This is a genomic window from Actinacidiphila sp. bgisy145, from assembly GCF_057708125.1.
In genome coordinates, this window is the sequence record NZ_JBYIRL010000059.1 from 1 (window position 1) to 41101 (window position 41101).

The 41101-nt window shown below is 74.4% G+C and carries 31 protein-coding genes and 1 pseudogene; 19 read left to right on the plus strand and 13 right to left on the minus strand.

The window, feature by feature from the left end; genetic code table 11:
- Positions 1-74: 74 nt before the first annotated feature.
- The 7 genes from AC3ERT_RS33895 (at position 75) to AC3ERT_RS33925 (ending at position 6937) form a co-directional block, all read left to right on the plus strand.
- Complete coding sequence (locus AC3ERT_RS33895) at positions 75-1001, plus strand: hypothetical protein (RefSeq protein WP_435137511.1); 927 nt, start codon at positions 75-77, stop codon at positions 999-1001.
- Positions 998-1732 carry a hypothetical protein gene (locus AC3ERT_RS33900; RefSeq protein WP_435137508.1) on the plus strand — a complete coding sequence of 245 codons (735 nt, stop codon included), beginning with the start codon at positions 998-1000 and terminating at the stop codon, positions 1730-1732. The genes AC3ERT_RS33895 and AC3ERT_RS33900 overlap by 4 nt, the downstream gene beginning before the upstream one ends.
- A gap of 96 nt (positions 1733-1828) precedes the next feature.
- Entirely contained in the window at positions 1829-3256 is a 1428-nt protein-coding gene (locus tag AC3ERT_RS33905; protein ID WP_435137505.1) for an RICIN domain-containing protein, read from the plus strand.
- 208 nt (positions 3257-3464) lie between these two features.
- Positions 3465-4289: an LLM class F420-dependent oxidoreductase gene (locus tag AC3ERT_RS33910; protein WP_435137502.1), complete on the plus strand. Its 825-nt coding sequence runs from the start codon at positions 3465-3467 to the stop codon at positions 4287-4289.
- The gene (locus AC3ERT_RS33915) at positions 4289-4720 is read left to right on the plus strand and encodes a TIGR03668 family PPOX class F420-dependent oxidoreductase (RefSeq protein WP_435137499.1); all 432 of its coding nucleotides are present in this window, start codon (positions 4289-4291) and stop codon (positions 4718-4720) included. The genes AC3ERT_RS33910 and AC3ERT_RS33915 overlap by 1 nt, the downstream gene beginning before the upstream one ends.
- 415 nt (positions 4721-5135) lie before the next feature.
- A complete protein-coding gene (locus tag AC3ERT_RS33920; RefSeq protein ID WP_435137496.1) occupies positions 5136-6329 on the plus strand; it encodes a hypothetical protein in 1194 nt (397 codons plus the stop codon).
- Positions 6326-6937 (plus strand): hypothetical protein, encoded by a 612-nt coding sequence (locus AC3ERT_RS33925; protein WP_435137493.1) that lies wholly within the window; start codon positions 6326-6328, stop codon positions 6935-6937. The genes AC3ERT_RS33920 and AC3ERT_RS33925 overlap by 4 nt, the downstream gene beginning before the upstream one ends.
- A gap of 140 nt (positions 6938-7077) precedes the next feature.
- Here the strand turns inward: AC3ERT_RS33925 and AC3ERT_RS33930 are convergent, their stop codons facing one another.
- The 4 genes from AC3ERT_RS33930 to AC3ERT_RS33945 all read right to left on the minus strand — a co-directional run bounded on the left by AC3ERT_RS33930 (position 7078) and on the right by AC3ERT_RS33945 (position 14849).
- Complete coding sequence (locus tag AC3ERT_RS33930) at positions 7078-9513, minus strand: tetratricopeptide repeat protein (protein ID WP_435178797.1); 2436 nt, start codon at positions 9511-9513, stop codon at positions 7078-7080.
- Positions 9514-9691: 178 nt separating this feature from the next.
- A complete protein-coding gene (gene fabG / locus AC3ERT_RS33935) occupies positions 9692-10456 on the minus strand; it encodes a 3-oxoacyl-ACP reductase FabG (RefSeq protein ID WP_435178799.1) in 765 nt (254 codons plus the stop codon).
- On the minus strand, positions 10446-10598 hold the full coding sequence (locus AC3ERT_RS33940; RefSeq protein WP_435178801.1) for a hypothetical protein: 153 nt from the start codon (positions 10596-10598) through the stop codon (positions 10446-10448). The genes fabG and AC3ERT_RS33940 overlap by 11 nt, the downstream gene beginning before the upstream one ends.
- 102 nt (positions 10599-10700) lie before the next feature.
- Complete coding sequence (locus tag AC3ERT_RS33945) at positions 10701-14849, minus strand: type I polyketide synthase (protein WP_435178803.1); 4149 nt, start codon at positions 14847-14849, stop codon at positions 10701-10703.
- Between the two features lie 685 nt (positions 14850-15534).
- Between AC3ERT_RS33945 and AC3ERT_RS33950 the strand changes: the two genes are divergently transcribed.
- Both AC3ERT_RS33950 and AC3ERT_RS33955 read left to right on the plus strand, forming a co-directional pair.
- The gene (locus AC3ERT_RS33950; RefSeq protein ID WP_435137478.1) at positions 15535-17037 is read left to right on the plus strand and encodes a pyridoxal phosphate-dependent decarboxylase family protein; all 1503 of its coding nucleotides are present in this window, start codon (positions 15535-15537) and stop codon (positions 17035-17037) included.
- A gap of 73 nt (positions 17038-17110) precedes the next feature.
- Positions 17111-17605 carry a GNAT family N-acetyltransferase gene (locus tag AC3ERT_RS33955; protein ID WP_335982888.1) on the plus strand — a complete coding sequence of 165 codons (495 nt, stop codon included), beginning with the start codon at positions 17111-17113 and terminating at the stop codon, positions 17603-17605.
- 17 nt (positions 17606-17622) lie between these two features.
- Here AC3ERT_RS33955 and AC3ERT_RS33960 read toward each other — a convergent pair whose 3' ends face one another.
- Entirely contained in the window at positions 17623-18681 is a 1059-nt protein-coding gene (locus AC3ERT_RS33960) for a Gfo/Idh/MocA family protein (protein ID WP_435137474.1), read from the minus strand.
- Between the two features lie 107 nt (positions 18682-18788).
- Between AC3ERT_RS33960 and AC3ERT_RS33965 the strand changes: the two genes are divergently transcribed.
- Genes AC3ERT_RS33965 through AC3ERT_RS33975 form a run of 3 tightly spaced genes read left to right on the plus strand, consistent with a single transcriptional unit; the run spans position 18789 to position 21562 of the window.
- Positions 18789-20138, plus strand: coding sequence for a multidrug effflux MFS transporter (locus AC3ERT_RS33965; protein ID WP_335982885.1), 1350 nt, complete (start codon positions 18789-18791; stop codon positions 20136-20138).
- 16 nt (positions 20139-20154) lie between these two features.
- The gene (locus tag AC3ERT_RS33970) at positions 20155-20349 is read left to right on the plus strand and encodes a hypothetical protein (protein WP_335982883.1); all 195 of its coding nucleotides are present in this window, start codon (positions 20155-20157) and stop codon (positions 20347-20349) included.
- The gene (locus AC3ERT_RS33975) at positions 20315-21562 is read left to right on the plus strand and encodes a serine hydrolase domain-containing protein (RefSeq protein WP_435178805.1); all 1248 of its coding nucleotides are present in this window, start codon (positions 20315-20317) and stop codon (positions 21560-21562) included. The genes AC3ERT_RS33970 and AC3ERT_RS33975 overlap by 35 nt, the downstream gene beginning before the upstream one ends.
- 39 nt (positions 21563-21601) lie before the next feature.
- Here the strand turns inward: AC3ERT_RS33975 and AC3ERT_RS33980 are convergent, their stop codons facing one another.
- On the minus strand, positions 21602-22267 hold the full coding sequence (locus tag AC3ERT_RS33980; protein WP_435137466.1) for a TetR/AcrR family transcriptional regulator: 666 nt from the start codon (positions 22265-22267) through the stop codon (positions 21602-21604).
- A gap of 86 nt (positions 22268-22353) precedes the next feature.
- Here AC3ERT_RS33980 and AC3ERT_RS33985 point away from each other — a divergent pair, with 86 nt between their 5' ends.
- Both AC3ERT_RS33985 and AC3ERT_RS33990 read left to right on the plus strand, forming a co-directional pair.
- Complete coding sequence (locus AC3ERT_RS33985) at positions 22354-23295, plus strand: aldo/keto reductase (RefSeq protein ID WP_435137463.1); 942 nt, start codon at positions 22354-22356, stop codon at positions 23293-23295.
- 223 nt (positions 23296-23518) lie between these two features.
- On the plus strand, positions 23519-24256 hold the full coding sequence (locus AC3ERT_RS33990) for a CDP-alcohol phosphatidyltransferase family protein (RefSeq protein ID WP_435178807.1): 738 nt from the start codon (positions 23519-23521) through the stop codon (positions 24254-24256).
- On the opposite strand, the gene AC3ERT_RS33995 is transcribed toward AC3ERT_RS33990, so the two are convergent.
- Positions 24228-24740, minus strand: a complete 513-nt coding sequence (locus tag AC3ERT_RS33995; protein ID WP_335982925.1) for an FAD synthase family protein — start codon at positions 24738-24740, stop codon at positions 24228-24230. The two genes, AC3ERT_RS33990 and AC3ERT_RS33995, sit on opposite strands and share 29 nt — an antisense overlap.
- A gap of 225 nt (positions 24741-24965) precedes the next feature.
- Between AC3ERT_RS33995 and AC3ERT_RS34000 the strand changes: the two are divergent.
- The 3 genes and pseudogenes from AC3ERT_RS34000 to AC3ERT_RS34010 form a co-directional block, all read left to right on the plus strand.
- Positions 24966-26177 (plus strand): annotated as a pseudogene (locus tag AC3ERT_RS34000) (glycosyltransferase family 4 protein); the annotation flags it as partial.
- Between the two features lie 364 nt (positions 26178-26541).
- Positions 26542-28212 carry a CpsD/CapB family tyrosine-protein kinase gene (locus AC3ERT_RS34005; protein WP_435178809.1) on the plus strand — a complete coding sequence of 557 codons (1671 nt, stop codon included), beginning with the start codon at positions 26542-26544 and terminating at the stop codon, positions 28210-28212.
- 248 nt (positions 28213-28460) lie between these two features.
- Positions 28461-29687, plus strand: coding sequence for an MATE family efflux transporter (locus tag AC3ERT_RS34010; RefSeq protein ID WP_335982923.1), 1227 nt, complete (start codon positions 28461-28463; stop codon positions 29685-29687).
- A 186-nt stretch (positions 29688-29873) separates the two neighbouring features.
- Here the strand turns inward: AC3ERT_RS34010 and AC3ERT_RS34015 are convergent, their stop codons facing one another.
- Genes AC3ERT_RS34015 through AC3ERT_RS34025 form a run of 3 tightly spaced genes read right to left on the minus strand, consistent with a single transcriptional unit; the run spans position 29874 to position 33203 of the window.
- Entirely contained in the window at positions 29874-32297 is a 2424-nt protein-coding gene (locus AC3ERT_RS34015; RefSeq protein WP_435178811.1) for an ATP-binding protein, read from the minus strand.
- Positions 32298-32317: 20 nt separating this feature from the next.
- A complete protein-coding gene (locus AC3ERT_RS34020; RefSeq protein ID WP_435178813.1) occupies positions 32318-32941 on the minus strand; it encodes a DUF6879 family protein in 624 nt (207 codons plus the stop codon).
- A complete protein-coding gene (locus AC3ERT_RS34025) occupies positions 32934-33203 on the minus strand; it encodes a hypothetical protein (RefSeq protein WP_435178815.1) in 270 nt (89 codons plus the stop codon). The genes AC3ERT_RS34020 and AC3ERT_RS34025 overlap by 8 nt, the downstream gene beginning before the upstream one ends.
- Positions 33204-33235: 32 nt before the next feature.
- On the opposite strand from AC3ERT_RS34025, the gene AC3ERT_RS34030 reads away from it, so the two are divergent.
- Positions 33236-33634, plus strand: coding sequence for a Scr1 family TA system antitoxin-like transcriptional regulator (locus AC3ERT_RS34030; protein ID WP_435178817.1), 399 nt, complete (start codon positions 33236-33238; stop codon positions 33632-33634).
- A 203-nt stretch (positions 33635-33837) separates the two neighbouring features.
- Here AC3ERT_RS34030 and AC3ERT_RS34035 read toward each other — a convergent pair whose 3' ends face one another.
- From AC3ERT_RS34035 to AC3ERT_RS34045, 3 genes are all read right to left on the minus strand, one after another.
- Positions 33838-35406, minus strand: a complete 1569-nt coding sequence (locus AC3ERT_RS34035; RefSeq protein ID WP_435178819.1) for a hypothetical protein — start codon at positions 35404-35406, stop codon at positions 33838-33840.
- A gap of 89 nt (positions 35407-35495) precedes the next feature.
- Positions 35496-35978, minus strand: coding sequence for a VOC family protein (locus AC3ERT_RS34040; RefSeq protein ID WP_435178821.1), 483 nt, complete (start codon positions 35976-35978; stop codon positions 35496-35498).
- A 104-nt stretch (positions 35979-36082) separates the two neighbouring features.
- Positions 36083-39271, minus strand: a complete 3189-nt coding sequence (locus AC3ERT_RS34045; RefSeq protein WP_435178823.1) for a glycosyltransferase family 2 protein — start codon at positions 39269-39271, stop codon at positions 36083-36085.
- 298 nt (positions 39272-39569) lie between these two features.
- Between AC3ERT_RS34045 and AC3ERT_RS34050 the strand changes: the two genes are divergently transcribed.
- Complete coding sequence (locus tag AC3ERT_RS34050) at positions 39570-41054, plus strand: arabinofuranosidase catalytic domain-containing protein (RefSeq protein ID WP_435178825.1); 1485 nt, start codon at positions 39570-39572, stop codon at positions 41052-41054.
- Positions 41055-41101 lie beyond the last annotated feature (47 nt).

Sequence of the window (41101 nt, forward strand, 5' to 3'; positions counted from 1 at the left end):
CGCGCCGCAGGATAGCGCCGCCGGCGCCGGCCGCAACCTCTGCGAGGTCGCGGCCGGCGTGCTGTACTGGCCAGGTGAGACGCGAGCCCGGGCCGGAGTCCGACGCCCGCGGAGGGCCGGCCGTCGGTGCCGCTCCCGCGGCCGCCACCGGTGTGGCCGACATGGCTGGAGCCGCCGAGCGGATGCGGCGCCGGGTCCGGCTGATGATCGAGATCACCGCGCGGGCGGGGGAGTACCGCCGGGGCCTGGTGAAGGCGGCCGGCCGGCTCAGCGACGAGGAGGCGGTGATCCTCGACGACCTGGAGCAGCACGGCCTCCAGGTGCCGCAGCTGCGCGACGTGCTGCGCGGCGGCCACGTCCTCGTCGACGACCCGGCGCTGTACGACAAGTGGCGCACCGGCCAGGGCAACCACCCCCGGCTGTCCAGCCACCACCGCGACATCGACAAGAAGCGCTACCCCGACTTCGGGATGCGCGGCCATGTGGTGCGGGAGAAGCTGCACGGCCGTACCGCGAACGGCACCTGGGTGCAGCTGGAGAAGACCCCGGCGGCCTTCGGCGGGTCCAAGGCGCCCAGCCTGGACGACCTGCGGCACCTTGTGGACTACCTCCAGTACCGCTTCACCGGCAGCAACGTCGGCCCCTGGGGGCTGTCGCGGATGACCGAACGCCGCCCGCTGTACCTCTCGCCGATGGTCGCCGTGCCCACCTCGCTGACGCCGCCGGTCGCGCGCACCCTCGCCCGGACGCTGCGCCGGATCGAGGAGAGCGACGACACCACGGCCGTCTCCCGGGAACTCGCGGCGCACTTCCCGCCGCCCGACCGGGCCGACCTCGGCGGCGAACTGGGGCAGGCGCTGACCGGCCGCGGCGGGCGCGGGCTGTTCGGCAACTCCGAGGTGTGGGTCACGCAGGCGCCTTCGCGCACCGCGGCGCGGGTGCTCCGCGAGCGGCACGAGCCGCCCGGGCAGGACACCTGGCGGTCAGGAGGACCGGCATGAGCGACGACACCCCCGGGCCCGGCCAGGCGTCCGTGCCGGCCGGACTGGTCACGGCCGTGGTGAACATGGTGCACACCGGGCCGGTGCTGCTCGGCGCGTACACCATCGCCGAACTCACCGCCGTGGACGCCATCGTGGACTTCCTGGAGGCCCGCCCCTCGGACGAGGAACTCGCCGAGGCCGTACGCTCCCTGGCCGCCCGGGAACTGCTGCTCGCGGGCAGCGGCGAGCAGGTGCAGGTACGCGGCGACCTGGGCATCGCGGTGGCGTTCCAGCAGCGGGCCCGGCGGGTGCTCGACGCTCGTACGACCGGCACCGAGGCGGGCGAGCCCTGGCGCATCCTGCTGCTGCCGCAACCCGAGCGGATCTGCCTGATGGTGCGGATCGACGCGCTCGGCGTCCACCAGATCGGGCTGTACGAACTCGGCGCCGCGGTCGACATCCTCGTCGACTGGCTGCCGCGCGGTCGCCCGGCCGACCCCGACCCCGGTACCGAACCTGGCGCCGACGCACTGCTGTCGGGTGCGGAGCGGGCCGCGCTGCTCACCCTCACCGAGTACACCGCGGAGGGCTCCGCCGAGATCGCGGGCGCCAGCACCGACCTGGTGCTCGCCCGCAGGTCGGGCCGGCTGCACCTGCTCACCCGGGAGGGCAGCGGCGCCGCACTGGAGCCGAAGCCGGTCGCCGGCAAGGACGAGATCCGCGACCGCCTGGTCCGGCTGCTGACCTGACCCGGCCTCGAAGGGCAACGGCTTCGCCCCCGCGGCGGCGCGAACTGCCCATGGGTCCGCTGCCGTCCGGCACCGAAGATCCCTAAACTCAGCACCGTGAGCCTTTGGACTGCCCTGGAACCCCCGTCCGCGACCGTCGACCCGGGTGGGAGCACCACGGTACGGCTGCGAGTGCGCAACACCGGCGACGTGGTGGACGAATACCGCTTCGAAGCCGTCGGGAACATCGCGCCCTGGGTCCGGATAGAACCGCAGGTGCTGCGGCTCTACCCCGGCACCACCGACTCGATCCTGCTGACGTTCGCCCCGCCGCGCACCCCCGACGCCGTCGCGGGCCCCAACCCGTACGCGATCCGGGTCACGCCCACCGAGAGCCCCGAGGCCACCACGGTGCCCGAGGGCAACCTCACCATCACGCCGTTCACCGCCGTCCGCGCGGAGATCGTGCCGCCGACGGTGAAGGGCCGCTTCCGCGGCAAGCCCAAGCTCGCGGTGGACAACATCGGCAACACCAAGCTCACCGCCTCGATCCGCGGCGCCGACAACGGCGACCAGATCGGGTACGACATCCACCCGGCGAACGTCCAGATCGAGCCCGGCCGGGCGGCGTTCGTGAAGACGACGCTCCGGCCGCGGCAGATCATCTGGTTCGGCGCCAGCCAGCAGCGCCCCTACACGCTGGACGTGACCCGCTCGGGCGCGGACCCGGTCAGCGTCGACGGCAAGTACGTCCAGCGCGGCTTCCTGCCGCGCTGGGTGGCCGCCACCTTCTGCGCGCTGATCGGCCTCGTCATCGCCTTCACGATGTTCTGGCTCACCCACAAGCCGCAGGTCAGCTCGCTGGCGACGCCGAAGGCCAGCCCGGCCGCGTTCAGCACCCTGACCCCGACACCCGCGGCGCCCACCACCCCGGTCACCACCCCGCCCACCACACCGGCGACCACCGCGCCCCAGTCCTCGAGCGGCGGGGGCGGCGGCGGGACCACGAAGCCCAAGAGCGTGCTGCCCGCGACCCGGGTGCTGCTGTGGAACACCACCACCGACAAGTGCGCGGACATCCCCGGCTCCGGCGACGGCCAGATCGGCGGCGCGGTCAACGAGTTCAGCTGCATGGGCACGGACGCGGACAACCAGCTGTTCGACCTCGAGGTGCGCTACCAGAACCAGGGGCCGGGCGGCACCAAGCTGTTCCAGATCCGCAACGACAAGGACCGGCTCTGCATGGACCTGCCGGACACCGGGCCGCAGCCGGTCACCACGAAGATCATCGAGGGCCGCTGCACCGGCACCACCGACGACAACCAGCTGTGGTGGCTCGCCAAGCAGCCCGACGGCGCCTACTGGATTCGCAACTACGCCAGCGACAACCTCTGCCTGGACGTGTCGGGCGAGAGCACCGGCGGCGACAACACCGCCCTGACCCTCTTCCACTGCACCGACACCGACGACCAGGAGTGGAAGATCCGCAAGCCGGACTCCCAGCCCTGGGACAACCCGCCGGCCACCACGAGCCCGTCGAACTGAACGGCCGGGAACCGCGCGCGGTGACCGAGCGCGCGGCAACGTGGCGGCGGGGAAGAGGACCGGGCGCCGCTTCGTTGATTCCGGCAACCGGTCCGACCTGGGCCGGCCCCCGCGGGCCCCGCCGCGCTCGGCGGCGCCCGGGTGGTATGCCTGTACGGAGGCCGGGCCACGGTGCCCGTACGGGTCGAAGCGACGAGGAGCCAGCCGTATGAAGTTCGGGATCTCCACTTTCATCACCGACCGCAGCATCCGCCCCGCCCCACTCGGGCGGGCCCTGGAGGAGCGCGGGTTCGACTCGCTGTTCATCGCCGAGCACAGCCACATCCCGGTGAGCCGCGAGTCCGCCTACCCCGGCGGTGGCGAGCTTCCCGACATCTACTACCGCACCCTGGACCCGTTCGTGGCGCTCACCGCCGTCGCGACCGTCACCGAACGGCTGCTGGTGGGCACCGGTATCGCGCTCGTCGCCCAGCGCGACCCGATCCACACCGCGAAGGAGGTCGCCTCGCTCGACCTGGTCTCCGGCGGGCGGGCCGTCTTCGGCATCGGCGTGGGCTGGAACCGCGAGGAGATGGCCAACCACGGCACGAACCCGGCCGTCCGCGGCCGCCTCGCCAACGAGCGGCTGCGCGCGATGATCGAGCTGTGGACGAAGGAACAGGCCGAGTTCCACGGGGAGTTCGTCGACTTCGACCCGGTCTTCGCCTGGCCGAAGCCGGTGCAGCAGCCGCACCCGCCGATCTACGTCGGCGGCGGCCAGGGCGCCTTCCCGCGCGTGGTCGAACTCGGCGACGCCTGGCTCGCCAACAGCCTGCCGCCGAAGGTGCTGGGGGAGCGGATGAAGGAACTGCGCGCCCTCGCCGGACGCGATGTCCCCGTCACGGTCTACGCCGTGCCCGACGACGCGGAGACCATCGAGGCGTACGCCGAACTCGGCGTCGAGCGCGTGCAGTTCTACCTGCCGTCCGACCCCGAGCCGGCCGCGCTCGCGCACCTCGACCGGTTCGCCGAGCTGGCCGCGCGCCTCGGCTGATGCCCGCGCTCGGCACGGCCGAGGCGCGCGAGCGGTTCACGGCGTCCCCGATCGCCAGGCTGGCGACGGCGGACGCCGCGGGCCGCCCGCACCTGGTGCCGGTGGTCTTCGTGGTGGCCGGGGACCTCCTGGCGATCGCGGTCGACCACAAACCCAAGACGTCCCCGCGGCTCAAGCGGCTGGCCAACATCCGCGCGAACCCGGCGGTCTCCCTCCTCGTCGACCACTACGACGACGACTGGGACCGCCTGTGGTGGACCCGCGCCGACGGCCGCGCCCGCGTCCTGCCCCCGGCCGCCGCGTCTCCCGCGGCGGCCCGCTGGACCGCGCTCCTGACCGCCAAGTACCCTCGCCACTACGCCGACCGGCCCCCGGCGGGCGAGGTCATCGAGGCCCACATCACCACCTGGACCGGCTGGCACGCCACCTGACCTTTGACCCCCCCGCCGCCCCCGCCGCCGCCCGCCCGTGGCGGCGCGACGGGCGCGGTTCCGCGGGCGAAGCCACCGGGCAGATGACCATGAAGGCGACCTTCCGTGCGGCGCATGGCATATGCTCGGCGGAGCCGTATGCTTCGCCCCCCGTCCCGAGACACCCACGGGCAGGTCCGGACGGCGCCGAAGCGGTCGTGGCCATGGGAGCAAGGGTGCTGCAAGCTCTCTGCAAGGAAGCCTCCGAGACCCCTGGGTAGTTCCCCGACAGGACCCGACCGGGATGCGCCGAAACGGTCGGCGCGGGTCGGTGGACAGCCGGCCGGACCGAGGAGTCCGGGACGGCGGAGGGGGACTTTCTATGCGCGCCGAGATCGGCCCGGAAAGGCCGATGGATGGGGATCGCGAACAGTGGATGACGGTTCGCGACTGCAAGAAGATTCTGGTCATAGGGCAGACGCTGACGTATCTCCAGCGGCTCACGGACATCTTCCCGATGTTCGACTCCGACATGAGGGTGCAGCTGTTCTTCACGGTGGCGCCGCACGCCGCCTTCGGCGAGGGCGCACTGCGCTTCCTGCGCCGGCTGCGCGCCCCGGTGATCCCGTGGGAGGTCGCGGTCCGGCACGAGTTCGACCTCGCGCTCGCCGCCGGCTGGGAGCACATCGAGCAGGTCCGCGCGCCGGTCGTGCTGCTCTCCCACGGCGCCGGGCAGATCAAGGCCCAGCGGGTCTGGCACGGCCGCCCCGGCCAGGAGCGGCCGCCGGGCATGCTCAGCCGGGACAACCTCACCCGCGACGGGCGGATGCTGCCCGCCGCCGTGGCACTCGCCCACCGCGACGACCTGGCGACCCTCGCCCGCAACTGCCCCGAGGGCGTGCCCGTGGCCACGGTGGTCGGCGACCCGGTGTACGACCGGCTCACGGTCAGCCTGCCGCACCGGGACGCCTACCGGGCCGCGCTCGGACTGCGCGACGGGCAGCGGCTGGTGGTGCTCAGCAGCACCTGGGGCCAGGGCGCGTCCTTCACGGCGCTGGACGAACTGCTGCCGCGCCTGCTGGGCGAACTGCCGCGGCGGCGCTACCGCGTGGCGATGCTCAGCCACCCCAACATCTGGGCGGGGCACGGCTGGTGGCAGGTGCAGTCCTGGCTGTCCGGCTACCGCCGCAGGGGCATCGCGCTGGTGCCGCCGGAGGCCGACTGGCGGGCGTACCTGGCCGCGGCGGACTGGGTGGTCGGCGACCACGGCTCGCTCACCTCCTACGCCACCGTCACCCCGGCGCCCATCCTGCTCGCCCGCTACCCCCACGAGCGGGTGCACCACGCCTCACCGGCCGCCGCGCTCGCCCGGCTCGCCCCGGCCCTGACGACGGCCCGCCCGCTGGAAGCCCAACTGCGGTACGCCGCCGAGGAGTACGACCGGCCCGCCTACGCGGCGGTGGCGGCGCGGCTGACCTCCGAGCCGGGCCGGTTCAACCAGCGGGCCCGCGCGCTCGTCTACGGGCTGCTCGGCATCGGCCGGCCCGCCTACCCGGTGCCGCCGCGCCCGGTCCCCGCCCCCGCCCCGCTCTCCCGCTGGACGGCCGACCGGACCGGAGAGGCGGCATGAGGCCGCGGCACACGGACGCGGTCCCGCACCGCACCGCCGTGGCGGTGCACCGCCGGCCGGCCGGCCGCGGGCAGCGCCCGGCCGGGCTGCTCGTCGTCCGCACGGCGGGGTCCGCGCTGGTCACGGTCCGCCGGCTGCCGCTCGACGGCGCCGGACGGTACGGGCCGGGCGAGGTCGTCGACGAGCACGTCAACACCGCACTGGCCGCGGGTTCGCCGCGGCCGGAGGTGGCGGACGTGCTGGTGCTCGGCTGTGCGCACCGGCCCGCACTGGCGCTGCGTACGGCGCGGGGCGCGCTGGAGCGGTTCCCTGGCTGCCTGGTGGCGGCGGTGCCCACCGCCGACGGCGGCTGCGTCGCGGCCGCCCGCGGCGGGCGGCAGGTGACGGTCACCCCGGCCGACGGCCAACGGGCGCCGACCGAAGCGGAGTTGGCCGTGGTGGCGTCCTGCCTGCACACCGAGCTGGTGCTCGGCGGCAACTGGGCCGACCTGGCGGCGATCTGCCTGTCGGCGCCGTCACCGCGGGCGCCGCGCCACGGCCGGATGCGGTTCCGGCCGGGCCCGGTGCCACCGGCGGACCCGGCGGCGGACCGGCGCCTGTCGGCCTGAAGGCGCGCCGCACCCGCGCCGCACCATGACACCGATCGGCCCCGGCCCGCCGTGCACCCCGCGGCAACGGCCGGGCGCCGACCGGTGCCGACCGGTGCCGGCCGGTACGGGGCGGCCCGACCGGATCGGGCGCACCGCCCTCAGGGCGAGGCGTCCGCGGGCCCCAGCTCGGCAAGGCGCCGCCGCACCCGCTCGGCGTCCACCGGGGCGAGAGAGGCGTAGATCCGCAGCGCCTCCTCGTACTGCTGCCGGGCGGCGGCCTCCTCGCCGTCCTGCTCGGCCAGCAGGCCCAGCATCTCCAGGGTCCTGGCCCGCCAGAACACCGACCCGGTCGCGTCGAACCCGTCGAGGGCGCCCCGCAGCTCCCGCGCGCCCTCCGCACGGCGCCCGGCCCGGCCCAGCGCGAAGCCGAGGAGCGCCCTGGCCCGCGCCGCGTCATAGGCGTCGTGCTCGGCCGACAAGTCCCGGTGGGCGCGGCCGAGGTGCTCCACCGCGCCCTCGAAGTCCGAGCGGTCCAGGGCGAGTTCGCCCAACCGCAGCCGGGACAGCGCGGCCCCGCGGCGGTAGCCGGCCGACTCCCGCAGCGCCAGGGCCCGTTCGTGCGCCTCCTCGGCGCGGTCCAGCCGTCCCGCCTCGCGGAAGGTGGTGCCCAGCCCGATCAGCGCCTGCGCCTCGTCGAGCCGGTTGCCCCCGGCCCGGGCGAGTTCGAGGGCCTGGGTGAACCAGACCTCCGCCTCGTCATGGCGGCCCGCGCCGCGCAGCCCGATCCCGCCCGAGGTGAGCATCCGCGCCTCGCCCGCGGCGGCGCCGTCCCGCCGCGCGGCGGCGAGCCCGGTCCGGTGGGCCGCGATCCACGCGTCATACAGCCGCAGCCGCAGGAACATCGGCCACAGGGCGTCGACGAGTTGCCAGGCGGTGGCGTGCCACTGCCGATCGGCGGCCAGCGACACCGCGGACGTCAGCGCGTCCTGGTGCGCCTCCAGCCACGACAGTGCCGCGCTGTCGTCGGCGAACGACACCGCCGCCTCGGTGGGGAACCGGTAGTCGCGCGCCAGAGTGCGGTGGCTGGGCGCGAGCAGCGCCTCGGCGCGGGTGGCCGTGGCCAGGCACCAGTCCGCGTAGCGGCGCAGGGTGTCGTCCCGGTCATGCGCGGAGTCCCGCGCCTGGCCGCACTGCACCGCGTGCAGCCGTACGAGGGCGTGGAAACGGCACCGGTCCGCGCCCGCCGGCTCCAGCAGGTTCGCCTCCACCAGCACGTCGATCAGCCGCCCGGCCGCGGCGACGGTGAGCCCGCCCGCGGCCGCCGCCGACGGCGGGTCGAACGGCACGGCGGGCAGCAGCCCCAGGCACCGGTACAGGCGCGCCGCGTCCGGCGCCAGCGCCCGGTAGGACGCGTCGAGCACCGCCTCCACGGTCCCCGCGCCCTCCGCCCGCAGCTCGCCCAGCGGCCCGGCGCCCGCCGTCAGCGCGTCGCGCAGCGCCGCCACCGGCTGGTCGGGCCGCGCCGCCAGCCGCGCCGCGGCGAGCCGTATGGCCAGCGGCAGCCCCCCGCACAGCGCGACGACCTCGCGTGCCGCGGCCGCCTCGCGCTCGGCCCGCAGCCGGCCCGCGCCCCGGGCGAACAACTCCTGGGCGGCCGACGGGTCCAGCACCCCCACCCGGCAGAAGCCGGCGCCGTCCACCGCGAGACCGGTCAGCCGGTACCGGCTGGCGGCCATCACCAGGCTGCCGGGGGCGCTGGGCAGCAGCACCCGCACGTCCGCGGCGGTCAGCGCGTTGTCCACCATGACCGCGAACCGGCGGGTCGCGGTGACCGACCGCCACTGCGCCGCCCGCTCGGCCAGCCCGGCCGGCTCGACCGTCTCCCCGAAGGCGCGCAGCAGCGAGCCCAGCGCCTCCGCGGGACCGACCGGCACGTCGTCCGGCTCGTTCCCGCCCAGGTCGACATAGAGCTGGCCATCGGGGAACTCCGCCTCGCGCGCGCCCAGCCACCGCGAGACCAGGGCGGTCTTGCCGACGCCGCCCTGACCGCTGACCACGATCACCTGCGCCACGTCCGGCTCGCGCCGGTCGCGCAACTCGTCCAGCATCCGCAGCTCCCGCTCGCGGTCCGTGAAGTGCGCCGGGACCGGAAGGAGTTGGCGGGGCACGGGGCGTGGCGCGGGCGCGGGCGGCTGCGCGTGGTGGAAGTGGATGTCGCCGGTGATGTTCCGCGCCTGCACCATGCCGCCGTGCACTTGCGCGCCGCCGGCCAGGTGGTTGCTGACCACCTCGACGGCGGCGTCCTGCCCTGGTGAACGGGCCCTCCAGGCGTGGAGCCGGTCGAGCAGCGCGCCGTGCCGTGCCGCGCACGCGGCCAGCGCGGCCGCGTGATCGCGTAGGGTCGCCGACACCGCGCCGGCGCTGCCGGTGACGGGGTCCGCGCGCAGGTCGTGCCAGGCGGCGGCGAGTTCCGGATCGACCGCCGCCACCGGCCCCATCAGCATGGCGAGTTCCTGCCATGCGGCCGAGCCGCGCCCCGTGCCGTGCAGCAGCTTGGCCGATAACAGCGCCTCGGCCACACCCTCGTCCCGCATGTCAGCCCGTCCCCCCTCACCGGCGACGGCCCGCCACGGTCCGGACGCGCGCGCCGGATGCCTCGTTCCGTCGTGTTTCCCCAAGGCATACCCTGCGATCGCGGTGCGGTCGCCTCCCGGCGGGGTGGAGGGCCCGCTTCGAGTCACGCGCCCGGCACCCGCGCTCGCCCGCGAGGGCTCAGAGGATGAGGCCGCCGGACATCTCGATGACCTGGCCGGTGATGTAGCGGGCCCGGTCGGACGCGAGGAAGCAGACCAGCGCGGCGACGTCGTCCGCGTCGCCGAACTCCCGGGACGGGATGAGGTTCCTGAGGCGTTCGGCCTGCGGTTCGGGGATCGCGGCGGTCATGTCCGTCGCGATGAACCCAGGGGCCACCGCGTTGACCGTCACCCCGAGCCCGCCGATCTCCTTCGCCAGCGCCTTGGTGAAGCCGATCACCCCGGACTTGGACGCGGAGTACGCGGTCTGGCCCGGGGCGCCGTGCAGCCCGGAGGCGGAGGTGATGTTGACGATCGCGCCGCGCCGCTGCCGCACCAGCGGCATCACCAGCGGCCGGGTCACGTTGAACATGCTGCCGAGGTTGGTCTCCAGCACCTCGTCCCACTGCTCGCGGCGTATCCGGGCGAAGCTGATGTCATGGGTGATGCCCGCGTTGTTGACCAGGATGTCCAGTGCGCCGTCGAGTTCGTGCAGCGCGTCCTCGGCGAAGCGGCCGGCGTCCGCGGTGTCGCCGACCCGGCCCGGCAGCGCGGTGCACCGCTGGCCGGGATGGGCGGCGCGCATCCTCTCGGCCAGCTCGGCGGCGGCCGCGGCACTGGAGTGGTAGCCGAAGACCACGTCGGCGCCCTGGGCGAGGGCGAGCCGGACCACGGCGGCGCCGATACCGCGCGCGCCACCGGTGACCACGCACTTGCGGCCGCTCAGCGGCAGGTCAGCCGACATGGCCCGCCCCCTCGCCGGCCGGCACCAGCCGATCCTTCTGCTGGCCGACCTCCCGCTCGCGGAAGCCGTGCTGGATCTTGTTGACCTGGCGCCGGCCGAGGTGGCTGTCGATGTAGTCCGTGACGTAAGTGGAATCCAGCATGGTCCGGCTCATACCTCCGGGAGGGTGCCCCTGCGGGCCTGGGGTGGGGGAGCGGGTCGAAGGGGGCGGGTCGAGGGGGAGCGGGTCGAGGGGCGGCGGGGTTCAGACGTTCGCGGCGGCCGGTTCCGCGGACAGCACCCGCTCCAGGAGGAAGTCGGCGAGCCCTTCGACCGTCTGGTAGTCGAGCGCTTCCATCGCCTTGTAGCGGAACTCCAACTTCTCCTGGATACGCCGCTGGAGCGCGGTGACCCGCAGCGAGTCCAGGCCGATCTCCAGCAGCGCGAGCGACGGGTCGATGCCGTCGGCGACGGTGTCCATCTCCTCGGACGCCTTGCCCAGCGTCTCCCGGACCTCCGCGGCGATCCAGTCGATGACCGCCTGGCGGCGCTCCTGCGGGCCGAGCGGGGCCAGCGCGTCCAGCAGCTCGCGGCGGCTGCGGCCGGGCCCTTGCGCCGGGTGCTCGGCGGGGGCGGGCAGGTCGCTGCCGGCCAGCGCGCCCGCGTGCCGGAACTCGACGCCTTCGAGGTCGGCGACGATCCGGCCGTCGGCGTCGGACAGCCGCACGTCGACCACGAAGCCGGTCCGCGCGGCGTGCGGGCGGCGCCGCACCTGCGCCCACACCTCGCCGGGCAGCGGACCGGGCAGGGCGAGCCGGCGCAGCGCCACCGGTACGTAGCCGCCGGGGAGCAGGGCGTCTCCGGCCTGCGGTGCCGCCGGCACGGTGCTCTCGGCGTCGGCCGGGGTGAGGAAGAGCGCGGCGGCGAGCTGGAGCGCGCCGTCGAGCACGGTGGCGATCCGGTACGGGTGCGTCTCGTCGGGCGCGCCGTCGGGGGTGGCGGTGATCCGGCCGAGCGCCTCCTCGCGGCCGCCGCCGGCCAGCCACAGCTCGCGCACGGTGGCGAAGTGGAAGCCGTGCTCCAGCCCGCCGTCGCGCAGCGCGCCGTAGAGCTGGGCGGGGCGCCGGGCGTGCGGCGCGTCGGCGCGCAGCGCCTCCGGCAGCCGCCCGGCCCGCTCGCCGCTGCGCGCCGGTGCGATGGTGCCGTGGCAGTGCTCGGGCCGGCTGCCGTCCTTCGCGCCGCCGGTGACGGTGAAGCGGCGATCGCCGTCGGGTGCGGGCGCGGTGAGGGTGACCTGGGCGGTGGGGCCGTCGGCGGTGAGGACCAGGGGGCGGGTGAACTCGATGTCGCCGAGCACCAGGCCGGGGTGCTGCCCGCGGGCACCCCCGGCCGCTACGGCGTCCTGGGCGTCGCCTGAAGCTTCTGCTGCCGCGGCTTCTGCTGGTCCTGCTGTTCCCGCCGCGGCCTCGGCGGCCTGCGTGGCCTCGGCCAGTGCGCGGACGGCCAGGTCGAGGTAGCCGGTGGCGGGGAAGACGGTGGCGCCGTGCACGCGGTGGTCGGACCAGGGCGCGGTGGCGGCGAGCGGGTAGGCGTGGACGGTGGCCTCGGGCCGCTGCGCGGGGATCGCGGTGGCAGCCGGCGCCGGGGCGGCCGCCACCGCGGCGCTGCCGTCCTCGGCCGGCGCGGACGGATCGACCCACCAGTAGCGGTCCTTGCGGAAGGGGTACTGCGGCGCCGCCGAGGTGCGCCGGTACCGGTCGCCGCGGTAGAGCCGGGACACCGCCAGTTCGGCCCCGGCGGTGAACAGGGCGCCGGCGGCGGTCAGCATCCGCCGTACGTCCTGCCGGTCGCGGTCGAGGGTGGGGATCACGGTCACCCCGCGGTCGGCGAACGCCCCGGCGAGGTGCGCGGTGAGCGCGGCATGCGGTCCGACCTCCACCACGAGGGTGCAGCCGGCGTCGACGGCGGCCCGTACGGCGTCGTGGCAGCGTACGGTCGCGCGCGCCTGGGCCGTCCAGTACGCGGGGCCCTCCGCACCGGTGAGCGCACCGCCGGTGGTCGCGGAGAACACCGCGCACTCCGGCCGGGTGGCCCGCAACTCGGCTGCGTGCTTCGCCAGTTCGGGCAGCGCGGGGTCGATGAGCGGGGAGTGGAAGGCGTGCGAGGTGCGCAGCCACGCGGTGTCCACCCGGGCCTGTGCGGCGAGTTCGGCGATCTCCTCCACGGCGTCGGCGGTACCCGAGACGACCACGTCGGCCGGTCCGTTGACGGCCGCGAGCGCCACCTGCTCCTCGCGGCCTGCGAGCCAGCCGGCGACCGTGTCCTGGTCGGCCCGGATCGCCAGCATCCGCCCGCTGCCGGGAAGTTCGGCCATCACCTGGCCGCGCCGCACGCTGAACCGGGCCGCGTCCTCCAGGGGCAGCATGCCGCCGACGCAGGCGGCGACCAGCTCGCCGACGCTGTGCCCGGCCACCGCGGCCGGCCGCACCCCCCAGGAGCGCAGCAGCTCCGCGAGGCCGTACTCGACGGCGAACAGCGCCGGTTGGGCGAAGCGCGTGTCATCGAGGTCCACCCCGCCGCCCGTGTACCCGCCGCCCCCGCTCGCACCCCCGCTCGCACCCCCGCTCGCACCTCCGCTCGCGCCCCCGGCTTCGCCGTCCGCGCCGAACAGCACCTCCCGCAGCGGAACCTGGAGCACCCCGTCCATCGCCGTCGCGCACCGGTCGACCGCGTCGGTGAACACCGGTTCCTGCGCGTACAGTTCGCGGGCCATTCCCGGGTACTGGGTGCCCTGGCCGGAGAAGACCAGGGCGACCTGGGCGGTGCCGCGCGGGTGCCCGCTGGAGACGGTGGCCGGGGCGCGGCCGGTCCGCCACTGCCGCAGGCTGTTCGCGAGCTGGCCGGCGCCGCGGCCGGTCACCGCGATCCGGTGGCGCAGCGCGGCGCGTCCGGCGGCCGCGGTGAACACCGCCGCGGGCAGGTCCTGGCGGCCGGTGGTGGACAGGAAGTCCGCCCAGCGGTCGGCGAGTTCGCCCAGGCTGTCGGCGGACTTCGCGGAGAGCACCAGCAGTTCGTCGGTGCGGGCCGGTACGGCGGCCGGGGGCTGCGGCTCGGCTGGCCGGCGGGGCGCCTCGCGCAGCAGCGCGTGGGCGTTGGTGCCGCTGTAGCCGAAGGAGTTGACCGCGGCCATCCGCGGGGTGTCGCGGCGCGGCCAGCTCACCGGCTCGGCGGGGATGCGCACGGGGGTGCCGGACAGGTCGATCTTCGGGTGCAGCCGGTTGAGGTGCAGGCTCGGGTAGATGGTCTCGCGGTCCAGCGACAGCGCGGCCCGGACCACTCCGAGCAGGCCGGCGCCGGCCTCGATGTGCCCGACGTTGCTCTTGCCCGAACTCACGTACAGCGGAAGGTCGGCGGGGCGCCCGGCGCCGTAGGTGCGCAGGATGGCGTCCATCTCGATGGGGTCGCCGACGGGGGTGCCGGTGCCGTGCGCCTCCACGTAGTCGACCTGGGCGGGCTGTACGCCGGAGCCGGCCAGCGCGGCCCGGATCACCCGCTGCTGGCTGGCGCCGTCGGGCGTGGTGAGGGTGCGGGTGCGGCCGGTGTGGTTGAGCGCGGTGCCGACCACGCTGGCCAGGATCGGGTCGCCCTGCTCCTCGGCGAGGGACTGCCGCTTGAGCAGCACCGCCACGCAGCCCTCGCTGCGGACGTAGCCGTCGGCGTCGGCGTCGAAGGTGCGGCACTGGCCGGCCCGGGAGAACAGGCCGAGCTTGGAGAAGGAGATGTGCACGTCCGGCGCGAGGATGGCGTTGGCGCCGGCCACGATCGCGGTGTCGCATTCGCCGGTGAGGATGGACTGCCGGGCCAGGTGCAGGGCGACCAGCGAGCCGGAGCAGGCGGTGTCCAGGGTCAGGCAGGGGCCGCGCAGCCCGAGGAAGTGCGCGACGCGGCCGGCGGCGATGCTGTCGGTGTCCATCGCCTCGTGGGCGGTGATGCCGTTCAGCCCGGCGCGGCTCTTGAGGGTGGAGTAGTCGAAGGACATCAGGGCCATGAAGACGCCGGTGTTGCCGCCGGACAGCTCCTCGGGGTCCTGCCCGGCGTTCTCCAGGGCGTGCCAGACGGTCTGGAGCACCATCCGCTGCTGCGGGTCCATGTGCGCCGCCTCGGCCTCGGAGACGCCGAAGAAGGCGGCGTCGAACCGGTCGACGTCGTCGACGAACCCGCCGTGCCGGACGTAGGTGCGGCCGCGCACCAGCGGGTCCGGGTCGTACAGCTCGTCCACGTCCCAGCGCTCCGCCGGGATCTCCCGTACGCAGTCCCGGCCCTCCTCGAAGACGGCGCGGGCCTCCTCCAGGGTGTGCACACCACCGGGCAGGGTGCAGCCGACGCCGACGACGGCAATGGGCTCTGTTTCCAAGGGGACTTCTCCTTAAACGGTGCGTTCGGGTGGGACTGGGGAACGCGGCCCTCCGGATTTCGGCGGAGGTCCGTACCGGCGGGAGTGGCGGAGGGGAAGAGCGGCGGAGCAGCGGGGTGGCGAGTGCGGTGCGGGCGAGTGCGGTGCGGAGGAGTGCGGCGCGGCCGGGCAAAACCCGTTTCGGGCTCCCGGCACAGGATTTCGGCGCTTTCGGTGGACGGCTCCGCGCCGCTCGGCGGTCGAATACCCGCGCGGAGCAGCCGGTCCGGTCCCGCTCGGAACCGACCGGATGTCATCAAGTGAAGCAGCCAACTGCACGACACGCGCCAGCTGTTGCCGCGATATCACCCGAACGGGTCCACGTCCGCGGGGCGTTCCGCGGCTGGGCGTCCGAGAGCACCGGACCCGCCCGCGGGGGCAATTGTGCGGCGCCGCACAATTGCCCCCGTAGTCGCGTTGCGGCCGCCGCCGAATTACCGTTGAATTCCCTACTTCCGTGGGTGCGGCGCCATTTGTCGATCGCTTCACCCGGTGCGCACCGAATCGCCACACCCTTTACCCCGTTGGAATGAAAGACGCATTCCCGGTGATCGGCGACGGGCCCGGCCGGAAAGAACGCCCGTACCGTTCAGGGCGCGATACGGCCGTAAGACGGCGGCGCGCGACAAGGAGAGGGGCGTACGACGTGAGGGGACGACCCATGGTCCCGGCCCAGTCGACCGCCGGATCGAGGAAACCGGCCGGACCGCGGCCCCGCGGCGTGCTCGCCGAAGTCGCGGGCTACGCGGAGGCGTTCATGGCCGCGGACCGGACGGTGCGGGCCCGTGACCCGGGACGGGTCGCCGAACTCCTCGGCGGGCCGCTGCCGGTGGCCGGCCACCCCGAACACGCCACCGTGGAACGGCTGATCAGGGCCGGCGAGGCGGGCGCTCCGGCCACCGGCGGTCCGCGCGGCTTCGGTTACGCGGTCGGCGGCGCGCTGCCGGTAGGTGTCGCCGCGGACTGGCTGACCAGCGTCTGGGACCAGTGCGACGCCTTCCACGACCTCAGCCCGCTGTCCGCGGTCGCCGAAGAGGTCTGCGAACGCTGGCTGGTGGAGCTGCTCGGGCTGCCGGCCGGCACCGCGATGGGCCTGACCTCCGGCTCCACCACCGCGAACCTGGCCTGCCTGGCCGCCGCCCGCGAGCACCAGCTCCAGCGGGCCGGCTGGAGCGCGGGCGAGCAGGGCCTGGCCGGCGCGCCGCCGCTGACCGTGCTGGTCGGCGAGGAGACCCACGCCTCGGTGCTGCGCTGCCTGCGGCTGCTCGGGCTCGGCGGCGCGATCCGCCGGGTGCAGGCCGACGACGTCGGCCGGATGGCCGTGCCCCACCTGCGCGACCTGGCCGCGGCCGCCCCCGGCGGGCTCATCGTCTGCGGCCAGGTCGGCTCCACCCACTGCGGCGCGGTCGACCCGCTGCGGGCGATCGCCGAGGTCACCCACGCGCACGGCGGCTGGCTGCACCTCGACGGCGCGTTCGGGCTGTGGGCGGCGGCCTCCTCCCGGCACCGCCCGCTGCTGGACGGCGCCGGCCAGGCCGACTCCTGGGCCTGCGACGGCCACAAGTGGCTCAACACCCCCTACGACAGCGGGCTGGCGTTCTGCGCCCGGCCCGAGCCGCTGCGCCGGGCGGTCGGCCCGCACACCGAGTACGCCCCCGGCGCCGAGCCCGCCGGCCGCGAACCGCTGGACCACCGGGTGGAGATGTCCCAGCGGGCCCGCGCGCTGACGCTGTGGGCGGTGCTGTACCACCTGGGCCGGCAGGGCGTCGCCGACCTCGTCGACCGCAACTGCGCCGCCGCGCGCCGCCTCGCGGTCCGGCTGGCCGGCGAACCCGGCATCGACGTCCTCGTGCCGGTCCGGCTCAACCAGGTGCTGCTGCGGATCGGCGACGACGCGCACACCCGCCGGGTGGTCGGACGGCTCCACTCCGAGGGCACCTGCTGGGTGACGCCCACCCACTGGCGCGGGCAGAGCGCCGTACGGCTGTCGGTGTGCGGCTGGCGCACCGACGAGGCCGCGACCGAGCCGGCGGTGGCCGCCTTCCTCGCCGCGCACCGCACGGCCCGCGCCTTCGGTCCCGGGCCCGAGGACCCCGGCCACGGCCGCCGCGACACCGGCCCCGACACGCGCCGGCAGGCGCCGACATGACAGGCCACCGCTCCGCCGTGGCGCGCGGCGCGGGCGACGGCCGCGCGGCGCGGGACGCCGTAGCCTCTCGGGTATGAACGACTCCGTACACGTGCGTACCGCCACCGCTCAGGACATCGAGGGCATCGTCACGTGCAGCGTGGCGCTGCTGACGGAGGACGCGGCCGTCCGCGACCCGGCGGTGGAGCCGCAGTGGGCGCTGCGGCACGGCAGGGAGTCCTTCGCGGCGACCCTCGCCGACCCGTCGTCGCTGGTGCTGGTCGCCGACGGCGGGGACGGCGCCGTCGTCGGCTACCTCGTCGGCGCCCTCGCCGAGCCGGTCGCGGTCCTGCCGATCCGCAGCGCCACCCTCCGGGCGCTGTACGTCGCCCCCGGCCACCGCGGCAGCCGCGTCGGGACCCGCCTCACCGCCGACTTCCTCGCCTGGGCCCGCAGCCGGGGCGCCGTCCGCGCCGAGGTCAACGCCTACGCCGCGAGCGACACCACCCGCCGCTTCTACGAGCGCCAGGGCTTCACCACCCGCGCCATCCGGCTCGACCTCGACCTCACCCTGCCGCCGGCGCAGTAGCGGGCCGCCGGTGCGCGTCAGTCGACGCCGGGATAGCGGACGTTGACGCGTTCGCGGACGCGGTCGAGGGTGGACATCACCGCGAGCGAGCCGTCCAGCGGCACGAGGGGCGACTCCGTCTCCCCGGCGCGCAGCGCCCGCATGACCTCCGCGGCCTCGTGCCGCATGCTCCCGCGCTCGTGGTCGTCGCTGACGTCGGAGAGCAGCACCGTCTGCGGCTCGACCCCCTCGCGGTGGACGACGAACCGGTCGGCGTTGAAGAAGCCGTCGGGGATCTCGATCCGCCCGCCGGTCCCGGCGATCGCCGCCGGCGCCCCGATGTCCGCGGTGAACCCGCAGCTCAGCGTGGCGATCGCCCCGCTGTGCCAGCCGAGGACGATCCCGGTCGCCGCGTCCACCCGCTCCGGCGTCAACTGGGCCCACGCCTCCACGGTGTCGGGCACCCCGAGCAGCAGGTGCGCGAAGGACACCGGGTACACCCCGAGGTCGAGCAGCGCCCCGCCGCCCAGGCGCGGGTCGCGCATGCGGTGCTCGGGCGGGAAGTCGCTGTGGAAGCCGAAGTGCGCGCTGACGTGCCGTACTTCACCGATCACGCCGTCCTGCACCAGCGCCAGCAGGTGCCGGATCAGCGGGTTGCAGTACGTCCACATCGCCTCCATGAGGAACAGCCCGCGCTCGCGGGCCAGCCCCACCAGCTCGCGCGCCTCACGGGTGTTGATGGTGAACGCCTTCTCGCACAGCACCGCCTTCCCCGCCTCCAGGCACAGCCCGGCGGCGGCGCGGTGCGCGGAGTGCGGCGTGGCCACGTACACCACGTCCACGTCCGGGTCGGCGGCGAGTTCCGCCCAGTCGCCGTACGCCCGCGGTATGCCGTAGCGCTCGGCGAACGCCGCCGCCGCCTCGGTGCTGCGCGAGCCGACCGCGACCACCTCGGCGTCCGCCGGCAGCGACAGCAGCGCCTCGGTGAAGCTCGCGGCGATCCCGCCGGTCGCCAGGATGCCCCAGCGGATTCTGCGCCCGGGTGCGCCGGCGCCCGCCCCGCCCGCGGTGTGCCCGCCCGTCGTGTGCTCGCTCATCGTGCGTACGCCCTCGCTCGTTGCGGACCTCACATCTCGGTCCCCGGATATTCGTGCCTGATGGTCCATGGCGACTGAAAGAATAGGCAACGCTTAAACAACTTCCGATGGAGAGTGCCCACGTGCAGGACGCCGGGCCCAACGGCCCCGCCCAGTTCACCGCCACCCACGCCCCGACCTCGACCCCCATTCCCCCGGCACCCGCCCCGGCCCGCGGCCCGCGGGGGAAGCACCCGGCACCGGACCGCAGCGTCCGCACCGGCTTCGTCGTCACCCTCGTCCTCGGCGGGCTCACCGCGCTCCCGCCGCTGTCGATGGACATGTACCTGCCCGCGCTGCCGCGGGTCTCGGGTGCTCTGCACGCCTCGTCCGCGATGGTGCAGCTGACCCTGACCGCGTGCCTGGCCGGCATGGCGCTCGGGCAGCTCGTCGTCGGCCCGCTCAGCGACCGCTGGGGCCGCCGCCGCCCGCTGCTGGCCGGCATGGCGATCTACGTACTGGCCACGGTGGTCTGCGCGTTCGCCCCCACCGTGCCGCTGCTGATCGGCTTCCGGCTGGTCCAGGGGCTGGCCGGCGCGGCGGGCATCGTGATCTCCCGCGCCGTGGTCCGCGACATGTACGACGGCCTGGACATGGCCCGGTTCTTCGCCACCCTCCAGCTGATCTCCGGGGTGGCCCCGATCATCGCCCCCGCGATCGGCGGCCAGATCCTGCGGCTGACGAACTGGCGCGGGATCTTCGTGGTCTGCGCGGTGGTCGGCACCCTGCTGACCGTCGTCTGCTGGCGGCGCCTGCTGGAGACGCTGCCTCCGGAGGACCGGCACAGCGGCGAGCTGAGCTCCACCTTCGGCTCGATGCGCAGCCTGCTCGCGGACAAGGTCTTCACCGGCTACGTGCTGGCCGGCAGCTTCGCCTTCGCGGCGCTGTTCACGTACGTGTCCGCGTCGTCGTTCGTCGTCCAGGACATCTACGGCGCCTCCCCGCAGACCTTCGGCTGGCTGTTCGGCCTGAACTCCGTCGGCATCGTCGGCGTCGGCCAGCTCAACGGCAAGGTGCTCGTCGGCCGGGTGGACATGGACAAGGTGCTCGGCTTCGGCCTCGCCATGATCACCCTCGCCGCCACCGCGCTGGTGCTGCTGACCACCGGCGCCCTCGGCCACGCCACCCTCCCGGAGATCGCCGCCGCGCTGTTCGTGCTGATGGCGTCGATGGGCCTGGTGCTGCCCACCTCGAACACCCAGGCGCTGCTGCGCACCCGCAAGCACGCCGGCGCCGCCTCCGCGCTGATCGGCACCTCGTCCTTCCTGGTCGGTGCCGTGCTGTCCCCGCTGTCGGGCGTGGCGGGCGACGGCACCGCGGTGCCGATGGCGGTCACCCAGCTCGGCTGCGTGCTGGTCGCCGTGGCCTGCTTCGCCGGGCTCTGCCTGCGCGGGCGGCGTACGGTGGAGGGACCGTAGACCTCGGGAGGTTGCGATGTCCGACGATCCGGAGAAGACCTGGGCGTTCAAAACCGCCGACAGTACGCTGCACACCGGGGCGGAGCACTCCATCGACCCGGAGGACCTGGTGATGGCCTCCGGCCGCGACTGCACGCCGGAGCTGATCGAGAAGGCCCGCAAGGCACTGGAGGAACATGGCCCCGCCGCTGTCGAGAGGTTCCTGCCGTGAGGCCGGCCTCGACACCGACGAGCTGCACCGGATCGTTCCCGGCCTGAGCGCCTGGCTGGAGCCCGGCCACGACCACGACCGCCCGCACCCGTGGTGCGCGGGCGCCGTCGTCGTGGCCGGGCGCGGCCGTGTGGTGGCGCTGCACGAGGCGGTCGGCTGGGCGGTGCGCTACGCCGCCTACGACGAGCACGCCGACCGCGGGGTGGAGCTGCCGCGGGAGCAGTGGGTGCCGGCCAGGGCCGACACCGTCTTCGACCTCGCGTCGGTCACCAAGCTCTTCACCGCCCTCGTCGCCGTCCAGCAGATCGAACGCGGCGCCCTGCGGCTGGACGCGCCCGTCGCGTCGTACGCGCCCGAACTGACGGCCGCCGCGGCGCACGGCGTCACCCTGCGGCACCTGCTCACCCACACCTCGGGGCTGCGGCCGGAGCTCCCGCTGTACGACGAGCCCGACGCCGCAGCCCGCGCCGCTCGCCTCGCCGCGGAGCCGCCGCTGACGCCCCCGGGCACCACCCGGACGTACTCCGACCTGAACCTGCTGCTGCTCCAGACCGTGCTGGAGCGCGTCACCGGCCGCACCGTCGATCGGCTGATCGCCGAGCAGGTCACCGGGCCGCTGGGCATGGCCGACACCCGTTACAACCCGCCCGCCTCCTGGCTGCCGCGGATCGCGGCGACCGAGGACCAACGGCGGCCGTGGGGGAAGCTGGACCGGGGCATGGTGCACGGCTCGGTGCACGACGAGAACGCGTACGCGATGGGCGGGGTGGCCGGGCACGCCGGGCTCTTCTCCACCGGGTGGGACCTGGCGGTGTTCTGCCGGGCGGTGCTGGACGCTGTCGCGGGGACGTCGCGGGTGCTGCTGTCGGCGGCGGGGGTGCGGTTGCTGCTCGGGGCCGGGGGTGCGGGCGGTGCCGGCGGTGCGGGCAGCGCGCGCGGCGCGGGCGGCGCGGGCGGGGCGGGTGCTGCGGGCGCGGGCAGTTCGGGGACTGCGCTGGGCTTCGAGCGCGACCAGCCGTGGTTCATGGGCGAGCTGGCCGGGCGCGGTGCGCTCGGGCACACCGGGTTCACCGGGACCGGGCTGGTGCTGGACCCGGCGACCGACACGTTCCTGGTGCTGCTCACCAACTCGGTGCACCCGGCGCGCGACTGGCGCGAGGGCAGCAGGCCGCGGGCCGAGGCGGCGACCCGGCTGGCACGCGCGGTGCACTGACCCTTTCTCCCGGCCGCGGCCGCGGGGGGAGCGGTACCGTCACGCGGCCGGCCGCGGCCGCAGCGCGTCCATCACCAGCTCGATCAGCCGGTCCGTCTGCTCCTGGCCGCCGCCGGTGGCCGCGGTCAGGAAGATCCCGACGAGCATCACGGTCAGGTCCTCCGCCGCCACGTCGCCGCGGATCGTCCCGTCCTGCGCGCCCGCTGCCAGCAGGGTGCCGACGGCCGCGCCGATCCGCCGGCGCGTGTCGGGCGGGGAGATCCGGCCCGAGGACCACCCGGCGCGCAGCACCTGGCCCATGCCGCGCTTGGTCGCGACGAAGGCGGCGTAGCGCCGCATCCACGCCCGGAGCGCGTCGGCGGGGGGCAGCTCCGCCAGCAGGCGGGGTGCGCTGGCGGTGACGTCGTCGAGTTCGGCCGAGTAGACCGCCTCCACCAGGGCTTCGCGGGTCGGGAAGTTGCGGTAGAGGGTGCCGATGCCGACTCCGGCCTCGCGGGCGATGGCTTCGAGCGGGGCGGCCTCGCCGGCCGTGGTGAAGGCGGCGCGGGCGGCGGCCACGAGTTTGTCGCGGTTGCGCTGGGCGTCGGCGCGGGCGGCGCGCTTGCGGGGCGGGGGCTTGGGGGCCGTGGGAGCCGCTTCGGGTGCGGGTTCGGGTTCTGGCGAGGGTTCGGGTGCGGGTTCGGGTGCGGGGTCGGCGTCAGTCAAAGCGGAGGGTCCTCCGGTAAAGGTGTACAGTGGCGATACGGAGGTTCCTCCGCTTACTCTATCGTCTCACGAGGAGCATATTTCCCATGGCAGCAAGCCCCGCCGCCCCCGCCGGCGGCACCACCGGCCTCGGTAGCCACACCGTCTCCCGTATCGGCTTCGGCGCGATGCAGCTCGAACGCCTCCACGACGACCGCGCCGCCGCCGTCGCCCTCCTGCACCGCGTCGCCGAGTTGGGCGTCAACCACGTGGACACCGCCGAGTTCTACGGCGACGGCTTCGTCAACAGCGTGATCCGCGACGCCTACCGCGACCGGCTCGGCGCGTCCGACGCCTCCGCCGACGGCACCGGCATGATCATCGTCAGCAAGGTCGGAGCCACCCCGGCCGACGGACCCATCCGGCTGCGGCTGGCGCAGCGCCCCGACGAGCTGCGCGCGAGCGTCGAGGACAACCTCAAGAGCCTCGGGCTCGACCGCATCCCCGTGGTGAACCTGCGCCGTACCGACACCGGGCCCGGGCTGCGCGCCGAGGGCGACCAGGTCGTGGACCTCGACGACCAGCTCGCCGTCATGACCGACCTGCGCGACCAGGGCAAGATCGGCGCGATCGGCCTCAGTTCCGTCTCGATCGACACGGTGCGCCGCGCCCTGCCGGCCGGCATCGTCTGCGTCCAGAACGCGTACAGCCTGGTCGCCCGCCGCGACGAGGAGATCCTCCGGCTCTGCGTCGCCGAGAACATCGCCTGGGTCCCGTACTTCCCGCTCGGCGGCGCCTTCCCCGGGCTGCCCAAGGTCACCGACGAGCCCGCCGTCCAAGCCGCCGCCACCGCGCTCGGCGCCACCCCGGCCCAGGTCGGTCTGGCCTGGCTCCTCCACCACACCCCCAACACCGCCCTGATCCCCGGCACCGCCGACCCCGCCCACCTCGAGGCGAACATCGCCGCCGGCGCCCTCCACCTCGACGCCGCCACCCTCGCCACCCTCGACGCCGTCGAATCCCGCCCCCTGGAGCTCCCGCTCAGCTGACCCCTGGCAGACTGCCGGGCATGCCCGCCCTTGTCCCCCCCCGCGATTCCCCGCGGCACCCTGTCCCGCACCGCCCAGCCGCCGCTGCCGGTCGGCGGTGACATGGTGCGGCGGGGCGAGGAGAAGCAGGGCGGATTCTGAGGCGCGGTACGGCTGATCGCGCGCGCCGGGTGGGGCCGGTCCGGCAGGATACGGGTGGGGGGCGGCGGCGAGGGGGAGGCGGATGGGCGGGCGGGCGCTGGGGTTCGGGGAGGCGCTTCGGCGGTTGCGGGGGGCGCAGAAGACCGCGAAGGGGGTCTCGCTGTACTCGCGGTACGTGAACCGGCCGGTGGGGCGGGTGCTGGCCGCGGGGGCGTACCGCGCGGGGCTCGGCCCGAACCAGGTGACGCTGGTGAGCGCCGCGTGCAGCGGCGCCGGGATCGCCGCGCTCGCCGTGGCGGCACCGTCGTGGCGGCTGGCGGTGGCCGTCTACGCCGCGCTGGCGGTCGGCTTCGCCTTCGACTCGGCCGACGGCCAGCTCGCACGGCTGCTGGGCCGGGGCGGCCCGGCGGGGGAGTGGCTGGACCACGTGGTGGACTGCGCGAAGATCACCGCGCTGCACGCGGCGGTCCTGATCACCTTCTACCGGCACTTCCGGCTGCCCGGCGCGGGCTGGCTGCTGGTGCCGCTCGGCTTCCAACTCACCGCCGTACTCGTCTTCTTCGCCGGTCTGCTCACCGACAAGCTGAAGCCCAAGGGGAGTTCGGCCGGCGCCCCGGCGCAGCCGCCCTCCCGGCTGCGGGCGGTCGCCCTGCTGCCGGCCGACTACGGCGTGACGTGCGCGGTGTTCCTGCTGCTCGGCAGCGAACGCGCCTTCCGCTACGGCTACACCGCGCTGTTCGCGGTGCATGTGCTCTTCCTCGCGGCCTTCCTGACGAAGTGGTTCCGCGAGCTCAACGCGCTCCCGCGTCAGGCGGGTTGAGCGGGGCGGCGGCCGCACCTGCCGCACCCGCCGCACCTGCCGCACCCGCCGCACCTGCCGGTCCGGCCAGCACGTCCAGCGCCCGCCGTAACTGCGTACTCGACGTGTGCACGGTGTACGGGAAGTACACGACCTCCACCCCCACCGCGGCGAGCCGCTCCTCCAGCCGCCGCCCCTTCTCCGTCCCGCGCCAGTCGTCCCCCTTGAACAGCACATCGAACCGCACCTGGCGCCACGTCTCCAGCTTGTCCGGCACCGTCTCCACGAACGCGGCGTCCACGAACCGCACGCTCCGCACGATCTCCAGCCGCTCCACCAGCGGCACCACCGGGCCGCGCCCCTTGGCGAGTTGGGCCATCTCGTCGGAGACGACACCCGCCACCAGGTAGTCGCACTGGCTGCGGGCGTGCCGCAGGATGTTCAGGTGCCCGACGTGGAAGAGGTCGTAGACCCCCGGCGCGTAACCGACCCGGTGCAGCATCATCAACCCCCAGCCGTACGACGCTCCCCAGCGTCGCGGAGTCTCAGACGATAGCCGGACGTATCGCGCGCAACGGGGGATTCGCGGAACTGCGGCCGCCGACGCACGGCAACCGCAGGTCCGGTGGCGCCGCGAACGGCTAGGGTGTGCACTTGTCTGGATCTGGGGGTTCGTCCCGGGGGGAAGGAACACTTCGTGGCTACGTCGGATCTGCGCCGTCGGCTCCTGCTGGTCTCCACCAACTACGCGCCCGAGCACGCCGGCATCGGGCCGTACGCCACCCAGATCGCCGAGCACTGGGCGGCCGGCGGCGCGGAGGTGCACGTGCTCACCGGCATGCCGCACTACCCCGCCTGGAAGCTCGACCCGGCCTACACCGGGGTGCGGCGGATCGAGGAGGACCGGGCGGGCGTCCGGGTGCACCGGCGCGGCCACGCGGTGCCCGCCCGCCAAACCGCCCTGCGCCGGGCCGCGTTCGAGCTGAGCGTGCTGCGCGGCGGCCGTGACGAACCCGCCGGGATGGGCCGGCCCGACGCGGTCTTCGCGCAGATGCCGAGCCTGGCCGGGGCCGTCCTCGGCGCGCGGCTGGCCGAGCGGTACGACGTGCCGTTCGTGCCGATCGTGCAGGACCTGATGGGCGCGGCGGCCGCGCAGAGCGGGATACGCGGCGGCGGGCCGGCCGGGCGCGCCGCCGGTCTCGTCGAGAAGCACGCGTTGCGGCGGGCCGCGCTGGTCGGGGTGATCCACGAGTCGTTCGTGGCGAAGGTGGCCGCGATGGGGGTGCCGGCCGAGCGGATACGGGTGGTGCCGAACTGGTCGCACGTACGGCGCCCGTCGCGCCCCCGCGAGGAGATGCGGGCCCGGCTGGGCTGGCGCCCCGGGCAGACGGTGCTGCTGCACTCCGGGAACATGGGCCTGAAGCAGGGGCTCGACGTCCTTGTGGAGACGGCCCGTTCGGCACCCGAGACCCGCGTCGTCCTGATGGGCGACGGCAACCAGCGCGACCAGCTGCGGGCGCTCGCGGGCGGCCTGCCCAACCTGGACTTCCTCCCGCCGGCCGCGGACGAGGAGTTCCCCGACGTACTGGCCGCCGCCGACTTCCTCCTGGTCACCCAGCGGGCCTCGGTACGGGACATGAGCCTGCCGTCCAAGCTCACCTCGTACTTCGCGGCCGGGCGCCCGGTGATCGCCGCGGTGGCCGCGGACAGCGGTACGGCGGCGGAGGTGCGGCGCTCCGGCGCCGGGGTGGTGGTGGCCCCGGAGTCGCCGCAGGACCTGCTCGGCGCGGTCCTGGCACTCACTCTCGACGAGCCCCGCGCCGCGCTCCTGGCCGCCGCCGGGCCGGTCTACGTGGACGCGCACCTGTCCCGCGAGGCGGGGCTGAAGCGGATCGACGCGCTGCTCTCGGAGGTACTGGGGGACACGGAGCGGGCGCCGCAGGGGGAGGCGCCGGAGGGCGCCGACGTGGAGGGGGCCGCGCCTGTGGAGGCAGTACCCGCGGAAGACGTAACTGCGGCTGCGCCCGAGCCCGAGCCCGGCGCCGATCCCGCGCCCGCCGTCGCCGTACCGCCGCGCCCGGACGCGCCCCCGAAACCCCCCGCCCCACCGCGCCCGGCGGCCCCGCCCCGCCCCGCCGCCGAACCGCAGACGCAGCAGTCGGCGGAGGAGCGGGCGGCAGAGTGTGCGGACGCCCCGGCAGCGGACCCGGGCGAGGCCCGAACCGACGACGAGGGCGCCGACTTAGCGGGCCGGGAGCCGGCGGAAGTGCCCGCCGGGGCGCCCGCTCGGGAAGGCGGGGCCGACGATGAGCGGTGAACTGCTGGACGACGGCGAGGAAGTGGACCTCGTACGGGACCAGGTGCGCCAGATCGTCCGCTACAAGCGGCTGATCGCGGCCGGTCTGGTGGTCGGCGTCGTCGGCGGTGCCTACCTCGCGCTGGGCGGCACGGACACGTACGCCGCGAGCAGTTCGGTGATGGTGCGGGCGGCGACCGCGGACCCCTTCGCCGCCGGCGCGACCCCGGACAAGGGCATCGACATCGGCACCGAGCGCCAGTCCGCGATGAGCACGAGCGTCGCCGAGGCCGCCGCGAAGGCGGTGAAGCAGCCGGTCACCAAGCTCCAGCACTGCCTTCAGGTGACCAACCCGCCCAACACCCTGGTACTGCGCTTCACCTGCACCGCCGCGAACGGCAAGGACGCCGCCGCGTGGGTCAACGCCTTCACCGCGGCCTACCTCGGCAGCCGCGAGTCGGCGACGAAGGCCACCATCGCGAAGATGGTCAAGGGCTACCAGGACCAGCTGGACCCGCTGGTCAAGCAGCGCAACGAACTGCTCGACCAGATCGACGCCACCAAGGACAGCCAGGTCGTCGGCACCCTGGTCTCCGTCCAGACCAACCTGCTCAGCCGGATCACCGAACTCAACGGCGACATCAGCGGGTTGCGGGCGCTGGACACCACCCCGGGCACGGTCATCAAGCCGGGCACGGTGCCCGACGCGCCGACCGGCCCTGGCCTGGGCCTGATGCTGGGCCTGGGCGCCGCGGTCGGGCTCGCGCTCGGCCTGCTCGCCGCGTGGCTGCGGCTGGTCTTCGACCCGCGGCCCCGCTCGGCCGGCGAGGTCACCCGCGCGATGGGCGCGCCGGTGCTCGGCACCCTGCCGCACGGCCGCGGCCGCCACGACCTCCAGGCGCCCCAACCCCTGCTGGCGGAAGGCCACATGGCGGGCCGCCTCGCCGAGGAGTACCGGGCGATCGCCTTCCGGCTCAGCCATGACAGGCGGTTCGCCGAACGCCGCCGCCTGCTCGTCGTCGAACCGCGCGGCAGCAGCGACACCGCGGCCGCCGTCGCGGTCAACCTCTCCGCGTCCTTCGCCGAGATGGGCAAGGAGGTGCTGCTCGTCGAGGCCGACCTGCGCACCCCGTCGCTGTCCGCGCGGCTCCGCTCGGCCGAGGGCCACCGCCCCAGCTGGGCCCGCAACGCCAGCCTGGCCGAAGGCGGTTGGCCCGCCGGACTGCAACTCCCGGTGGACACCGGGGGATACGGCTCCTTCGACCTCGTGCCCGGCCGCCGCGTGCCCAACGTGGCCCGCGCGCTCACCTCCGGCCAGGCCGGCCGGCTCTTCGCGGAGGCCGACGACCCCGGCACCGTCGTGGTGGTCCTCGCCCCGCCGCTGCTGTCCTACGCCGACGCGCTCGCGCTGGCCGACCGGGTGGACGGCGTGGTCGTGGTCTGCGACCCGGCCGAGGTGCGCCGCGAAGACCTGGTCCGGGTACGGGAGTTGGTCGACGGAGCCGGCGGGGCCGTGCTCGGCGCCGTACTGCACCGCGCCCCGGCCGCGCCTGGCGGCTCCCGGTTCCTGCCGCGCCGGCTCGGAGGCGGGCGCCGTACCGCCACCGCGGCCGCGCCCGGCCGGACGCACCGCGCGGCCCAGGACGCCCCCACCGCCCCGGAGCACCACCCGGTCCCTTGACCGGCCCCGCCCCGCGGTACGCCGCGGCGTCCGGGGCCGAACCCCCGCAGCGGGCCGCCGCATCGTACGGCAGCCCGTACGACACGACGTACGACGACCTGTACGGCGGTGACCCGCACGGCGAACTTCCTTACGAGGACGCCGAGTCGGCCGACGGCACCGATCCGTACGGCGACCCCGACGGCGAGCACGCCAACGGCTCCGGCCCCGACGACACCCGCCCCGACGGCTCCGGCGGGGGGCGCTCGGTGGCGGCCGTGGCGAGTTCCGTCGCGGACCAGGGCGTCGCCGCGTTCACCAACATCATCGTGCTGGTGGTCGCCGCGCGGCTGTCCACGGCGGCCGGCTTCGCCGTCTTCTCCATGGTCTACATGGTCTTCACGGTGCTGCTCGGCGTGAACGTCTCCTACGTCGGCCAGGCACTGGTGCTGGAGCGCGGCTCGCGCCGGGTGCGGGCCGCCTGCCGCTCCGCCGTGGTGTTCACCGCGGTCGCGTCCGCCGTCCTGGGCTGGGGCATGGCCGGCGCGCTGCTGCTCCTGCCCGGCACCACCGCGCGCGGGCTGGCCGTACTCGGCCTGGTGCTGCCGGTGGTGCTCACCCAGGACGGCATGCGGTACTGCTTCTCGGCGCTGCGGCTGCCCCATCTCGCCCTGGCCGCCGACGTGGTGCGGCTGCTGGTCGCCGTGCCCGCGCTGGCCGTCCAGCCGCAGGGCGCGGGCGCGGTACGGCTGGTGGCCGTCTGGGGGCTGTCCGGGGTGCCCGCGCTGCTGGTCGGCGCGGCGCTGCTGCGGCACCGGCTGCGGGGCGCGCCCGGCGAGGCCCGGCCGCCCGTCGACCTCCGCGCGTACCTGCGGCGCGGCCACCTCGGGCAGCGGTTCGTGGTCGAGTTCGGCGTCGGCAACGCCACCAGCCAGCTCGCCGTGGTGGGCCTCGGGCTGTTCGCGGCGCCGCTCGCGGTGGGAGCGCTGCGCGGTGCGACGACCCTGTTCGGGCCGATGAACGTGCTGTTCAACTCGGCCACCGCGTTCGGGCCGCCGCTGCTGAACCGGGTGCGCGGCACCGACGACAAGGTGCGGGTGACGGCGGTGCTCGCCGTCGTCCTGGCCACTGTCGCCACCGCCTGGACGGTCGTGCTGATGCTGCTGCCCGCGCACGCCGGGCGGGCGCTGCTCGGGGACACCTGGGCGGCGTCGTCCGCGCTGCTGCCCGCCTCCGGCAGCCAGTACGCGTGCATCGCGCTGGGCACCTCCGCGCTGCTGACCCTGCGCGTGCTGCGCCCCCGGGCGACCCTGCCGATCCAGGTGGTCTTCTCCCTGGCGTCGGTCCTCTTCATGCTGGCCGGCTACCGCCTCGACGGCGTCCTCGGCGCCGCCTGGGGCCTGGCGCTCGGCTCCGCCCTCAAGGCGGTGGCGCTGTGGCTGCGGATCGCGGCGGAGCGCCGCGCGGTGAACGCGACGCCGTCGCCCGCGAGTTGAACGCGGACCCCGCCCGCGAACGCGCGCCCCGCGGCCACCTCCAGGGCAAGACCGTCCTCTCGACACCCGGGTCCCGCCCCGGGCCCCTAACGCCGGAGCCGTGCCGTCCGGCGGGCCGCGAATCGCTCCGCCGCACCCCGGCGGGGACCCGGCAGGGTTCCGGGACGTCCGCCGGTCGCGGCGACATCACCTCCGCTCGCCCTGCGCCCCATCGCCGGACCGATCCAACGCGGCCTCTACGCGGGAACGCACGCAGCCGGCGCGGCCGTCGGTGTAGCGGGCGAGGTGGGTCAGGGCCTCAGCCCAGTGCGCATGGGCCGTTTCGGGGTTCTTCGGGTGGATGGCTGCGGCCAGGTGGTCGAGTTCCACGGCAAGTTGCCAGGTGTCCCCGAGGTCGCGGTGTACCGCTGCGGCCTGGCGGTGGAAGGCGGCGGCTTCACTGTCGCGGTTCATCGCAGCATATGTCTGGCCGGTGCCGCGCCAGGCGAGGGCTTCGCGGCTGCGGTCGCCGAGGCGCCGGTGGAGCATGGCGGCGCGCTGGTAGGAGGTCAGGGCGTCGCCGTACTGGGCGGTGCTGCGTTGGATGTCACCTAGGGTGAGGAGCCAGAAGCCTTCGCGGCTGTGGTCGCGAAGCGCGAGGGCGATGTCGAGCGCCTCGTCGATGGATCGCCGGGCGGCATCCGCGTCGCCCTCTTCGAGTCGCAGTGCGGCTGCGATCCGCAGGAGGTTGCCTTCACCTCCTCGATTGCCGAGGGCGCGGTGCGTGACCAGTGCCTCGTCGATGACGGGGGCGGCTTCGCGGAGGCGGCCCGCGCTCAAGCGGGTGCTGGCGATATTTGACAGTGCGGTGGCGGTTCGCTGGGTGGCGCCCAGGTCGCGGAAGATGGACATGGCGTGCATGAAGTGCGCCTCGGCCAGGTCGAGTTCGCGCCGCCGTAGATGGATGAGTCCGATGAGGTTGAGGGCCCGAGCCTCCTCGACCCGGCTGTCCTGACTGCGGGCCAAGGCGACGGCCTGTTCAAGTGCGTCCAGGCCCTCGGAGAAGTTGTTCAGGGCCCTGTGTGCGATCCCGGTGCTGATGAGCAGCCGGGTCTGCGCTGTTCGGTCGTCTTGTCGCGCGGCTGCATCGAGTCCGATGCGGCCCAGTTCCAGCCAGTCGCGCTCCGAGGAGGAGGGAGAACGTGCGAACCACAGGAGTGTGGCCAGCTGCCAGGCGGTTCGGTCCAGACCGTTCCGGGCGGCGTCGCTCACCGCGGGAAGGAAGTTGGCGTGCTCACGCTCGGACCAGTCGACGGCGGCGTTGTAGTCGGCGAAGACAAGCGGGGTGGTGCCCGGCAGGGGGTCTGGCAGCGGCAGGTGGTCCTCGGACGGATAGAGCCAGGTCTGCGCGGCGTCGGCGGCGTGGAGGTACCAGCTAAGGACGCGTTGGCGCGCTGCCTGCCGCTGGTCGGCCGGCTCCTCCGTCCGGACCAAATCGGTGGCGTACGCCCGCAGGAGGTCGTGGAACTGGAAGCGGTCCGGGGCGGTCTGCTCCAGCAGGTGAGCACCGACGAGATCGTCGAGCAACTGGCGTGTTCGGCTGGGGGGAAGTTCGCCGAGGGCCGCGGCGGCCGGGAGGCTGAACTCCCCGGTCGGGTGCAGACCGAGCAGCCGGAAGAGGCGTGCCGAGTGGGCGGGTAGCGCGCGGTAGGACCAGGTGAAGACCGAACGGATGGCTTCGGCCTCCTCATCGATACCCGTGCTCAATGCGTCCCAAAGGGCCGACTCGTCACGCAGGTCGCTGATGAGTTCGCCGAGCCGCATGTGCGGGTGGCTGGTGGCGCGTTCGGCTGCGATACGCAAGGCGAGCGGCAGACAGGCGCACAGATGGGCCAGTTCCGCGAGCTCGTCTGCGTCGTCCTCGGGCCGGCAACCCCGGGTGACCGCGCGTAGGAGAGCGACTGCCTCGGCTTCTGGGAGCGTGCCCAGCGTGATCCTGTGGGCACCGTCGCGTACGGACAGGCCCGCTAGACGGCTGCGACTGGTGATGATGACGAGACTGCCTCCCCCGCCGGGGAGCAGCGGCCGGACCTGGCTGACAGTGGCCGCGTTGTCCAGGAAGACGAGGACACGGCGGTCGGCGAGCAGCGAACGGTACATTCCCGCCGCGTCGTCCACCTCCGTGGGAACTTCGGCTGCGGCCACGCCCAGAGCCCGCAGGAAGCGATGGAGTGCCTGGGCAGCGGTGACGGGTTCTCCGGGGTCGTAACCGCGAAGGTCGACGAAGAGTTGGCCGTCAGGGAAGTATTCCTTGACCTGGTGGGCCCAGTGGAGGACCAGCGATGTCTTGCCCGCGCCCGCCGTCCCGGCCACCACGTGGACCGAGACGACGAGATGGCCGCCGTGTCGGTCGGCAAGTACCGCGTCCAGGAAGCCCAGTTCGGCCGAGCGGTTGACGAAGGTGTTGACGTCGGCCGGCAACTGGCGTGGTACAGGCCGGGTTGGTTCCGAGGCGGTGACCCGGTGGAAGTGGATGTCACCGGTGACACTCCCGGCCTGTACGACATCGCGCGATGACCCGGAGAGGTCGTTCTGCGAGTCTCCGGGGTGCCTGCTGTCGTCTGTCGGCACGCTGATCGGTGCTGTTCCGGTCAGGCCGCGGGCGGCGGCGGCAGGTCGGCCACGGCGCGGTCGAAGTACGCCTGGACGTCCTCGGCGGCCCCGTACAGCTCCGCCAGGTACTCCGCCCAGTTCCTCACCAGGTCCGGATCGGTGAAGCGGACCGCGCCGTCCGGTCGGCCCGCATCGGTGTACAGCACCTGGTACAGAACCCGGCCATCGAGAAGGTTGAGCTCCGGCAGCGGTGCGTCGGCCTCCGCCGCAGCCACCGCGGCAGCAGGCAGGACGCGGACGGAATGGCCGCACTCCGCGGTCAGCCGAAGCCAGTTCAGCTCCCACTGCACGTACGGCGTCAACGGCTCCTCGACCACACGGATGCGATGGAAGGCCGCACCCCGTGCCGCGTCGTCCCGGGCCCTTCGCACCAGCGTGTCGCGCTCGGCCTCGAACAAGCGCAGCACGCCGGGCCAGTCGCCCTGGCGGAGTGCTTCCCGGCTCTCGTCGTTCGTCTCCTCGAAGTGCTGCAACCGCTCGAGTTTCCAGGACTCCCCGTCGCGGATCGCTGCCCTCCGCTCCCGGAAGTCCCGCTTGTAGTCCTCGCGTGCGAGCGACTCACCCAGCTCGTCGGGGAGCCCAGGGGCCAGGAGATCAGGCATCGGGAATGTCCGCCTTCGCCGCGCTCAGCATGTCGCCCGGGATGACAACCAACCGCTCGTCCGGCCCCAGATTCACCCCGCCCGGAAGACGCTGCCGGTAGTGGGAGGTGAGATCGCGGCCGACCACCGCGATGTCGCCGTTGCTCAACTGCCAGATGTCCGGGCACTCCTCTTCGTCCTTGGAGTGGCCCAGTTCTGCCGCCGACTTGCCGAGGCGCCTGACGAATGTGGCCGACGGATCGGCTTCCCACGTGCGGGCCACGGCTGCCTCCAGTACTCGAAACGTGACTGACGGTGCTCCCGAGAATACTCCGCTGCAGGCGGAAGGGTGCGCGGGCCGCAGCCTCACGGCGTACCAGCCCTTACCCAGGCGCGACGTGGACCGCGCAGTTGGAGCGGCTGATCGAGGCGGCCCAGCAGCCGGACGTCGCCCTGCACGTGGTGCCGTTCGGGGCCGGGCCGCACCACATCCGCAGCTCGCTGGAGCTGGTGTACTTCCGTGACGGGCGCACCGTGGCCTACACGCAGGGCAGTTGGAGCGGTCATCTCACCGAGGACCCGGAGGAGGTCGAGCCGCTGCGCCTCGCGTACGACGTGCTGCGCGACACCTCGCTGGCCCCGGCGGAGTCGTTGGTCTTCCTGCGCGCCCTGCTGGACGAGCACACCGGGTCGCCGGAGGACGTGCAGCCCTGAGCGGCAGCTGCCCCCTTCCGTTGGCCGCTAGGCCGTGTCTGACAAATCCCGCCTGGCTGACGGGGTCTGGCACGCACGCTCGCTGCGTTGTCGGTCGTCGGCGCAGCCCGCTGCGCCCTCCTCCCTCCGCCTTGCGATCGCACGCACCAGACCCCGTCAGCCCCCGCCCTTCGGGCGGGACGACGCTATTTGTCAGACACGACCTAGCGCAGCGCCCGCCGCGGGTCCCTGCTGGTCGTCGCGACCAGCGCCACGCACAGCAGGAGGATGCCGATGCGGCCGGCGGCCTGGAGGAGGGGGCCGCGCAGGAGGATGAAGGAGTAGCCCGCGGCGAGGGGGGTGACCACGGCCGCGAGGGTGCCCGGGCGGGGGGACTCCAGGGTGCGGCGGGCGTAGCGCAGGTCGGCGCGGGAGGACGCGTACCCGATCAGGAGGAATCCCGCGGTCATGCCCAACGGGCCGAAGTCCAGCCAGAGTTCGGCCCACAACGGGGAGGAGAGGTTGGTGTTGGTCATGCCCATCCAGCGGCCGACCACCACCCCGGAGTCCAACGGCTTGCCGTGCCAGACCGAGCGCGGCACGAAGAAGAAGACGTCGGCGGCGAGGTGGCGTCCGTGCGTGTGCCCGGCGCCGGACTCCACGTAGCTGAGGGTGTTGGCGAACATGCCGACCTGGTCGTAGTCCTTGATGGTCAGCGGGTCGAGCACGGACGTGGACTGCACCGGGTGGTAGCCGCCCGCGTCGTAGCGGAAGCGGTCGAGGAACGGGAAGAGCAGCAGCGCCGCGACCACCCCGCCGACCAGCGCCGTACGGTACACCGCCGGGCTGCGCGGGAAGACGGTGAACAGGATCGCGAAGACCACCGTCAGGAACCAGTAACGCGGGTTGGAGATAGGGTTGTTGACGATGACGTTGATGACGGCCAGGCCGCACAGGGCGACCAGCGCGGGCAGGTTGCGCCGGGCCCGCCGGGAGGTGGCCATCCAGCGGATCAGGACCAGCAGTGCCAGCAGCGCCGGCACCGTGCCGAAGCCGCGGATGAACGCCGAGCCGACATGGCTCTCACCGCTCGCCCCGGTAAGCCCGCTGGCCTGCACGGTCTCGCTGATGTCCTGGCGGCTGGTGAAGAACACCGCGGGGCCGCCGAGCTTGGCGATGCACAGGGCGCTGCCGGCGTACGCCAGCAGCACCAGCAGCCACAGCCGGCGCCGGGCCACCTGTGCCGGGGGGCGGGGCGGCCGGGGGGAGTCGCGCGGCGGCTGGAGCCGTGCCGCGAACGCGCCCACGTCGTAGGCGACGCAGCCCAGCAGGGTGAGCGAGATCGCCAGCACCGTGTCGGAACGGGGCCCGACCACCGGGGTCGGCACCTGCCCGATCACTTCCTGGGCGAGCGGGGCCACGCCCATCGCCACGTAGCAGAAGAGCCAGAACGCGCCCTGGAGCAGGCGCCGCCGCCGGCCCAGCGCCATCGCGCACAGCCGCGCGCCCGCGTAGCAGGTCAGGGCCAGTTGCAGCCAGAAGCCCGCGTCCCGCTGGCCCGGACCCGGCTGGATCAGGACGTATCCGGGCAGGAGGGCGACCAGCGCGACCACCAGCGGTACGGCCAACGCCCGCGACAGTACGGCCCGAGACGACGCGGCTCGGGACGACGCGGCCGGTGCGGAAGCCGCCCGCGGCGCCCCCCGTGATGGCTCCGCCCCTAACGATGCCGCGCGAAGCGATGCCGCGCCGGACCGTACGCCCTGCGGAACCTGCGACACGTCGCCCGCCATGGCCCCCTCCCCCTCCCTGCCGCGAGTCTAGGCGGCAGGCCGCGGGCGAGGGGCCCGGTCGGCCCACTCCGGCCCGCCGCCGTCCCGGATCAGGCCCCGTCGAACGCCGCCTGGAGCGTCGCGATGTCCAGCTTGCGCATCTTCATCATCGCCGCCATCGCCCGGTCGGCCTTCGCCCGGTCGGAGGCGGTGAGCAGGGTCGGCATGATGTTCGGCACGACCTGCCAGGACACGCCGAACCGGTCCTTGAGCCAGCCGCACTGCCCCTCCTCCCCACCGCCCGAGGTCAGCCGCGACCAGTAGTAGTCCACCTCGGTCTGGTCGGCGCAGTCGATCTGGAAGGAGACCGCCTCGGTGAAGGGGAACTGCGGCCCGCCGTTGAGCCCCAGGAACCGCTGCCCGTTGAGCGTGAACTCCACCGTGAGCACCGTGCCCTCCTCGCCGGGGCTGGCGTCGGTGTGCCGCAGTGTGCTGCCGCGCGAGGAGTCCTCGAACACCGACAGGTAGAAGTCCGCGGCCTCCTCCGCCCTGCCGTCGAACCACAAGCACGTCGTGAGCCGTCCGCTCGTCATCGCGTCCTCCGTTGCCGTACGGGACCCGGCGCGGCGACCTCCGCCGCGCCCCTTCACCGTTTAAGACACCCCCCGCCCGCAAAAGTCATCGTCCCCGCCCCCGATCAACCCTTCCGGCGCAGCCTCCGCAACAGTCCGCCCAGCGGCGCGCGGTTCCCGCCCGCCGGGGCGGCCGTGTCCTGCGCGGGACGGGGCGGCGGCCCGACACGCAATGACAGGTCCTGGTGCGGCTTGGTCCAGTACGGCGCCACGACCCGCCCTTCGCCCTCCGGGTGCGGCAGTGCCGCCGGGGGTGCGACCAGTTCGGGCAGCCGCCGCCCGCCGAGGCGGGCCGACTTCGTCCATCCGAGCGCGGTGATCCGCACGTGGAAGTCCCACGCGCCGTCCGCGAGCGGCCGTCCCGAGGTGACGCGCCCCACGTCCACGGCCGCGACCCCGGTGACAGTCACGGTCTCGACCGCGGCGCCGCCGGTCCCGCTCCCGGCGCCGCCCGTCCCGCTCCCGGCGTCACCCTCCACGGCCGTCCGCCGCACCGTGCACCGCGTCTCCAGCGGGTACTGCGCACCCGTCGCCCGCTCGCGCAGCACCAGCGTCGCGGTGGCCCGCTCCGCGGTGGCCGCCCCCGCCAACTCCTGTGCCGCGAACGCCTCGCGCAGCCCCGCCGAGACCCCGCGCGGCGCGATCCTCTCCTGCCCGGTCAGCAGTTCCACCGGCTGCCCGTCCGCCGCGAGGGTCGCCGCGAACTCCACGGCCAGCGTGCCGTCCTCCCGCCAGGCCACCTCGCGCAGCGTCGGCAGGCACACCAACGCCTTCTCCCAGCGCAGCAGTTCGACGAGTTCCGCGCGGTGCTCGGCGCGCAGCAGTGCCAGCGCGAGCCGCCGGTGCGCCGGCAGACCCTCCGCGGCCGTCGCGGAGGCGTGGCCGTCGAGGGTGCGCCGGACCTCCGCCAGCAGCGCCTCCTGCCCGGCCTCGTCCGCGTCGAGCAGCCGGGGCCCGCCGATCCGGTCCAGCACCTCCACCCGCAGCCACCGCCGGTGCAGCCGGTCCCGGACCGCACCCGGCGAGGTGGCGGCGTCGGCCGCGGCCATCACCTCGCGCAGCCCCGCGTAGTACGCGTCCGGCGCGGGCTCGACCGCCTGCCGGGCGGGGGCGTACGTGCAGCAGGTGTACGACCCGAGCACGGCGGTGCGGCGCGCGTGCAGCAGCGCGGGCACGGTGAACGCCTGCTCGCCGAACGGGCCGGCCGCCGCGCCGAAGCGCAGGTCATACCGGCGCACCATGCGGGTGTCGAACAGCTTCTCCGCGGTCAGGCTGTCGGCGAGCGGGTCACGGGAGAACCGCGCGTCCGGCCGGTCGCGCGCGTACAGCTCCTTCGGCACGGGCCGCCCCTTCGCCCCCGCCAGCCTGCCCGCCACCACGTCGGCGTCGTGCTCCAAGCCGTAGGCGTACAGGCGGCGCAGCGCCTCCGGGGCGAGCTGATCGCCGGCCCGCAGGAAGAACAGGTACTCGCCGCGGGCCGCGGCCACCGCGGCGTTGCGCGGGTCGCCGGCGGTGCGCACCACCCGTACGCCGTCGGGCAGCTGCTCCGGCACGGCGTCCTCGGGGCCGGCGGCGACGAGGGTCTCGACGGTGCCGTCCGTCCAGTCCTGGGCGGCCACCGAAGCGAGGCTCACGGCCACCTGTTCGGCTTCGTCGCCGGCCCGTACGACGACGCTGACCCGGGTGCCGCCCGGCAGGGCGGGCTCCTTGCCCGGCTCCACCAGCAGGACGAGCCCGGCGCCGGTGTCCTCGTGCCCGGCGGGCGCGGCGCCGATCCGCATCCCCCCGACCGCGGCCGTCGGCACCGTCGGCCCGCCCGCGGTCGCCACCAGGTCCGTGGTGCGGTCGAGCCCGGGGCCCAGCACCCGGACCCGGACCTCCCACGTGCCCGCCTCCGGCGCGCCGCCGCCCGCCGCCGTACGCGGGTCGAGCGCCGCCGTCGCCCGGATCACCGGGCGCAGCCGCTCCACCCCGTCGGGCCCGGCCGGCAGTTCCTCCCAGACGATGTCCAGGTCGCGCGGCAGCATCCACGTCACGGCGGTGCCGCGGTGGCGCAGCAGCACGTCCACCCGGAAGCGTGCGAGATGGTCGGTGAGGTCCACCGGGTCCAGGTCCAGGCCGGAGGTCAGCCGCGGGTCCAGCAGCCAGCGGCCGTTGCGGCGCTCCACCACCAGCGGGGTCTGCTCCGGCCCGTAGGTGAAGGACGCGTCGAAGTCCAGGCGCAGCCGCTCCCGGTGGAAGCGGGCGCCGGTCAGCGTCGCCTCGCCGCGCATCGTGCCTGCCCGGCGGGCCAGCGTGAGCAGGTCGGCGGTGCGCCCGCCGCGCACCAGTTCGGCGCGGGAGCACTCCAGGCCCACGAGCCCGTCGTACACCCCGGGCGTCAGGTAGGTGTCCGCCACGGTCCGCAGCGCGGCCACCAGCCGGTCGCGGTAGTCGCCGTGGGGGTAGGCGGGGAAGATCGGCTCGCTCAGGTACTTGACCATGTCGGCACGCCAGAACCGGCGCAGCCACGTGTCGCGGACCGGGCCGGGCTCGGTCTCGGCCAGCAGTGCGTCGAAGATCTCGCGGAGGTTGCCGGAGTAGGAGTCCGGGTCCAGGGTGTCGGGCGTCGCGTGCCCGCCGTCCTCGCGTTCGAGGTAGTAGTAGCAGGGGTAGTCGCCGACGATCGACACGGACGCGGCGCGGAACACCGCCGGCACCATGAACAGCAGGTCCTCGCCGACGTAGTGGCCCACCGGGAAGCGGATGCCCTGCTCGCGCAGGAACTCGGTGCGGTACATCTTGTGCACGGTGAGGCTGTCGTGCAGCGGCGCCGTCCGATAGGTGACCGCCGCCCGGTTGCGGCTCATCAGCGCCTGCGGCGCCCCGCGCAGCTTGTGGGTGATGGTGACCTTGCCGATCACGATGTCCGCGGCGTCGCGGCGCCCCGCGGCGTACATCCGCTCCAGTGCCTCGGTGCCCAGGCTGTCGTCGTGGTCGACGAACTGGACGTACTCGCCCCGCGCCATGTCGACGGCGACGTTGCGCGGGTGGCCGGGCCAGCCGGTGTTCTCCAGCCGCACCACGCGGAAGAGCGGGTCGGCGGCGGCCAGCTCGTCCAGGCGGTCGGGGGTGGAGTCCGTCGAGCCGTCGTCGACGAAGAGCACCTCGAAGTCACTGGGCGCCATGGTCTGGCCCTTCAGCGCGGCGATGAGCGGCTCGATCAGCGCGCCCGTGTTGTAAGTGGGCACGATGACGGTGACGCGCAGTGACACGTGGCTCTCCAAGGGTGCGCTTTTCAGCTGAACACTCATGCTATCTACAGGTTGGTCGCGGCCCGGCGGGGCCGTGCGGAGGGAGGGCCCCCGGGCGGCTGTGGATGAACCGGTGTGACGGGGGTGCGACAGGGGTGCGAAATGCGGGGCGCGGTTTTTCCGGGGTGTTGACGAAAAAATCGGCGACTCCACATCCTGGCGGCACGCCCCGGGCGCGGCCGGCGCCATCCGTGCCCCGGCGCCTCCTGTCATGCCCCCGAACCCGCCAACCCCCCCACCGCTCAAGGGAGTCCACCGCATGAGCAGAACGCGTCCCCCCGCCGCGCGGACGTCCGCGCGGCCGTCCCTGCCGTACCGGCTGCGCCGCGCCCTCCTCGCGTGTTGCGCCGGCCTCGCCCTCGTCCTGGGCGCCCTGGCCGCCTCCCCCGTGCCCGCGCAGGCCGCCGGCTCCCGCCCGTGCGACATCTACGCCGCCGCGGGCACCCCCTGCGTGGCCGCGCACAGCACGGTGCGCGCGCTGTACTCCGGCTACGGCGGCAGCCTCTACCAGGTCACCCGCGCCTCCGACGGCGCCACCCGCGACATCGGGGTGCTGACCACCGGCGGATACGCCGACGCCGCCGCGCAGGACGCGTTCTGCGCGGCCACCTCCTGCGCGATCACGAAGATCTACGACCAGTCGCCGCGGCACAACGACCTCACCGTGGAGGGCGCGGGCACCCAGGGCCTGGCCGACCACGGCGCCCCGGCGAGCGCCCTGCCGGTGACCGTCGGCGGCCACCGCGCCTACGGCGTCCTGGTCACCCCCGGCACCGGCTACCGCCACACCGACGCCGCGGGCGTCGCCGTGAACGGCCAGGCCGAGTCGATGTACATGGTGGCCAGCGGCACCCACGTCAACGGCGGCTGCTGCTTCGACTACGGCAACGCCGAGCACACCGTCGACGACACCGGCAACGGCCACATGGACGCGGTCTACATCGGCGACCGCTGCCATGACGCGCCCTGCACCGGCAGCGGCCCGTGGGTCGCGGCGGACCTGGAGAACGGCCTCTACCAGGGCAGCGGCAACAACCCGGCCAACCTCGGCAACAGCAGTCCGTTCGTCACCGCGCTGCTGAAGAACGACGGCCAGACCACGTTCGCCCTCAAAGGCGGCAACTCCCAGTCAGGGGCCCTGTCCACCTGGTGGCACGGCGCGCTGCCCAGCGGCGGCTACACCCCGATGCAGCAGGAGGGCTCCATCGTCCTGGGCACCGGCGGCGACAACAGCAACCGCGCCGTCGGCTCCTTCTTCGAGGGCGTGATGACCTCCGGCTTCGCCACCGACGCCGCCGACAACGCCGTCCAGGCCGACATCGTGGCGGCCGGCTACACCGGCGACCCCGCCGGCAACCAGGGCGCCACCATCACCGGTCCCGGCAGCAAGTGCGTCGACGTGGCCGGCGACGACGTCGGTGTCGACCACGCGGCCGTCCAGCTGTGGGACTGCCAGTCCTACGCGGTCGACCAGCACTGGGTGCACAACCCCGACAACTCCCTGGAGACGCTGGGCCGTTGCCTGGACATCGCCGGGAACGGCACCGCCGACGGCACCAAGGTGCAGCTGTGGGACTGCAACGGCGTCGGCGGCCAGGTCTGGGTGCAGCAGTCCGACGGGTCGCTGCTCAACCCGCAGTCCGGCCGCTGCCTGGACTCGCCCAGCGGCGCCACCGCCAACGGCACCCGGCTCCAGATCTGGGACTGCAACGGCGCGAACGCGCAGAAGTTCCACCTGAACTGACCCGGTCCGGGCCGGGGGGGGGGGGGGGGGGGGGGGGGTGGGGGTGT

What these genes read in the sequence shown, in the direction of transcription:
- AC3ERT_RS33900 (WP_435137508.1), top strand. Translation starts at nt 998, where the DNA reads ATGAGCGACGACACCCCCGGGCCCGGCCAGGCGTCCGTGCCGGCCGGA.
- AC3ERT_RS33910 (WP_435137502.1), top strand. Translation starts at nt 3,465, where the DNA reads ATGAAGTTCGGGATCTCCACTTTCATCACCGACCGCAGCATCCGCCCC.
- AC3ERT_RS33915 (WP_435137499.1), top strand. Translation starts at nt 4,289, where the DNA reads ATGCCCGCGCTCGGCACGGCCGAGGCGCGCGAGCGGTTCACGGCGTCC.
- AC3ERT_RS33920 (WP_435137496.1), top strand. Translation starts at nt 5,136, where the DNA reads ATGACGGTTCGCGACTGCAAGAAGATTCTGGTCATAGGGCAGACGCTG.
- AC3ERT_RS33925 (WP_435137493.1), top strand. Translation starts at nt 6,326, where the DNA reads ATGAGGCCGCGGCACACGGACGCGGTCCCGCACCGCACCGCCGTGGCG.
- AC3ERT_RS33930 (WP_435178797.1), bottom strand. Translation starts at nt 9,513, where the DNA reads ATGCGGGACGAGGGTGTGGCCGAGGCGCTGTTATCGGCCAAGCTGCTG.
- fabG (WP_435178799.1), bottom strand. Translation starts at nt 10,456, where the DNA reads ATGTCGGCTGACCTGCCGCTGAGCGGCCGCAAGTGCGTGGTCACCGGT.
- AC3ERT_RS33940 (WP_435178801.1), bottom strand. Translation starts at nt 10,598, where the DNA reads ATGCTGGATTCCACTTACGTCACGGACTACATCGACAGCCACCTCGGC.
- AC3ERT_RS33955 (WP_335982888.1), top strand. Translation starts at nt 17,111, where the DNA reads ATGAACGACTCCGTACACGTGCGTACCGCCACCGCTCAGGACATCGAG.
- AC3ERT_RS33960 (WP_435137474.1), bottom strand. Translation starts at nt 18,681, where the DNA reads ATGAGCGAGCACACGACGGGCGGGCACACCGCGGGCGGGGCGGGCGCC.
- AC3ERT_RS33965 (WP_335982885.1), top strand. Translation starts at nt 18,789, where the DNA reads ATGGAGAGTGCCCACGTGCAGGACGCCGGGCCCAACGGCCCCGCCCAG.
- AC3ERT_RS33970 (WP_335982883.1), top strand. Translation starts at nt 20,155, where the DNA reads ATGTCCGACGATCCGGAGAAGACCTGGGCGTTCAAAACCGCCGACAGT.
- AC3ERT_RS33975 (WP_435178805.1), top strand. Translation starts at nt 20,315, where the DNA reads ATGGCCCCGCCGCTGTCGAGAGGTTCCTGCCGTGAGGCCGGCCTCGAC.
- AC3ERT_RS33985 (WP_435137463.1), top strand. Translation starts at nt 22,354, where the DNA reads ATGGCAGCAAGCCCCGCCGCCCCCGCCGGCGGCACCACCGGCCTCGGT.
- AC3ERT_RS33990 (WP_435178807.1), top strand. Translation starts at nt 23,519, where the DNA reads ATGGGCGGGCGGGCGCTGGGGTTCGGGGAGGCGCTTCGGCGGTTGCGG.
- AC3ERT_RS33995 (WP_335982925.1), bottom strand. Translation starts at nt 24,740, where the DNA reads ATGATGCTGCACCGGGTCGGTTACGCGCCGGGGGTCTACGACCTCTTC.
- AC3ERT_RS34005 (WP_435178809.1), top strand. Translation starts at nt 26,542, where the DNA reads ATGAGCGGTGAACTGCTGGACGACGGCGAGGAAGTGGACCTCGTACGG.
- AC3ERT_RS34020 (WP_435178813.1), bottom strand. Translation starts at nt 32,941, where the DNA reads ATGCCTGATCTCCTGGCCCCTGGGCTCCCCGACGAGCTGGGTGAGTCG.
- AC3ERT_RS34035 (WP_435178819.1), bottom strand. Translation starts at nt 35,406, where the DNA reads ATGGCGGGCGACGTGTCGCAGGTTCCGCAGGGCGTACGGTCCGGCGCG.
- AC3ERT_RS34040 (WP_435178821.1), bottom strand. Translation starts at nt 35,978, where the DNA reads ATGACGAGCGGACGGCTCACGACGTGCTTGTGGTTCGACGGCAGGGCG.
- AC3ERT_RS34050 (WP_435178825.1), top strand. Translation starts at nt 39,570, where the DNA reads ATGAGCAGAACGCGTCCCCCCGCCGCGCGGACGTCCGCGCGGCCGTCC.